This window comes from Nonomuraea sp. NPDC004702, assembly GCF_053601695.1.
Genome location: NZ_JBSGCE010000054.1, coordinates 1 through 57,671 on the forward strand (window position 1 = coordinate 1; position 57,671 = coordinate 57,671).

The 57,671-nt window shown below is 72.3% G+C and carries 41 protein-coding genes and 3 pseudogenes (1 of these 44 running past the window's edge); 19 read left to right on the forward strand and 25 right to left on the reverse strand.

Annotated features, from left to right (window positions below; all coding sequences use genetic code 11):
• Window positions 1-409: pseudogene (locus ACWEJ6_RS41360) on the forward strand (IS701 family transposase); the annotation flags it as partial.
• 286 nt (window positions 410-695) lie between these two features.
• On the opposite strand, the gene ACWEJ6_RS41365 reads toward ACWEJ6_RS41360, so the two are convergent.
• Window positions 696-2,213 carry an FAD-dependent monooxygenase gene (locus ACWEJ6_RS41365; RefSeq protein WP_452431078.1) on the reverse strand — a complete coding sequence of 506 codons (1,518 nt, stop codon included), beginning with the start codon at window positions 2,211-2,213 and terminating at the stop codon, window positions 696-698.
• Window positions 2,214-2,354: 141 nt separating this feature from the next.
• Here ACWEJ6_RS41365 and ACWEJ6_RS41370 point away from each other — a divergent pair, with 141 nt between their 5' ends.
• The gene (locus tag ACWEJ6_RS41370) at window positions 2,355-3,551 is read left to right on the forward strand and encodes a cytochrome P450 (RefSeq protein WP_452431079.1); all 1,197 of its coding nucleotides are present in this window, start codon (window positions 2,355-2,357) and stop codon (window positions 3,549-3,551) included.
• A gap of 49 nt (window positions 3,552-3,600) precedes the next feature.
• Window positions 3,601-6,771 carry an ATP-binding protein gene (locus ACWEJ6_RS41375; protein WP_452431080.1) on the forward strand — a complete coding sequence of 1,057 codons (3,171 nt, stop codon included), beginning with the start codon at window positions 3,601-3,603 and terminating at the stop codon, window positions 6,769-6,771.
• Between the two features lie 156 nt (window positions 6,772-6,927).
• On the opposite strand, the gene ACWEJ6_RS41380 is transcribed toward ACWEJ6_RS41375, so the two are convergent.
• From ACWEJ6_RS41380 to ACWEJ6_RS41395, 4 genes are all read right to left on the reverse strand, one after another.
• Window positions 6,928-7,770, reverse strand: a complete 843-nt coding sequence (locus tag ACWEJ6_RS41380; RefSeq protein ID WP_387681723.1) for an ABC transporter permease — start codon at window positions 7,768-7,770, stop codon at window positions 6,928-6,930.
• Window positions 7,767-8,768: an ATP-binding cassette domain-containing protein gene (locus ACWEJ6_RS41385; RefSeq protein ID WP_449914292.1), complete on the reverse strand. Its 1,002-nt coding sequence runs from the start codon at window positions 8,766-8,768 to the stop codon at window positions 7,767-7,769. Before ACWEJ6_RS41385 ends, ACWEJ6_RS41380 begins: the two co-directional genes overlap by 4 nt.
• Before the next feature lie 11 nt (window positions 8,769-8,779).
• Window positions 8,780-9,379 carry an NADPH-dependent FMN reductase gene (locus ACWEJ6_RS41390; RefSeq protein WP_452431081.1) on the reverse strand — a complete coding sequence of 200 codons (600 nt, stop codon included), beginning with the start codon at window positions 9,377-9,379 and terminating at the stop codon, window positions 8,780-8,782.
• 88 nt (window positions 9,380-9,467) lie between these two features.
• Complete coding sequence (locus ACWEJ6_RS41395; protein ID WP_452431082.1) at window positions 9,468-10,151, reverse strand: response regulator transcription factor; 684 nt, start codon at window positions 10,149-10,151, stop codon at window positions 9,468-9,470.
• 245 nt (window positions 10,152-10,396) lie between these two features.
• Between ACWEJ6_RS41395 and ACWEJ6_RS41400 the strand changes: the two genes are divergently transcribed.
• Window positions 10,397-11,236 (forward strand): NmrA family NAD(P)-binding protein, encoded by an 840-nt coding sequence (locus ACWEJ6_RS41400; RefSeq protein WP_452431083.1) that lies wholly within the window; start codon window positions 10,397-10,399, stop codon window positions 11,234-11,236.
• Window positions 11,237-11,316: 80 nt separating this feature from the next.
• Here ACWEJ6_RS41400 and ACWEJ6_RS41405 read toward each other — a convergent pair whose 3' ends face one another.
• Window positions 11,317-11,883: a hypothetical protein gene (locus ACWEJ6_RS41405; RefSeq protein ID WP_387681711.1), complete on the reverse strand. Its 567-nt coding sequence runs from the start codon at window positions 11,881-11,883 to the stop codon at window positions 11,317-11,319.
• Between the two features lie 71 nt (window positions 11,884-11,954).
• Between ACWEJ6_RS41405 and ACWEJ6_RS41410 the strand changes: the two genes are divergently transcribed.
• Window positions 11,955-12,827, forward strand: a complete 873-nt coding sequence (locus tag ACWEJ6_RS41410) for a patatin-like phospholipase family protein (RefSeq protein ID WP_452431084.1) — start codon at window positions 11,955-11,957, stop codon at window positions 12,825-12,827.
• Here ACWEJ6_RS41410 and ACWEJ6_RS41415 read toward each other — a convergent pair.
• Window positions 12,824-13,882: an aldo/keto reductase gene (locus ACWEJ6_RS41415; RefSeq protein WP_358296361.1), complete on the reverse strand. Its 1,059-nt coding sequence runs from the start codon at window positions 13,880-13,882 to the stop codon at window positions 12,824-12,826. The genes ACWEJ6_RS41410 and ACWEJ6_RS41415 overlap by 4 nt on opposite strands.
• A gap of 87 nt (window positions 13,883-13,969) precedes the next feature.
• On the opposite strand from ACWEJ6_RS41415, the gene ACWEJ6_RS41420 reads away from it, so the two are divergent.
• On the forward strand, window positions 13,970-14,824 hold the full coding sequence (locus ACWEJ6_RS41420) for an FRG domain-containing protein (protein ID WP_452431085.1): 855 nt from the start codon (window positions 13,970-13,972) through the stop codon (window positions 14,822-14,824).
• 4 nt (window positions 14,825-14,828) lie between these two features.
• Here the strand turns inward: ACWEJ6_RS41420 and ACWEJ6_RS41425 are convergent, their stop codons facing one another.
• Together ACWEJ6_RS41425 and ACWEJ6_RS41430 are read right to left on the reverse strand one after the other, a co-directional pair.
• Window positions 14,829-15,188: an arsenate reductase family protein gene (locus tag ACWEJ6_RS41425; RefSeq protein WP_452431086.1), complete on the reverse strand. Its 360-nt coding sequence runs from the start codon at window positions 15,186-15,188 to the stop codon at window positions 14,829-14,831.
• Between the two features lie 37 nt (window positions 15,189-15,225).
• Window positions 15,226-15,963 carry a TetR/AcrR family transcriptional regulator gene (locus ACWEJ6_RS41430; protein WP_358296367.1) on the reverse strand — a complete coding sequence of 246 codons (738 nt, stop codon included), beginning with the start codon at window positions 15,961-15,963 and terminating at the stop codon, window positions 15,226-15,228.
• A 119-nt stretch (window positions 15,964-16,082) separates the two neighbouring features.
• Here ACWEJ6_RS41430 and ACWEJ6_RS41435 point away from each other — a divergent pair, with 119 nt between their 5' ends.
• The 4 genes and pseudogenes from ACWEJ6_RS41435 to ACWEJ6_RS41450 all read left to right on the forward strand — a co-directional run bounded on the left by ACWEJ6_RS41435 (window position 16,083) and on the right by ACWEJ6_RS41450 (window position 20,841).
• Window positions 16,083-17,540, forward strand: coding sequence for an MFS transporter (locus ACWEJ6_RS41435; protein WP_452431087.1), 1,458 nt, complete (start codon window positions 16,083-16,085; stop codon window positions 17,538-17,540).
• A 13-nt stretch (window positions 17,541-17,553) separates the two neighbouring features.
• On the forward strand, window positions 17,554-18,735 hold the full coding sequence (locus tag ACWEJ6_RS41440; protein WP_452431088.1) for a cytochrome P450: 1,182 nt from the start codon (window positions 17,554-17,556) through the stop codon (window positions 18,733-18,735).
• Window positions 18,736-18,777: 42 nt separating this feature from the next.
• A pseudogene (locus ACWEJ6_RS41445) lies at window positions 18,778-19,995 on the forward strand (4-hydroxybenzoate 3-monooxygenase); the annotation flags it as partial.
• Window positions 19,996-20,037: 42 nt separating this feature from the next.
• Window positions 20,038-20,841 carry an MBL fold metallo-hydrolase gene (locus ACWEJ6_RS41450; RefSeq protein ID WP_452431089.1) on the forward strand — a complete coding sequence of 268 codons (804 nt, stop codon included), beginning with the start codon at window positions 20,038-20,040 and terminating at the stop codon, window positions 20,839-20,841.
• On the opposite strand, the gene ACWEJ6_RS41455 is transcribed toward ACWEJ6_RS41450, so the two are convergent.
• The 15 genes from ACWEJ6_RS41455 to ACWEJ6_RS41525 all read right to left on the reverse strand — a co-directional run bounded on the left by ACWEJ6_RS41455 (window position 20,842) and on the right by ACWEJ6_RS41525 (window position 44,028).
• Window positions 20,842-21,738, reverse strand: a complete 897-nt coding sequence (locus ACWEJ6_RS41455; protein ID WP_387681689.1) for a geranyl diphosphate 2-C-methyltransferase — start codon at window positions 21,736-21,738, stop codon at window positions 20,842-20,844. It lies immediately after the preceding gene.
• Entirely contained in the window at window positions 21,735-22,838 is a 1,104-nt protein-coding gene (locus ACWEJ6_RS41460; RefSeq protein WP_452431090.1) for a family 2 encapsulin nanocompartment cargo protein terpene cyclase, read from the reverse strand. Before ACWEJ6_RS41460 ends, ACWEJ6_RS41455 begins: the two co-directional genes overlap by 4 nt.
• 118 nt (window positions 22,839-22,956) lie before the next feature.
• A complete protein-coding gene (locus ACWEJ6_RS41465; RefSeq protein WP_452431091.1) occupies window positions 22,957-23,508 on the reverse strand; it encodes a hypothetical protein in 552 nt (183 codons plus the stop codon).
• The gene (locus tag ACWEJ6_RS41470; protein WP_387681680.1) at window positions 23,501-24,025 is read right to left on the reverse strand and encodes a hypothetical protein; all 525 of its coding nucleotides are present in this window, start codon (window positions 24,023-24,025) and stop codon (window positions 23,501-23,503) included. Before ACWEJ6_RS41470 ends, ACWEJ6_RS41465 begins: the two co-directional genes overlap by 8 nt.
• Window positions 24,026-24,071: 46 nt before the next feature.
• On the reverse strand, window positions 24,072-34,334 hold the full coding sequence (locus ACWEJ6_RS41475; protein WP_452431092.1) for a WXG100-like domain-containing protein: 10,263 nt from the start codon (window positions 34,332-34,334) through the stop codon (window positions 24,072-24,074).
• A gap of 57 nt (window positions 34,335-34,391) precedes the next feature.
• Window positions 34,392-34,727, reverse strand: coding sequence for a hypothetical protein (locus ACWEJ6_RS41480; protein WP_358296389.1), 336 nt, complete (start codon window positions 34,725-34,727; stop codon window positions 34,392-34,394).
• A complete protein-coding gene (locus tag ACWEJ6_RS41485; protein WP_352360836.1) occupies window positions 34,724-35,119 on the reverse strand; it encodes a YbaB/EbfC family nucleoid-associated protein in 396 nt (131 codons plus the stop codon). Before ACWEJ6_RS41485 ends, ACWEJ6_RS41480 begins: the two co-directional genes overlap by 4 nt.
• Window positions 35,120-35,213: 94 nt before the next feature.
• On the reverse strand, window positions 35,214-35,618 hold the full coding sequence (locus ACWEJ6_RS41490) for a hypothetical protein (RefSeq protein ID WP_452431093.1): 405 nt from the start codon (window positions 35,616-35,618) through the stop codon (window positions 35,214-35,216).
• A complete protein-coding gene (locus ACWEJ6_RS41495; RefSeq protein ID WP_452431094.1) occupies window positions 35,615-36,508 on the reverse strand; it encodes an SseB family protein in 894 nt (297 codons plus the stop codon). The genes ACWEJ6_RS41490 and ACWEJ6_RS41495 overlap by 4 nt, the downstream gene beginning before the upstream one ends.
• A 16-nt stretch (window positions 36,509-36,524) precedes the next feature.
• Window positions 36,525-38,339, reverse strand: a complete 1,815-nt coding sequence (gene asnB / locus ACWEJ6_RS41500; protein WP_452431095.1) for an asparagine synthase (glutamine-hydrolyzing) — start codon at window positions 38,337-38,339, stop codon at window positions 36,525-36,527.
• Between the two features lie 181 nt (window positions 38,340-38,520).
• Window positions 38,521-38,727 carry a cold-shock protein gene (locus ACWEJ6_RS41505; protein WP_055509312.1) on the reverse strand — a complete coding sequence of 69 codons (207 nt, stop codon included), beginning with the start codon at window positions 38,725-38,727 and terminating at the stop codon, window positions 38,521-38,523.
• 213 nt (window positions 38,728-38,940) lie between these two features.
• Window positions 38,941-39,330 (reverse strand): VOC family protein, encoded by a 390-nt coding sequence (locus ACWEJ6_RS41510; RefSeq protein ID WP_352320544.1) that lies wholly within the window; start codon window positions 39,328-39,330, stop codon window positions 38,941-38,943.
• Window positions 39,331-39,463: 133 nt separating this feature from the next.
• The gene (locus ACWEJ6_RS41515; protein WP_387681664.1) at window positions 39,464-41,260 is read right to left on the reverse strand and encodes a S1 family peptidase; all 1,797 of its coding nucleotides are present in this window, start codon (window positions 41,258-41,260) and stop codon (window positions 39,464-39,466) included.
• Between the two features lie 135 nt (window positions 41,261-41,395).
• Window positions 41,396-42,862: a M81 family metallopeptidase gene (locus tag ACWEJ6_RS41520; RefSeq protein WP_452431096.1), complete on the reverse strand. Its 1,467-nt coding sequence runs from the start codon at window positions 42,860-42,862 to the stop codon at window positions 41,396-41,398.
• A 17-nt stretch (window positions 42,863-42,879) separates the two neighbouring features.
• Window positions 42,880-44,028, reverse strand: coding sequence for an ROK family transcriptional regulator (locus tag ACWEJ6_RS41525; protein ID WP_352324116.1), 1,149 nt, complete (start codon window positions 44,026-44,028; stop codon window positions 42,880-42,882).
• Window positions 44,029-44,248: 220 nt separating this feature from the next.
• On the opposite strand from ACWEJ6_RS41525, the gene ACWEJ6_RS41530 reads away from it, so the two are divergent.
• The 4 genes from ACWEJ6_RS41530 to ACWEJ6_RS41545 all read left to right on the forward strand — a co-directional run bounded on the left by ACWEJ6_RS41530 (window position 44,249) and on the right by ACWEJ6_RS41545 (window position 49,996).
• Complete coding sequence (locus tag ACWEJ6_RS41530; protein ID WP_452431097.1) at window positions 44,249-46,060, forward strand: peptide ABC transporter substrate-binding protein; 1,812 nt, start codon at window positions 44,249-44,251, stop codon at window positions 46,058-46,060.
• Window positions 46,061-46,127: 67 nt separating this feature from the next.
• Window positions 46,128-47,090, forward strand: a complete 963-nt coding sequence (locus ACWEJ6_RS41535; protein ID WP_357983673.1) for an ABC transporter permease — start codon at window positions 46,128-46,130, stop codon at window positions 47,088-47,090.
• The gene (locus ACWEJ6_RS41540; protein ID WP_452431098.1) at window positions 47,087-47,992 is read left to right on the forward strand and encodes an ABC transporter permease; all 906 of its coding nucleotides are present in this window, start codon (window positions 47,087-47,089) and stop codon (window positions 47,990-47,992) included. The genes ACWEJ6_RS41535 and ACWEJ6_RS41540 overlap by 4 nt, the downstream gene beginning before the upstream one ends.
• Before the next feature lie 12 nt (window positions 47,993-48,004).
• Window positions 48,005-49,996 carry an ABC transporter ATP-binding protein gene (locus tag ACWEJ6_RS41545; protein ID WP_387681651.1) on the forward strand — a complete coding sequence of 664 codons (1,992 nt, stop codon included), beginning with the start codon at window positions 48,005-48,007 and terminating at the stop codon, window positions 49,994-49,996.
• A gap of 25 nt (window positions 49,997-50,021) precedes the next feature.
• On the opposite strand, the gene ACWEJ6_RS41550 is transcribed toward ACWEJ6_RS41545, so the two are convergent.
• Window positions 50,022-50,978, reverse strand: a complete 957-nt coding sequence (locus tag ACWEJ6_RS41550; protein ID WP_358296418.1) for a LysR family transcriptional regulator — start codon at window positions 50,976-50,978, stop codon at window positions 50,022-50,024.
• Between the two features lie 153 nt (window positions 50,979-51,131).
• Between ACWEJ6_RS41550 and ACWEJ6_RS41555 the strand changes: the two genes are divergently transcribed.
• The 5 genes and pseudogenes from ACWEJ6_RS41555 to ACWEJ6_RS41575 form a co-directional block, all read left to right on the forward strand.
• Window positions 51,132-53,645 (forward strand): collagenase, encoded by a 2,514-nt coding sequence (locus ACWEJ6_RS41555; RefSeq protein WP_452431099.1) that lies wholly within the window; start codon window positions 51,132-51,134, stop codon window positions 53,643-53,645.
• A 77-nt stretch (window positions 53,646-53,722) separates the two neighbouring features.
• A complete protein-coding gene (locus ACWEJ6_RS41560) occupies window positions 53,723-55,360 on the forward strand; it encodes an ABC transporter substrate-binding protein (RefSeq protein WP_452431100.1) in 1,638 nt (545 codons plus the stop codon).
• Between the two features lie 346 nt (window positions 55,361-55,706).
• A pseudogene (locus ACWEJ6_RS41565) lies at window positions 55,707-56,180 on the forward strand (ABC transporter permease); the annotation flags it as partial.
• A gap of 127 nt (window positions 56,181-56,307) precedes the next feature.
• Window positions 56,308-57,273 (forward strand): ABC transporter permease, encoded by a 966-nt coding sequence (locus tag ACWEJ6_RS41570; protein ID WP_452431101.1) that lies wholly within the window; start codon window positions 56,308-56,310, stop codon window positions 57,271-57,273.
• On the forward strand, window positions 57,270-57,671 hold part of the coding region annotated (locus ACWEJ6_RS41575) for an ABC transporter ATP-binding protein (RefSeq protein ID WP_452431102.1) (this coding region is incomplete at its 3' end). Its footprint extends 437 nt past the window's final position; 402 of 839 annotated nt are visible. The genes ACWEJ6_RS41570 and ACWEJ6_RS41575, both read left to right, overlap by 4 nt.

The window sequence follows — 57,671 nt, forward strand, 5'->3', positions numbered from 1 at the left end:
GGGCGCCAAAGGCGAGCGGCTGTATGACTGGGCCCTGGCCACCGTGCGTTTCGAGACCGAACCCGGCTACCAGCGCTGGCTGCTGGTCCGGCGCGGCCTCACTCCCAACGCCAAAGGCGAGCTCGAGCTGGCCTACTACCTGTGCTATGCCCCGGTCGGCACCAGCCTGGAAGACCTCATCGCCGTCGCCGGCAGCAGATGGGCGATCGAGGAATGCTTCCAGAGCGCCAAGAACGAGACCGGCCTGGACCAGTACCAGGTCCGGCGCTTCGACGCCTGGCACCGGCACATCACCTTGGCGATGCTCGCCCACGCCTACCTCGCCGTCACCGCCGCCAACGCCCCAAAAGCCCAAGCGGCCTGGTCCGCCTCACACCCGCCGAAGTCCGTCGTCTCCTGGCTCGTGTGACCACGGCGACCACGCGCCCCCTCGACTTCGCCCTCGCCTGGTCCCGCCATCGGCGACAGCGTCAGACCCGCGCCCGAGCCAGTCACTACTGGAGACGCTGGCTCCAACATCACGAAATCAGGCTGTAGTACTAGACCGGCTCGAACCGGACCCCCGATCGCCGGGCCCGGAGGCGATCAGGCACGCCGCCCGATCGCCGGGCCCGGGGACGATCAGGCAGGCCGCCCGATCGCCAGGTCCAGGGGGCGATCAGGCAGGCCGCCCGATCGCCAGGTCCAGGGGGCGATCAGGCGGAGCGCCCGATCGCCAGGTCCAGCGCGTGGGCCGCGTCCTGGCCCGGCGTCGGGCGCCAGGCCACGTGCTGGTCGGGGCGGACCAGGGCCAGTGTGCCGGCCGCGTCCGGCAGGTCCACCTCCCGCAGCGGCACGCCCAGCTCGGCCGCCCGCTCCACCAGCACCTTGGCCTCCGGCGACGACAGGTCGCCCACCAGGCTGAACCCGGGCCCGAGCCGGTCGTAGAGCGACTCGCCCGGAGCGAGCCACCGGTGCGGCAGCCGCTCGCCGCACCCGCCGGCCACCACCGGCGACCCCGCGTACGTGTACCCCAGCACCAGGTCCAGGCTGTGGAACTCGCTGTCCTTGGTCCGCCGCACCGCCTCCGCGACGGCCGGACGCACCCGCTCGAACTCGGCGTCCGAACCCATCAGCGCGGGATCGGCCAGTTCGGGCGCGAGCGTGGCCATGTTGGCGGCGGCGGCCTCGATCGTGGCCGCCGCCACCGGCCGGCGCTCGGCCTCGTAGCTGTTCAGCAGGGTCGTGGGGGCCCATCCGTTCAGGACGGCGGCCAGCTTCCAGCCGAGGTTGACGGCGTCCCCGAGGCCGGTGTTGAAGCCGTGGCCGCCGTAGGGCGGGTTCTGGTGCGCGGCGTCGCCCGCCAGGAACACCCGCTCGCCGGCGTACCGGTCGGCCAGCAGCATGCGCGCGGTCCACGGGTCGGTGGCCAGGATCTCGACCTCGACGTCGGCCCCGACCAGGTTGCGGACCAGGCGCACCGGGTCGGTCCCCTCCGCCGGGACGCCCTGGGCGATGCACCACCACAGGTCCTCCAGGTCGAGCCGGCCGAGCATGCCGGGCTGGGCCGGGTTCAGCACCCAGTAGTGCACGGCGGGGCCGTGGGGCACCCGTTCGGCCAGGCCGGGCGCGCGGAAGACGACGTTGAAGTTGGGCCTGGCGTCCTGGCGGCCCTCGTAGCGGGCGCCGATGGCCGGGCGCGTCACGCTGCGGGCGCCGTCGCAGCCGACGACGTACGCGGCGCGCACCTGGCGGGTTTCGCCGTCCGCGGCGGCCAGGTCGGCGGTGACGCCGTCGGCGTCCTCGCGCAGGCCCGTCACCCGCCAGCCGGTGAGCAGCGCGTCACCGGCGGCCTCGCGCAGCACCTCCTCGACGATCGGCTGCGGCACCTGCTGGCCCGGCTCGGCGGCCAGGTCGGAGCCGGTCAGGTCGAGGCCGAAGCAGCCGCCGATCCTGGTGATCTCGCGGCCGAGCAGGCCGGTCGTGAAGACCGCCTCGTCCGACCAGGAGACCGCGAGCGGCGCGCGGGCGCGCACCGTCTCGGCCAGCCCCCACCTGCGCAGCAGCTCCATCGACCGCGCCGACGTGGTCTTGGCGCGCGGACGCAGCCACGACACGCTCTCGCGCGGCTCGACGACCATGCTGCGCACGCCGTGATGGGCCAGCTCCACGGCCGTCGCCAGCCCGACGGGCCCGCCTCCGGCGATCAGTACCGGTATGTCGGTCTGGCGCACGCTTTGCTCCCATTCGTCATGGTGATCATCGGCATACTCCAAGCGCCGCGCGTCCCACGTCAAGCTCGGGCCGAAACCCTGGCCGGATCACCGATCGGAAACGATCTAGAGGACGGCCGCCGGACTTGTTACGGTCGTTCCATGACTGAGTCCTCGGCGGTGCCGCTGCACATGCGGCGGGTGGAGTTCGATCCGGCCCCCGAGCTGGGCGAGGTGCGCGACCAGGAACGGATCAAGCGCATCGACACCCTCCTCGGCCTGGAGGCGTGGGTGGTGACCCGGTACGCCGACGTCCGCGAGGTCCTGGGCGACGCCGACCGGTTCAGGCTCGCCAGGCAGGGCTCCGCCCGCATGCCCGGAGCGCCCGAGCTGACCGAGGAGCAGCTCGCCGAGCTGCGCGCGGGCAACCTGCTGGGCCAGGACCCGCCCGAGCACACCCGGCTGCGCCGGATGCTGACGCCCGAGTTCACGATCCGCCGGATGAAGCGGCTGGAGCCCCGCATCAGGGACATCGTGCACGAGCACCTCGACGCCATGGAGGCCGCGGGCTCCCCGGCCGACCTGGTGTCGTCGTTCGCGCTGCCGATCCCGTCGCTGGTGATCTGCGAGCTGCTGGGCGTGCCGTACGAGGACCGCGCCGACTTCCAGCGGCGGTCCGGCCGCATGCTGGACCTGTCGCTGCCGGTCGAGCAGCGGGTGGCGGCCAACTTCGAGTCGCGGGCGTACATGCGCGAACTGGTCACCCGCATGCGCGCCGAGCCCGGCGAGGACCTGCTCGGCATGCTCATCCGCGAGCACGGCGACGACCTGACCACCAGCGAGCTCGTCGGCATCGGCAACCTGCTGCTGCTCGCCGGGCACGAGACCACCTCCAACATGCTCTCGCTCGGCACGCTCGCCCTGCTGCGCAACCCCGGGCAGCTCGAACTCCTGCGCAAGGAGCCCGAGCGCATCGACGCGACGGTCGAGGAGCTGCTGCGCTGGCTCAGCATCGTCCACTCCGGGACGATCAAGATCACGTCCAGGGAGGTCGAGCTGGCCGGGCGGACCATCGGCGCGGGGGAGATGATCATGTGCTCGCTGCCCGCCGCCAACCGCGACCCCGGCTTCATCGCCGACCCCGACACCCTCGACATCACCCGCGGCGCCCCCGGCCACGTCGCCTTCGGCCACGGCGTCCACCACTGCCTGGGCGCGCCGCTCGCCCGCATGGAGATGAAGATCGCCTTCCCCGCGCTCTTCGAGCGTTTCCCCGGCCTGCGCCCGACCGATTCCACGCCGGAGTTCCGCTCCTTCAACGTCGTCTACGGCCTGACCGAGCTGGAGGTCGCCTGGTAGCGGCGCGCACGCGGATTTTGTCGGCGGCGGCGGATAACGTGCGGGTGTCATGCCAACCGAAGCCAGGCCACACGAGCTGATCGGCAGGGACCACCCCGCCGCGCTGCTGCGCGCCGAGGTCGCGCGGGTGGTCGACAGCCACGGCGGCCTGGTCCTCGTCACCGGCGAGGCCGGCATCGGCAAGACCACGCTCGTCACCAGCGCCGCCGCCGAGGCCAGGCGCAGGGGCGCGCTCGTGGTCGGCGGCGCCTGCTGGGACTCCGGCAGCGCCCCCGGCTACTGGCCCTGGGTCCAGGTCATCCGCGCCCTGCGCCGCTCGGCCGCCCCCCACGAGTGGGCCGAGGCCGAGCAGTCGGCCGGCGGCAGCCTGGCCGCCCTGCTCGGCGAGGCGGCGGCGCTCGCCCAGCCACACCTGGAGGTCACCGCCGCCGACGCCGACCCCGCCTCGGCCTTCCAGATCTACGACGCGGTCACCACCGCCCTGGTGTCGCTCTCGCAACACCACCCGCTCGTGATCGTCATCGACGACCTCCACGCGGCCGACCCGGCCTCGCTGCGGCTCCTTGAGTTCGCGGCCCGCCAGACCTGGTTCGAGCGCCTGCTCCTCGTCGGCACCTACCGCGACGCCGAGGTCGAGCCGGTCGACCACCCGCTGCGCGACCTGCTGTCGCCGCTCGTCGCCAAGGCCACCACCATCACGCTCACCGGCCTCGACCAGGCCGGGGTGGGCGCCCTCATGGCCCGCACCGCCGGGCTCGACCCGCCCGCCGACCTGGTCGCCGAGGTCCACGTGCGCACGGGCGGAAACCCGTTCTTCGTCGAGCAGACGGCCCGGTTGTGGCGCAGCGGCGGCTCGGCCACGGCCGTGGCGCCCGGCGTCCGCGACGCGCTGCTGCGCCGGCTGTCCCTGCTGCCGCGTCCGGTGTCGGAGCTGCTGCCCGCCGCGGCCGTGCTCGGGCGCGAGTTCCACCGCCAGGTGCTGGCCGCCACCGTGGCCGCCCCCGTCGCGCACGTCGACCGTCTCCTCGACACCGCCGTGATCGCCAGGCTGGTGGTGACCAAGGGCGGCGGCCGGTTCGCCTTCGCCCACGACCTCGTCCGCGAGACCCTCTACGACGCCGTCCCCGACGTGCGCGACCTGCACGCCGCCGTGGTGCGCGCCCTCGACGGCGCCCCCGACCTGGCCCGCCGCATGCTGCCGAGCGACCTGGCCCGGCACGCCTACCTCGCCGGCGACCGCGTCGATCCCGAGCGCGCGATCGACCTGCTCCAGGCCGCCGCCCGTGCCGCCCGCAGCCGGCTCGCCGGCGAGGAGGAGCTCGGCCACCTGCGCCGCGCCCACGAGCTGAGCGCCGCCGCCGCGCCCCGCCGGCGCGTGCTGATCTGCCTCGACCTCGGCCGCGAGCTGCACCACCGCGGCGAGCGCGACGCGGGCCGCCGGCTGTTCGAGGAGGCCGGCGCCGTCGCCGCCGATCTCGGCGACCCCGAGCTGACCGCCCGCGTCGCGCTGGTCTTCCGCTCCCACTACGGCCACGACGACTCCCTCGACCGGCTGCGCCGGGCCCACGCCGCGCTCGTCGGCGAGCCGGCCCCCGACGACCGCCTGGCCCTCGACCTGGTCCTCCACCTCACCGCCCAGGCCCGCCAGGGCGGCGACGACGACGTCCTGGCCTTCAGCCTGTGGGCCCACCACGACATCATCTGGGGCCCCGGCACGGCGGGCGAGCGGGTGGCCCTGACCGGCGAGCTGCTCGACATCGCCCGGCGCACCTCCGACCGCGAGCTCGAACACTTCGCCGGCGCCCTGCGCTGGGTGGCCATGATCGAGGAGGGCGACCCCCGCTACCTCGACCGCTTCCACGACTACGCGGCCAAGGGCCGCAGCACCGACGACGCCCACCTCAACCTCACCACGTCCGTCGACGCCAGCATCGTCGCCGCGCTCGCCGGCCGCTTCGCCGAGGCCGAGTCGCTGATGACGGGGCTGTCCCTCGACGGCAAGGACCACGACTTCGACGTCATGCTCGACCACCACCGCTGGGCGATCCGCTGGCTCCAGGGCAGGGTGGAGGAGCAGGAAGACGTCCTGCGCAGGCTCAGGGCCGGCCGCCACCCCGATCGCGGCCTGCTGGAGGCGCTGACCGCCCTGCAGGCCGGCGACGTCGGCACCGCGCTGCGCCACCACGCGGCCGGCGCGCGGGTGGGGCGCATGGCCGAGCCGCTGTGGCTGCGTTTCCAGGCGGAGCTGGCCGCCGCCACCCACGACCGCGAGCTCACCGCCGGGGCGCGGGCCGCGTTGCTGCCGCACCGGGGGCGGTGGGCGGTGTCCTACTACGGCTGGGACATCAGCGGCCCCTACGACCTGTGGATCGCCGTGCTCGACCTGGCCGAGGGGCGGTGGGCGGAGGCGGCCGAGGGGTTCGCGCGGGCGTACCGGTCGGCCGACCGGATGCGGGCCCGCCCGTGGTCGGTCCTGGCCCGTGCCCGCCTGGCCGAGGCCCTCCTGGCCGGCGGCGACACCGTCGGGGCCCGTCCCGTGCTGGCGGAGGTCCGGCGCGAGGCGGCCGAGCTCGGCATGCACCACGTCCTCGACACCCTCCCGCCGCAGGAGAGCGCCGCCGCCGAGCCCGCGCCCCCGCAGGCCCTCGCACGCGACGAGGGCCCCGAGCCGGCCACGGGCCACTTCCGCAAGAACGGCGAGGTCTGGGCCCTCCGGTTCGCCGGGCGGCTGGCCCACATGCCCGACGCCAAGGGCCTGCGCGACCTGCATCACCTGCTCGGCCACCCCGGCGCCGACATCCCCGCCGTGGCGCTGCTCGCCCCGGAGGGCGGCGACGTCGTGCTGGCCGCCCGCGCGATGGGCGGCGACGCCGTGCTCGACGAGGAGGCCAAGGCCGACTACCGCCGCCGCCTGTCCGTCCTCGACGACGAGATCGACCGGGCCGCCGGCCGCGGCGACGACGACCGGGCGGCCGAGTACGACCGCGAAAGGGCTGCCCTGCTGGAGGAGCTCCGCACGGCCGCCGGGCTGGGCGGGCGCTCCCGCCGTCTGGGCGACGAAGCCGAACGGGCCCGCAAGACGGTGACCGCCAGAATCCGCGACACCCTCCGCAAACTCACCCAGACCCACCCCGAACTCGCCACCCACCTCCGCGCCACCATCTCCACCGGCGCCACCTGCCGCTACCAGCCCACCACCCCCATCACCTGGCACCTCTGACCGGATGGTGTGGCCGTCTATCGCAGGAGCGAGGAGGGTCTCGTGGACCAGGCGCGCCTCACCGCACCGCCCGAACCGCCCTTACCGGCGCAGCACGAATCGGGCGCGCAGGGCAGGGGATGCCTGCCCTACGCGCCCGGTCCGTGCGGTTGCGGGTTATTTGCGGTTGTAGAGGCGCATGGTCAGGGTGCCGAAGATTGCGATGAGGAGGACGGACGCGATCAGCACCCAGGTCAGTTCGCCCATGTCCGGGGTGCCGGCCATCAGCGAGCGGACGGCGGCCACCAGACGGGTGATCGGGTTGACGTTGACGAAGATCTGCAGCCAGCCGGGCATCGTGGCCGGGTCGACGTACACGTTGCTGAGGAAGGTCAGCGGGAACAGGACGAGCATGCTCACGCCCATCACCGACTTCTCGCTCCGCATGAGCAGGCCGAACATCGTCCACACCCACGAGAAGGCGAAGGAGAAGCCGAGCAGCAGCACGATCCCGGCCAGCACGCCCGTGACGCCCCCCTGCGGACGGAACCCCAGGACCAGGCCGACGGCGAGGATGACCGTCGAGGCCAGGGTGTAGCGCAGGACGTCGCCGAGCAGGTAGCCCACCATGGTCGAGGGACGCCAGATCGGCAGGGTGCGGAAGCGGTCGAACACCCCCTTCTCGATGTCCTTGTTGACCTCCACCCCGGTGTACATGGTGATCATCACGACGCTGCTGACCATGATGCCGGGCAGCAGGAACTGCAGGTAGTCGGTCGGGGAGCCGGCCAGGGCGCCGCCGAACAGGTACGTGAACATCAGCGTCATCATGAGCGGGAACGCGGTCACGTCGAACAGCTGCTCGGGCACGTGCTTGATCTTCAGGATGGCCCGCCAGCCGAACGTGACCGACGCCGACCACGCGCTCGGCCGGGGCGGCTTCACCCCGGGGGCCAGGACGGTGCCGAGCACGTCGGCGGCGGGGGAGTAGGTCGTGGCGGTCTCGGTGGTGGCGGTCATGCTGCGGCCTCCTGCGCGGTCGCGGACTCGGCGGTCTCGGTGGCGGGGTGGTCGGTCAGGGCGAGGAAGACCTCGTCCAGGCTGGGCTGGCCGAGGGAGAAGTCGTCGACGACGATCCCCGCCTCGGCCAGGCGGCCGAGCGCGCGCGAGGCCTGCTCGGCGGCGGCGGCCTCGCGGCCGTGGCCGGTGATGCGGGCGGTGAGCGACACGGGGTCGGCGTCCAGGTAGACGGGCGCGTCCAGGATCTGGGACAGCAGCCGTTCGGCCTCGGGACGGGTGCCGGGATCGCGCAGCCGCACGTGGACCGAGCCGGCGCCGACGGACGACTTGAGCTCGCCCGGCGTGCCCTCGGCGATGACCCTGCCGTGGTCGATGACCGCGATGCGGCCGGCCAGGCGGTCGGCCTCCTCCAGGTACTGGGTGGTGAGCAGCACGGTGGTGCCGTGGGCGACGACGATGCGGACGATGTCCCAGACCTGGTTGCGGCTGCGCGGGTCGAGGCCGGTCGTCGGCTCGTCGAGGAAGAGCAGGTCAGGCGTGTTGAGGATGCTGGCGGCGATGTCGATGCGCCGCCGCATGCCGCCCGAGTACGTCTTGACCTGCCGTCCCGCGGCCTCCGTCAGGCCGAACGCCTCCAGGAGCTGCGCCGCCCGCTCCCGGGCGGCCGGCTTGCGGTGGCCGAGCAGGCGGCCGAGCAGGACCAGGTTCTCGGCGCCGGTCATGTCCTCGTCGACGGAGGCGTACTGGCCGGTCAGGCTGACGCGGCCGCGCACGGCGTCGGCCTCGCGCACCACGTCGTGCCCGAACACGGTGGCCTCGCCGCCGTCCGGCCGCAGCAGCGTGGCCAGCATGCGGACGGCGGTGGTCTTGCCCGCGCCGTTGGGGCCGAGCACGCCGTAGACGGTGCCGGCCGGCACCTCCAGGTCGAGGCCGTCCACGGCGCGGTTGTCGCCGAAGACCTTGACCAGGCCGGAGGTCTGTATCGCCAGGTCTCGCATGGGTGTTCCTCTCATGAGCAGTACGGCTGGGCGCGCCGGGCGTCGCGCAACGCCCGGCCCCACCAGGTGAGCTGGTCGAGCATGGCCGCGACCGCACGCGCGCGGTCGTCGGTGTCGTACGGTTCGCCGCTTCCGGCCACGTCGTCCCCCAGCAGGTCGAGGCCGACCCAGTCGCGCATCGTCACGACGTGCAGGGCGGAGAAGACGGTACGGAGCTGCTCGACCGCGTACAGACCGGAAGATCCCGAGCCGTAGGCGACGAAACCGGCCGGCTTGGCCTGCCATTCGTCGTAGGCGTAGTCGATGGCCTGCTTGAGCGAGGCCGGGAAGCTGCGGTTGTACTCGGGGGTGACGACGGCGAAGGCGTCGGCCTCGCCGACGGCCGCGGTGAAGCGGCGCATCGAGGGGGTGCTGCGCTCCGGGTAGCGGTCGGGGAAGGCGTAGTCGGCCAGGTCGAGGACGTCGACCGCCAGGTCGGGACGGTCGCGGGCGCGGCCGGCGAACCACTTCGCCACCGTCTCGCCCATGCGCCCGACGCGGGTGCTCGCGATGATCACCGCGAGGCGGAGCGGTGCGGCGCTCCCGCCGGCGGTGTCGTCCCTGCCCGTCATCGTCCACCTCCCTCGGCCCGTTCCGGGCTCTCACCAAGGAGGCGCGAGACGGCCGCCAGACGTCCGCTAGACGGGATCTAGCGGGACGTCAGGCGGCCGGTCTGAGCACGTAGCCGACGCCGCGCAGGGTGTGGATCATCGGACGGCGGTCCGCGTCGATCTTGCGGCGCAGGTAGGAGATGTACAGCTCGACGATGTTGCCCTGGCCGGCGAAGTCGTAGGCCCACACCCGGTCGAGGATGTGCGCCTTGCTGAGCGCGCGTCCCGGATGGCGCATGAGCAGCCGCAGCAGCTCGAACTCGGTCGGGGTGAGTCGGACCTCCTGGCCGGCCCGCCGTACCTGGCGGGTCTCCTGGTCCAGGGTGAGGTCGCCGACGGACAGGGCGTCGGCCGAGCGGCGCAGCAGGCCGTGCAGCCTGATCACGACCTCGTCCACGCCGAACGGCCGCATCACGTAGTCGTCGGCGCCCGCGCGCAGTCCGAGCGACGGGTCGGGCAGGGCGTCCGGCGCGGTCAGGAAGAGGACCGGCACGCCGGGCAGCGCGGCCCGCAACCGGGGCAGGAAGCGGCCGCCGCCCTTGACGTCCAGGACGATCGCCCCCGGACGGAACCCGCGCACAGCCCTGACCGCCTCGCCGCCGCCCAGGCTGCGCACGTCCCAGCGGCGCATCGCGCGGGAGAGGGACGCGCCGAGCGGGCGCTCGTCCACGACGAGGACGGCGTACGAGTCGCGCGCGGATCCGGGCGTGACGGTCGGACCGGTCGGGTGCATGCCGGAAACGATGCCGGTCGTGCATGAGGTTTGTCTGAGGACCGCTTGTGACGCGCATGAGGACGCGCCTCTGGCGCGCAGGAGGCCCCGGGAACAGCGGAAGGGCCCGGCCGCAGCCGAGCCCTTCCCATCCCTTGAAGCGCGATCACCGTTCCTGCCGCTACCCGGAATGTGCGGCTTATCACTTGGCCGAGTAAGTTCTATGACTAGACCTTGACTGCGGTTGAGGTTCTAGGCTGCCTTTCATGAGCGGAATTCTGGTGACCGGCGCGACCGGCAACGTGGGCAGGCATGTCGTCTCCTCCCTGGCGGAGGCCGGACACGAGGTGCGGGCGCTGGTCCGCGACCCGGCCCGGGTGGTGCTCCCGGACGGCGTCGAGCCCGTACGCGGCGACCTGGCCGACCCCGGCAGCCTTGAGCCCGCCCTGCGCGGCGTCGACCGGGTGTACCTGATGTGGCCCGGCATCCCCGTGGATCCCCAGGTGGTGACCACGGTGGCCGGACGGGCCGAGCACGTCGTGTACCTGTCGGCGGACGTGCCCGACCTGGCGGACGGCGAGCCCGCCACGATCTACCACCAGGAGATCGAACGGCTGATCAGGACGTCCGGGACGCGGTGGACGTTCGTCCGGGCCATCGACTTCGCCACGAACACGCTGGCCTGGGCCGCCCAGATCCGGCAAGGAGTGGTCCGGCTCCCGTACGGAAAGGCCGCCAGGTCGCTGATCCACGAGCGGGACATCGCGGACGTCGTCGCCCACGTGCTCACCACCCCCGGCCACGACGGCGCCAAGTATCTGATCACCGGCCCCGAGTCGATCACCCAGGAGGAGCTGGCGCGGACCGTCGGCGAGGAGATCGGCCGCGAGGTGCGCTGGGAGGACCTGCCGCCGGAGATCGCCCGCGAGCAGCTGACGGCCGCCTGGGGTGATCCGGCGTTCGTCGAGGCCCGGCTCAGGGCGTGGGAGTCGTTCACGCACACCCCGGAACGCGTGACCGGCACTGTGCCGGAGCTGCTGGGCCGGCCCGCGCGCACGTTCCGCTCCTGGGCCCGCGACCACGCAGCCGACTTCCGCACGGCCTGAAGCCCGCGCCACCGTGGCGCTCAGGGGCGCGCCCAGAGGGGGCGCGCCAAGAGGGGGTGCGCCAAAAGGCCGTGGCGCGCCTATGCGGTCAGGCTCACCGCCGCGATCGTCTCGCCCATGTCGTCGAGCAGGTCGGCGACCACCGGGCCGGTCTGCAGCCGCCAGGCGAGCGCCTGGAGGCCGTGTCCCGGCACCGGGACCTCCCGCCCGCCCAGCCTGACCGTCTCCACCTCGGCCGACAGCCGCAGCAGCCCGTAGGCCACCCACCGTTTCGGCCGGGGGAACCAGCGACCCGCGTTGGTGTCGAACCGCCCGTTCTCGTCGGTCAGCCCGTGCTCCTTGAGCACCGAGACGCCCTGGCGGTGGGCCAGCAGGTCGTCGCTGCGCGCGGCGGACATGCTGTCGCCGGCGCGCAGTGCCCAGCGTCCGCGCCGGAACGACAGCAGCCAGACGTCCACCCAGGACAGGCCGAAGCCGTCCAGGCGGGCGAAGGCGGTCGCCGCGATCCGGTCGCCGACGTACAGGGAGGCAGGGGTGAAGCGGAAGCGTCCGCTCAGGTTGCCGGGAAGTGACCTCGGCAGCCCGTGATCGATGAGTCGCAGGCTCTCGACGGCGGGGTTGTACCCAAAATCATGAGTACGTTCCACAGGCTCACCATACACACGGACGGCCCGCATGAAACGCGCGCTTTGTTCCTGATGGGGGAATGATGATGCTCATGGACCGAATCGAAGCTTCTGACCGTCGCCGGGCCCTGGTGCTCGGGGGCGGCGGCGTGGCCGGCATCGCCTGGGCGACCGGCGTGCTGGCCGGGCTGGCCGACGAGGGCGTGGACGTACGGGACGCCGACCTGATCGTGGGCACCTCGGCCGGCTCGGCGGTCGGCGCCCAGGCCCGCAGCCGGCTGACCGTCGAGGAGCTGTTCCAGCGGCAGGTCGATCCCGCGCTGCAGGCCAGGGAGATCCCCGCGGTGTTCGACGCGGCCTCCTTCGCGGCCGCCCTCCAGGGCATCCTGACCGGCGCCCACGACCGGGACGAGCTGCACCGGCGCATCGGCGCCTGGGCGCTGGAGGCCCCCACGGTCGGCGAGCCGGAACGGCGTGCGGCGGTGGCCTCGCGGCTGCCCGAGACCGACTGGCCGGAGCGCCCGCTCGTGCTGGTCGCGCTCGACGCGGCGACCGGAGAGACCCGCCTGTTCGACCGGGCGTCCGGGGTGGGCCTGGTGGACGCGGTGACGGCCAGTTGCGCCGTGCCCGGGGTCTGGCCGCCGGTCACCATCGAGGGCCGCCGCTACATCGACGGCGGCGTGCGGTCCAGCGACAACGCCGACCTGGCGGCGGGCTTCGAACGGGTGCTGGTGGTCTCGCCCCAGCCGCCCGGCGCCCCCGCCTCTCCCTGGACGTCGCTCGACCAGGAGGTGGCCCTGCTGCGCAAGGAGGGCGCCGCGGTCGAGGTCGTCAGCCCGGACGAGGGGGCCGTCGCGGCCATGGGCGCCAACCCGCTCGACCCCGCCGTACGGTCACCGGCGGCCCACGCCGGCCGCGAGCAGGGCCGGCGGGTGGCCGCCGTCGTCCACAGCCTGTGGGTCTAGCCGGCCGCGGCGCGCTCGGCGAGCGGGCGGCGGCGCAGCGCCGGGTCGGTCAGTGACGCGGGACGCCACGCGCCGTCCGGCTGGTACATGTCACGGCCCGGCGGGACGATCTCGTCGATCCGGTCGAGCGCGGCGTCGTCGAGCGTGAGCGCGGCGCCCTTCAGCAGGTCGTCGAGCTGCGCCATCGTGCGCGGTCCGGTGATCACCGAGGTGACCGCCGGGTGCGCGGCGGCGAAGGCCACGGCGAGCTGGGGGAGCGTGCAGCCGAGGTCGTCCGCGAGCTCGACCAGCTGCTCGACGGCGTCGAGCTTGGCGGCGTTCTCCGGGATCGACGGGTCGAAGCGGTGGGGGGTCAGCGCGGCCCGGCCGGTGGTCAGGTCGATGTCGCCGTTCTTGCGGTAGCGGCCGCTCAGGAAGCCCGACGCGAGCGGGCTCCAGGTCAGGACGCCCATGCCGTACCGGCGGCAGACGGGCAGCAGGTCCTTCTCGATGCCGCGGGCGAACAGCGAGTACGGCGGCTGCTCGGTCCTGAACCGGTGCAGCGCCCGCCGCTCCGAGACCTGGTGGGCCTCGACGATCTCCGCGGCCGGGAACGTCGAGCAGCCGAACGCGCGGATCTTGCCCTGCCGCACGAGGTCGGTCAGCGCCGACAACGTCTCCTCGATGTCGGTCGTGTGGTCGGGCCGGTGGATCTGGTAGAGGTCGATCCAGTCGGTGCCGAGCCGCCGGAGGCTCTGCTCGACCTCCTTCATGATCCACAAGCGCGAGTTACCGGACCGGTTCGGGCCCTCGCCCATCCGGAAGTGCACCTTGGTGGCCAGTACGACGTCGTCGCGGCGGCCCTTCAGCGCCTTGCCGACGATCTCCTCGGACTCGCCCGCGGAGTACATGTCCGCCGTGTCCACGAAGTTGACGCCCTGGTCGAGCGCGGCGTGGATGATGCGGGCGCAGTCGTCGTGGTCGGGGTTGCCGACGGCGCCGAACATCATCGCCCCCAGGCAGTGGACGCTCACCTCGATGCCGGTGCCGCCGAGTACGCGGTAGCGCATTGTCATAGTCCGCGACTCTAGGACCTGGAGTCCACTCCACCTCAAGAGCTCGGCGGCAGGTGTGACAGTGGCGTCCAGGGGCACCGGAGGCGGATGGGGATGGTGACGGTGTCGTCCTGGCGCGAGCTGGACGACGCGATCAGCGCGGCCGGCCACACCGAAGGCCCGGCCCAGGCGCACTCGACGCTGGTCTTCCGCGGCCTGGCGAAGAACACGTACTCGCACGTGCACAGCCTGGCGCGGCTGGCGGGCGACTACGCCACCCTAGAAACCCACTTGATACGAAATTTTAGGAAATACGCGCACAGAGCCGCCCCTGGCCCTTCCGTCTGGGACTGGCTGGCCCTCGGCCAGCACCACGGCCTGCCCACCCGCCTCCTGGACTGGACGTTCTCCCCGCTGGTCGCGCTGCACTTCGCCACGGCGTCCTGGCCTGGGGACGACGCCGTGCTGCTGGCCGTCGACTGCGCGGGCGCGCACCGCCTGCTGCCCGAGCCGCTGCGCGAGGTGCTCGACGGCGAGGGCGCGCTGCTGTTCAGCACCGAGATGCTCGCCGAACGCGCCGCCGGACTGGCCGGCTTCGACGCGCTCGGCCGCGACCGCCCGTTCGTCGCCTTCTTCGAGCCGCCGTCGCTGGACGAGCGCATGGTCAACCAGTCGTCGGTGTTGTCGGCGATGTCGGGGGCGACGTACCAGCTCGACGACTGGCTGGCCGAGCATCCCGGGCTGTGGCGGGGCTGGTCGATCCCGGCCGGGGTCAAGGTCGAGATCCGGCGGCGGCTCGACCAGGCCGGGATCACCGAACGGGTGCTGCTGCCCGGCCTCGACGGGCTGGCCGAGTGGCTGCGCCGCTACTACTCCCCGGGCAGCGTCGACGTGCCGGCCGGCGGCTCCAGCATGTCCGGGCCCGAGCGCTTCGGCCAGCAGGAGGGCCGCATGAACGACTGACCGCTCACCCGGGCAGCGTGCCTCGCACGGCGTCCTCGGTGCGGCCGATCACGGCGCGCCCGTCGTCGGCGGTGATGATCGGCCGCTGGATCAGGATCGGGTGCGCGGACAGCGCGGCGATCCAGCGCTCGCGGGCGTCCGGGTCGCGCGGCCAGGCGTCGAGGCCCAGCTCGGCCGCGACCGGCTCGCCCGTACGGGTGATGTCCCACGGATCCAGCCCGAGCCGGGCCAGGACGGCGCGCAGCTCGTCCGGCGACGGCGGGTCCTCCAGGTAGCGGCGGACCTTGTAGTCGGCCGATTCGGCGTCGAGGATGGACAGGGCCGAACGGCACTTGGAGCAGTCGGGGTTGATCCAGATTTCCATGACGCCGAGGTTCTCACGCCGGGGCGCACGGCGCGGGTCAGCCGGCCGATGAGTCGAGCCGGGCCCGCAGGCCGTCGAGCACCCGGTCGAGGCCGTAGCGGAAGTCCTCCTCCCGGACCCGCTCGGGGTCGTCGAACCCCTTGGCCGCGTACTCCGCCCGCATCCACGGGTGGTCCTCGAACGCCTGCTCGGCGGTCGGCCGCACGGCGTCGATCCACTCCTGCTCGGTACGGCCGCTGCGGGCCAGCGTCGACAGGTACGCCGCCTCGGCGATGGCCACGCCGATCACGTACGCCAGCACGGTGTTGACCGCCCGGTCGGCCTCGCCGGGGACGAACCCGGCCGAGTGCGCCAGCGCCAGCAGCTCCTCCGAGCGCCGCATCACGTTGGGCCCGAGGCTGGTGAGCCCGACCTGGCCGAGCACGGACGCCATCCACGGGTGGCGCAGGATCACCGCCCGCAGGCTGTGGGCGGACACGGCGAGCCCGTCACGCCAGCCGCCCGCCTCCTCCACGGACGGCACGCGCAGCTCGCCGTAGACCTCGTCGACGACCAGCTCGATCAGCTCGTCCTTGTTGGCGACGTGGCGGTAGAGGGAGGTCGCGCCCGCGTCGAGCCGGGTGCCGAGGCTGCGCATGCTCAGCGCCTCCAGCCCTTCCTCGTCGAGCAGCTGGACGGCCTCGGACACGATCCGGTCGAGGCTGAGCGCGGGCCGCTCCCGCTGCCGGCGCTGACGGACCCAGACCGACGGGACGGGCGGCTGCGATGCTGGCATGACCCGAGCCTAGCGCACACTGTACGCATCCGCGAACACCTGCTTGCGTACATCTCTTTCGTATGCGTACAGTGTGCGCATTCCGAGAGCGACGTACGCAAGTCGAAGGGGAGAAACCCATGAACCGCCGCTGGTGGATCCTGGTGGTGTTGTGCCTCAGCACATTGGTGCTGGTCGTGGACAACATGGTGCTGACGGTGGCGGTCCCGCCCCTGGCGGCCGACCTGGGCGCCGACGCCCAGGACCTGCAATGGATCCTCGACTCCTACATCCTGGTCTTCGCCGGCCTGCTGCTGACCGCGGGCAGCCTGTCCGACCGCTACGGCCGGCGCCGGGTGATGATCATCGGCCTGGCCCTCTTCGGCGCCGCGTCCCTGCTGGCGGCCTACGCCGCCGATCCGGCGCAGCTCGTGGCGGCCCGCGCCGCGATGGGCGTCGGCGGCGCGCTGATCATGCCGAGCACGCTGTCGATCCTGATCACCGTGTTCGACGAGGCCGAGCGCCGCAAGGCGATGGCCGTCTGGAGCGCGGTGGCCATGATCGGCATGATCGGCGGCCCGGTCCTGGGCGGCGCGCTGATCGCCTGGTTCTGGTGGGGCGCGGTGTTCCTGATCAACGTGCCGGTCGCGCTGCTCGCCATCGTCGCCTCCCTGCTGCTCATGCCCGAGTCGAAGGGCCCCTGGACCAAGCCCGACCCGCTGGGCGTGATCCTGTCGGCGACCGGCATGTCCGCCCTGGTGTGGACGATCATCGAGCTGCCGCACGGCGTCAACTGGCCCGCCCTGGCCCTCACCGTGCTCTCCCTGGCCGGCTTCGTGATCTGGGAGCTGCGCACGCCGCACCCGATGGTCCCGCTCGCCCTGTTCCGCGACCGCACGTTCAGCGGCGGCAGCTTCTCCCTGACCCTCGTCCAGATCGGCAACGGCGGGCTGCTGCTCGTGCTCACCCAGTACCTGCAGTACGTGCTCGGCTACACGCCCACCGCGGCCGGGCTGGCGTTCCTGCCGATGGCGGTCGCCTCGCTGCTCTTCAACGGCCTGGGCGCGAGCCTCGGCGCCCGGCTCGGCAACCGTCCGATGATCGTCACCGGGCTGGCCGTCTGCGCCGCCGGGTTCGGGCTGCTCGCCATGGTCTCCTCCGGCAGCGGCATCCTGCTCACCGGCACGGCCCTGTTCGTGATGGGCGCGGGCGGCGGCCTGGCGATGCCCGCGGCCATCGCCGCGCTGATGGGCACCATCCCGCCCGAGCACGCCGGCGTCGGCTCGGCGCTCAACGACACCATCCAGCAGGCGGGCGCGGCGCTCGGCGTGGCCGTCCTCGGCAGCGTCCTGGCCGGGGCCTACACCCGGGGGATGCCGGCGGGCGCGCCCGAGGCGGCCCGGCGCTCGATCGGCGACGCGCTCGCCCTCGGCGACGCCGGTCTCGCCCAGGTGGCCCGCGAGGCGTTCACCTCGGCCATGTCGGCCGCCTTCGCGATCAGCGCGGCCGGGGTGGTCGCCGCCGCCGTCCTGGCGCTGGTCGTGATGCGCGGCGAACGCAAGCCGGCGCAGGAACCGTCCCTCACCGCGACCCACTGAAAGGAAGATCCTCATGAACGACGCCCCCGTCACGCTTCCGGTCACCCGCCCCGCGGGCTGCCCCTTCGACCCGCCCGCGGGCCTGGCGGAGCTGCGCGAGCAGGCGCCCGTCACCCCGCTGGACTTCCCCGACGGCCACCGCGGCTGGCTGGTGACCGGCCACGCCGAGGTCAGGGCGGTGCTGGCGGACCGGCGGTTCAGCTCGCGCTACGAGTTCCTGCACCACCCGACGGTCGCGATGGGCCCGCTGCCGGCCGCCCCGCCCGGCGACCTCACCGGCCTCGACGCGCCCGAGCACACCCGCTACCGCAGGCTGCTCACCGGCAGGTTCACCGTCCGCAGGATGAACCTGCTGACCGAACGCGTGCGGCAGATCACCGCCGACCACCTGGACGCCATGGAACGCCTCGGTCCGCCCGCCGACCTGGTACGCGTCTTCGCCCAGCCCATCCCCGCGCTGATGATCTGCGAGCTGCTGGGCGTCCCGTACGCCGACCGCGACGCCTTCCAGCACCACGCCGCCGCGCTGGCCGGGGTGGACACCGACGAGCAGGAACAGCTGGCCGCCTACGGCGAGCTCCAGCGGTACATGGACGGCCTGGTCCAGGCCAAGCGCGACCGGCCCGCCGACGACCTGCTCGGCGACCTGACCGCCACCGACCTCACCGACGAGGAGCTGGCCGGCGTCGGCACCTTCCTGCTCGCCGCCGGGCTCGACACGACCGCGAACATGCTGGCGCTCGGCACGTACGCGCTGCTCAGCGACCCCGTCCAGCTCGACGTGCTGCGGGCGGAGCCGGAGCGGGCGGCCCAGGCCGTGGAGGAGCTGCTGCGCCACCTCACCATCGCCCACACCGGCGTACGGGCCGCGCTGGAGGACGTCGAGCTGGCCGGCCGGCTGATCAGGGCGGGCGAGTCGGTCGTCGTGTCCCTCTCGGCCGCCAACCGCGACCCCCGCAGGTACGCCGACCCCGACCGCCTCGACCTGCGCCGGGACGCGACCGGCCACCTGTCCTTCGGCCACGGCGTCCATCAGTGTCTCGGCCAGCAGCTCGCCCGGGTGGAGCTGCGCACGGCCCTTCCCGCGCTGGTCACCCGCTTCCCCGGCCTGCGCCTGGCCGTCGCGCCCGAGGAGGTGCCGGTGCGCGCCGGCACCGACATCCACGGTGTGCTCAGTCTCCCGGTGCGGTGGTGAGCGCACGGACTATCATCGTGATCATCCTGGCCGGGTACCACTGCGCGTCACCGAGGCGAAAGGACCGCCATGTCCGGGGAGACCAGCAGGCGAGAGCACACCGAGGTCGTGGTCATCGGAGCCGGTCCGGCCGGGCTGACCCTGGCGAGCCTGCTCCGCCAGGCCGGCGTCGAGTGCGTGGTGCTCGAACGGCAGAGCCGCCCGTACGTCGAGCAGCGCCAGCGCGCGGGCATCCTCGACCACCACGGCGCCCGCGTCTTCGAGGAGTGGGGCCTGGCCGACACCGTCCTGGCGGGCATGCCGCAGGAGACCAGGTTCGAGTTCCGCGTCGACGGCGAGCGGCGCTTCCTCGACGTCCCCGCGATCACCGAGGGCCGGACGGGCCGGCTCGTGCCGCAGCAGGTGCTCGTCGGCAGGCTGCTGGCGCGTCTCCTCGAATCCGGCGGCGACCTGCGGTTCGAGGCGGCCGAGGTGACCCCGCGCGGCGTCGACGGGTCCGCGCCGACGGTCGCCTACCGCGACGCCGGCGGCGTCACGCACGAGATCGCCTGCTCCTACGTCGCCGGCTGCGACGGCCACCACGGCGTCAGCCGGGCCGGCGTGCCCGCGCACGCCCTCACCACCTACTCCCACGACTACGGCATCGGCTGGCTGACGGTGCTCGCCGACGTCCCGCCGCCGGGCTACCCGCTGATGGCGATCACGGCCCACGGGTTCGCCGCCCACTTCCCGCGCGGCCCGCGGGCCAGCCGCTTCTACCTCCAGTGCACCCCCGACGCCACCGCCGCCGACTGGCCCGACGAGCGGATCTGGGCCCAGTTGCGGCTGCGCCTGGCCGACGACGGCCTGCCGGACGGCCCGATCGGGGAGAAGGCGTTCGTCGAGATGCGCAGCCACGTCGTCGACCCGATGCGCTACGGCCGGCTCTTCCTGGTGGGCGACGCGGCCCACATCATCACACCCATGGGCGGCAAGGGCATGAACCTGGCGGTCGCCGACGCCGACGTGCTGGCCCGCGCGCTGCGCGCCGCCCTGCGCGAGGGCGACGAGGAGCCGCTGGCCGCCTACTCCGCCACCTGCCTGGAACGGGTGTGGCACCACCAGGAGTTCTCCCGCTGGATGACGGAGATGACCCACGAGGCCGGCGACGAGACGCTGGCCGGGCCGTTCCGCCGCCGGCTGGCCAGGGCGCGGCTCGACCGGCTGTTCACCTCGGGCCCGGCGGCCCGCGCCTTCGGCGACATGATGGCGGGCGGCTGACGAGTTGACTTGAACCGCGGTTCAAGTATGACGATCGTCCCCATGAGGATTCATCACCTGAACTGCGGATCCGTACGGACGATCGAAGCCACCTACGACGGCCCGCCCGCCGCCCCCGCCGTGAACCACTGCCTGCTGGTGGAGACCCCGGCCGACGGGCTCGTGCTGGTCGAGACGGGCCTCGGGCTCGGCAATGTGCGCGACCCGGCCGGCACGCTGGGCGCCGACTGGGTGGCCATGGCCGAGCCCGCGCTGGAGGAGGAGGAGACCGCCGTACGCCAGGTCGCCCGGCTCGGCTACCGCCCGGACGACGTGCGCCACGTCATCGTCACCCACCTCGACGTCGACCACTGCGGCGGGCTGCCCGACTTCCCCGGCGCGCGGGTGCACCTGCTGGCCGCCGAGCTGGAGGCGGCGCTGGCCGAGGCCCCGAGCTACCGCTACCGCCCGGCCCACTGGGCGCACGGCCCCGACTGGGTGACCTACACCCCGGAGGCGAACGACGACTGGTTCGGCTTCGCCTCGATCAAGCCCGACGGGCTGCCCGAGGACATCAGGCTGGTCCCCCTCGGCGGGCACACCGCCGGGCACACCGGCGTCGCCGTCCGCGAGGGGGACCGCTGGCTGCTGCACTGCGGCGACGCCTACTACTACCACCGCGAGCTGCAGCCGGACCCGCATCCGCACCCGCTGATGGACGTCGTGCAGACCCGCTCGGAGGTCCATCACGACCTGCGGCTCGGCACCCAGGCCCGGCTGCGGGAGCTGGTACGGGACCACGGCGACCAGGTGAGCGTCTTCTCGGCCCACGACCCGTGGGAGCTGGCCGCCGCGGTGGCCGGTTGATCAGACGCGGTCGGCCGCGATGAGCAGGTACTGGAAGCTGCCGTTCTTGTAGGCGTCGAGGAAGGACTGCTCGATGCCCGTGGCCAGGTGGGTGCGGGCGCGCAGCTCCCAGTACGGGATCGTGGCCGCCGTCAGGTCGACGACGCTGACCGGGACCAGCCGGTTGGCCGCCATCTGCTCGAAGTACGTGCTGCGGGGGTGGATGTCGCAGATGTAGTGGGCGTTGATCTGGCTGACCGCCCGGGACGGCAGGCCGTAGGCGTCGTTGTAGCAGCCGGTGACGCAGACGTACCGGCCGCCCCGGCGCAGCAGCCGGGCGTGCTCGGCGAACAGCAGGGACAGCTCGACGTACATGGTGCTCTCGTTGTTCCAGCTGGCCTGGAACGATCCAGTCTCGAAGCCGGTCTCCAGCATGTTGCGGAAGTGGAAGCGCACCTTGTCGTCGACGCCGCGCTTCTTGGCCTGGTCGTTGGCGAAGGCGACCTGCGACTCGGAGATGGACACGCCGTCGACCTCGCAGCCGTACCGCATGTTGACCAGCAGGCTGCTGCCGCCGCGGCCGGAGCCGGCGTCGAGCACCCGGTGGTGGGGTTCGAGCGGGCCGAGATGGCTGATCAGCAGGTCGGCCTGGGCGGTCTCCAGGCGGTGGAGCTCCTTGACGATGCGGTCCTCGCGGGTGTCCTCGGGGCCGTCGAGTACCGTCCAGTTCACCTCGCCGATGCCGTAGTGGTGGTGGTACAGGCCGTCGACGTCGCCCAGGCGCAGGTTGACCGGGTTCTTCTCGGCGTTCCAGTAGCTGGCGACGGAGTGCTGGTAGTGGCTCGTGAGGACGGGGGACTGGGTGTTGACGGTCACCTGGGAAGAGCTCCTTCCCGGCCGGGGGCGGCCGGTCGTCATGAGTGGTAGCGGCTGCTGCTGCCGTGCCATTCGAGGCAACCGGCCATCCAGCCCTGGGCGCCGCGCAGGAATCGCTGCAGTTCCACGGAGGGAACGGCGGCGAGCTCGCGCTGGCTGGTCTCGAAGCCTTTGACGAAGTCGTTGTGCAGCGCGACGGCGCGTTCGGTGGCCTCGCGCGTGGAGCACTTCTCCTCGCCCGCGATGAGCAGGACGACGTTGGAGTCGGGCAGCTCGTCGGCCGCCTCCCGCGCGACGGAGTGGAGGTCGTTGACGATGACGCTGGCCGTGCCGGCCTGCATGAGCGCGGTGTGGAAGCGCCGGTCGTAGAACAGGTTGGCGGGCAGCTCGTAGGCGGCGACGACGTCGATGAGGGTCATGGAGGTGTAGAAGCTGTCGTGCTGCCGGGCCGCGAGGTAGCGCCAGACGGGCGGCGGGGTCTCCAGGTAGCGCCAGGCGGCGTAGGCGGTCCAGCTCACGTACATCTGGAAGGTGGTGTTGCAGGCCCGCATGACCTGTGACGGGGTGCCGTGGCGGGACAGGTGGCCGGTGGCCGAGCGCAGGGAGACCAGCACGGGGTCGGCCTCGATCGCCGCTTCGAGCTGCTCGGTGTACACGCCCGCGGGCGGGGGCGGGTCCATGGCCGACATGACGAGCGCCAGGCGCGGCGGCAGCTCGGTGGGGCTCGCGCCGAGCTCGGTCTCGTCGGCGTAGTAGTCGTCGGCCGCCCACCAGGCGGTGTTCATCTGCGCCGCGATCAGCAGCAGGTCGGGGTCGTCGCTGTCGGGATGGGCGAGCATCGCCAGCCGGCCGAACCCGGTGGCGGCGAACTCGTCCATCCGCCCGGCGTGCAGGCCCACCTTCTCGGCCCACGCCACGAGCCGCCGGTCGACCTCCGCGCCGAGCGCCGGGTCGTCGCGGACCGTCTCGGGGCAGTAGAGCGGCGGGTAGGAGCCGTCGCCCCACTCCCGCTCGACATAGGGGATCGGGACCGGCAACTGCCTGGGCGCAGAGGGTGGAGCGGGGATCGGAAGGTGGAGCGCGGAGGTTCCGAGGCCGGTGGGGCCGGTCGGGAGCCGCGGGACCGCGGCGTACTGGGGCATGGCGCGCCTCTTCCCTGAGGAGGAGCAGGACATTACCGAAAGTAGTTATTCAGCTACTAAAAGTAGAGTAGCCAATCGGTAATGAGAGCCTTACCCTCCGGGGGGCGCACTCTGCCGGTCAGGGCCTTGTGTGCAGGCTTTCGAAGTCGTCGAGGCTCTTGCGGTAGAAGGCCAGGTCGTCCTCCAGCTTCGCCCGGGTCAGGCGCTGCGGCTCGGTCTCGCGCACGGTGCGGCCCAGCTCGCTCCAGAAGGCGTCGGGCGGCAGCTCGGCGGCCTCCGGCGGGAAGAACTTCAGCGCCTCGGCCAGGGCGTCGGCGGCGAAGCGCCAGCCGGTCGCCACGGCGTCGTACCGCTCGGGGGAGGCCGGGCCGGCGGCGTAGAACAGGCCCTCCTCCAGGGCCCGGCTCGCGTACGTGGTGGCGATCAGCACCCACTGGCCGGGGTCGAGCAGCTCCGACAGGCCGGTGCCGAACGTCGCGCCGGTCTCCCTGGCCGCCCGCTCGGCCTCGACGGGGACCTCGACCTCCACGTCGCCGAGCCGCACCCGCAGGCTCTCGGCGTCCTGGTCGACGGTGGCGTCGCGCGAGGCGCCCGGCGTGCCGGAGTGGGCCACCAGGTCGAGGTAGACGTACGCCTCGACGAGCGAGCGGCCCAGACCCTGCTCAGGCATACTCACCCGCCAGCGCCTGGTAGGTGTCGCGGACGACCAGCAGCCGGTCGAGCTGGAACCTGCCGGGCTCGGCCGCGCGCACCCCCTGTCCGCGTTCGGACCAGAACCCGTCGTCGGGCACCGCGTCCGCGCCCGCCGGCACGAACTTGACGACCTCCTCCACCGCCGCGGCGGCGATCCTCAGCGTGCGCAGGGCCTCGGCCCGGTCGGCCACCGGCACGTCGCTGGCCGTCAGGTCGGCCACCCACAACCACTCGCCCGCGTCGAGCAGCTCCGACGGCTCGGGGCCGCCGAACGTCGGGAACCCGGCGGGCAGCACCGGACGCTCCGGCAGCCCGAACACGAACTCGCGCGGCGTGCCGCACTCCTCGCACGGGCCGAAGTAGCGGTTGACCAGCTCGCCCTCGACGTCGACCAGCCCGTTGCGCCAGGTCGTGTCGGTGGACCCGCAGGCGCAGGGGTTGAGGTCGAGGTAGAGATGCGCCTCGTCCCTCGTCCGCGCCACCGCGAAAGTCATAGCCGTCCTCTCCTCGGGGTTCCCATGATGCCCGACGTCCCGCCTGTCACACCGCCACCGCCTCGGGGTCCGGCGTCACCAGCGGGGTGTCGTTCAGCCGGAGGCCGCACACGCAGGGGCCGTCGTCCGGGCACACGCACTCGCCCTCGGGCGGGTTCCAGCCGGTCGTGTTCGCCAGCGCGCGGACCTGGTCCAGGATCGCGGACCAGTCGCGAGGGCGGCGGCCGTCCGCCAGGGTGGCCAGCTCGTCGGCCACCTGCGGCGGAAGCAGCCGCAGGATCTCCGGGCGGGCCCCGGTGACCAGGTCGAACAGCACGCCCAGGCGGCCCGGGCGCTGCCTGGTGTTGGCCACGCGGGCCTGGCGCACGGCCTCGTGCAGCTCGGCCAGCTCCTGGCTGTCGGCGGGCGGCAGGCCCAGCGCGCGGGCGACGGCGGCGGCGGCCGTCCCGGCGGCGGCCCGCTCGTTCGCGCCGACCGTGCGGGCCGGGTCCACGTCGTAGGTCAGCACGCCGGGGTCGGGCTCGCCGGACCCGGGCCGCCGGACGTCGACGGTGATGGGCGCCCGGCCGGGCAGCACGATGTCGAGCAGGCCGGGGCCGTGGATCACGACGCGCCCGCCCATGAGGGCGGCGGCCCGTACGACGGCTCCGGCGGCGGCCGTCTCGGGGAGCGTCGCGTGACCGCGGATCGCCGTGACGTCAGCGGGCGTGAGGTCGCCCGAGCGGGACAGCTCCGCCAGCCTGGACGGCGCGCCCTGCTGGTCGCCGGTCAGCCCCAGCCGCCGGGCCTCCTCCTGGAGCGCAGCCCGTTCGGCGCGCGAGCGGATCGGGCCCGCCTCGGCGACCGCCCGTGCCAGCCCGCGCAGCCGGGCCAGCGCCGCCGCCTCGGCCGGACCGGGCCGCCCGCCCTCGGCGGGACGGGCCTGCGCCGGACGGCCGGTGGCGGGGTCGCCGGCGAGCGTGGCGGCGTGGGCCGCGACGTGCTCGGCGACGCCCGCCGTGGCCCTGGAGCCGGCGTCGGCGGGCACCCGCAGCGTCAGGTGGCCGGGAGCGCTCGACTCGACGGTCACCCCGTCCGCGCCGGGCGCGGCCTCGGCCAGGGTCAGCGTGAACTCGCCGCCGGGGGTGGTCACCGTGAACGTGTCCGCCGGCCCCACGTGCGGGGCGGCGCCGTTGGCGGGAGCGGCTCCCGGGGTGATGGCGGGCACGCCGGCGATCGCGGCCAGTTTGCCCAGGCCCGGCGGCGAGGTGTCCAGGCCGGTGGCCGAGCCGCCGTTGAGCAGGCGGGCGATCCGGCTCTGCGGCTCGGGGGCGGCCGGCGCGCGGGGCCCGGTGCCCCACGGCGGGGCCGGCGGCGTGTGGCCGCGCCGGCGGATGTCCTCGGCGACGGCGTCGATCGCCGCCGCCAGGCGCTCGCGCCGGGCCGGGTCGGTGGTGGCGTGCCACTTGTCGGACAGGTGGGCGTGCTCGTCCATGCGGGGGAGCAGGCACAGGTCGGTGCCCTCGGTCTGCTCGCCCTGCGGCGACGTCCTCAGCACGCCCTGCGGCATGCCGGCCGCCGCCGCGGTCGCCGCCTGGACGACGTGCGAGAGATCGTGGACCAGGACCGACGACACCAGGTCGGGATGCACGCGTCCCCAGATCCGCAGCAGGTGCGGCTCCTCGGCCGTGCCCGCGCGCGGCACGGTCAGCGCGTTCAGGCCCTCGCCCGGCTCGCCGACCTCCACGCGGACGTGCTGGTCGGGCGCGCCCGGCACCTGGACGGTCAGGACGTCGTCCCCGGTCCAGCCCACGTGGGCGGCGGCGCCGCCGAGGTCGACGGCGGACAGGGGCTGGCCGCGCAGCTCGTCCATGCTCAGGTCGGGCACCCCTTCGGGGCGCGACGACCTGCTGAACGGCGTGTTCTCGATCGCGGGGGACGGCATCCCGGCGGCCGGCGTCACGCCCTGCGCCACGCTGCCGCCCACCGGGTTCGTGTGCTCGGCGGTGGCGGGAGCGGGCCAGGCGGGCGGCGGCGCGGGCGCGGGGAGGGCGTCGAGGGCGGCGAGCGCGGTCTGGACCTGCTCGGTGAAGGTGCCGGCCGTGGTCGGGTTCATGAAGACGTCGCGCAGGTCGAGGCCGACGCCGCGGGCCGCGTCCAGCAGGTCGGGCGTGAGGCCGGCGATCGACTCGGCGAAGCCGCCGTCCAGGGTCTCGCTGTACAGCGAGCCGTCGGGCATGACGCGGTAGCGGTGGAGGCCGTCGGCCTCCCAGACCGCCACCCGGGCGACCTCGCCGCGGTCGCGGGCGGCCAGGCGGGCCTCCTGGAGGGTCTGGATCGGGTTCTGGTTCTCGGAGGCGGGCACGAAGGTGAACGTCGCGGGCGGCGGGCCGCCGGGACGCGGCGGCCCGAGCCGTACGCCCGCCGCCATGCGCTCGCGCAGCTCCTCGATCTCCTCCCCGAACATGATCACGTCCACCTCGCCGGTCGAGGCGGACGGCAGGTGGACGGGGTCGCCGACCGGGTGCTCGTTGCCGTCGCGCAGCCGCGCCATGTACTGGAAGTCGAGGTCGTAGTCCACCCGCAGACGTACGGTGTAGAGCTTGCCCTTCTCGAACATGCTGCGCTCGCGGCGCGCCCCGTGGTGGTCGCTGACGCTCTCGGACGTCTGCTCGCCGCCCTTGACGCCGCCGTTGACGCCGGTCGACTTATCCGACCCGTTGACGCCCCAGCCCAGCGGGGTCGTCCGCCCGCGGGAGACGGTCACGTTCTGGGCGTCGGCCTGGCGGTCGACCTGGCCCTTCTCCCCGTCGTACGGCCCGGCCACGATCGTCAGGTCGGACAGGCGGGCGTGGGCGGTGACCGTCACGCCCTGGTCCTTGAACTTCTGCCTGGACACCGGGACGATCGGCTCGCCTGAGGGGTCCGTCATCCGTTCGAACGCGGTCAGCAGCGCCGACGGCGCCAGCCGCCTGATCAGCTCGGGGCGGCGTTCCTGCACCGCCGCCGCGCCCAGCATCTTGGTGAGCTGGGCGGTGACGACCTCGTACAGGCTGGGCTTGGCCGGGCTCTCCCACAGCGCCGCCGGGAAGAAGCCGGGATGCAGCTCGGCCTGCCGGGGGTCGGTGTTCATGACGACCGGCCCCGGATCCTCGCCGGCGGGCCTGGTCATGCCGGTCGGGATGCGCCGCACCAGCGTGGCGTTGTAGACGACCGGCGGCGTGGCGCGCGGCTTGCGCTGGAGCGTGTCGGCGGTCTTCTTGGCGCCGGCCGGGATCCTGCCTCCCCGCACGGGACGGCGCTCCACCTCGATGACGACCCGCATCTGCTGCTCCACCTGGGTCAGCCCGTTGAACAGGCCGATCCGCTGCAGTCGCGTGTTCTGGTGGTTGGTGGAGCCCGAGTACCCGCGTCCGCGGTCGGTGGACAGGCCGCCGCCCTGGCCGCCGGCCGGGTCGCCGGTGGACGAGTCGAGGCCGGCCGAATAGGACCCGTTGTACGACTCCGAATGCGTCTGGTCGGTGTACCGGTAGTGCTGGACGATCAGACCGGCCTGCGATGTCTGACTGAGCATCCTGGCCGCGCGCGGGTCGCCGACGGGTTCGAGGCGTACCCTGACCGTCACCTCCTCGGCCTGCGTCACCTGCGCGCCCTGCTGGACGTGGTAGCTGCGTTCGAAGCCCCTCGACGACCACATGTCGGCGACGTGGATCACCGCGGCGTCCTCGGAGAAGTCGACGTTCAGCTCTTCGGCGAGGGTGGTGCTCTCGTCCAGCGCCCCGGGCACGGCGTCCTGCACGGCGCTCCGGACCGCGTCGATCACGTCGACCGGGTTGCCGTTCTCGTCCGTCAGGGTCAGCGACTCGGTCGCGCTCGGGCCCACCGACCGGTCGTACGGCGCTGCGAGCACCACGTCCCTGGAGCGTTCGAGCTGCTCGGCGGCGTCGTCCAGGGCTTGGTCGAGCTTCTCCTGCGGGCTTCCCGGGGCGGGGGAGCCGAGGTCGGCGACCTCCTTGAGCTTGGTCAGCAGGGCCTGCGGGGTGTGGCGCTCGGTGTACTCGTTGGTGACCCCCGACTGCGCCATGTCCTTGACGTAGCGCTGCACCAGCGGGACCGCGATGCTCCGGTCGAGGGTCAGGCTGCCGTTGAGGAACCGTTCGACCGCGTCGCCGACCAGGTGGAGCGGCAGGTCGAGGTCGCCTTCCCCGTACATCAGCAGCGCGTCGTCCTCGGCGACCGCGAACAGCGCGGTGCCGGAGACGGTCTCCGTCCTGGACCCGCTGACGGTGATGCGCTCGCCGGTCGGCACCCCGTGCTCGGCGCTCTCGGAGCCGGTGAGGGTGAGATCGACGGTGCTGCGCAGCATGTAGTGGCGGCCGAAGTTGATCAGCAGTTCCTCGCTGCCCCAGATGTCCGTGAGCGCGGTGGACTCGGACGTGCCGCCGGACCGGGAGGGCAGCGAGAGCGAGCCGCCGTCGCTGGTCGTGCCGCCGTCGTCGAGGTCGGAGGCGCTCGTCGACATCCCCGCGGACAGACCGGACGAGCCGCCCCACGAGATCCCCGCGCTGCCGAGCCCGAACTTGATCTTGCCGGTGACGTGGTCGACGACGCCCACCACCTCGGTCTCGCCGATCTCGCCGGACACCGACAGCGACGAGCGCGTGGGGCCGCCGTTCGGCCGGATCGCGCCGTCCGTGGTGAACGGCCGGTTCAGCAGCTTCGGATGGCCGACCAGGTTGCGCACGTTCAGGAACGTCATGAGGTGCTGGAGGGCCACGGAGTCGGCGGTCGTGCCGCGTGGCAGCACCTGGCGGGCCGCGTCCAGGGGACGGCCCACGTCCACGTGCAGCAACTGTGCGATGGACCTGAGCTTCGGGGACATCCGCCCGATCGGCGCGGGCGGCGTCTCCTTCGTCGACGGGAGCAGGTCGGCGGCGAAGACGAGCTGGGCCGAGCCCTCGGCGGTCGCGATCGTCGTCGTCGTGCCGTTGTGCAGCAGGGCGGCGGTCATGTGGTGGCCCAGCTTCAGGATCGCGACCGGGCCGTTGCTCTCCTCCAGGGTCACGATGTTGGTCGTGCCGCCGGCGCTGGAGCCCGCCGTACGGGTGCGGTTGCCGCCGCCGTTGACGCCGACCTCGTGCGTGAGGCCGTCGTGCCCCTTGTCCGGGCCGTCGCTCTCGCTGACCGACGCGCCGCCGCTGTACGTCCTGGACCTGCTGATGCCGCGGGCCGAGGTGTCGGAGCCGATGTCGAGGTTGACCACCGTCTGGGTGTCGGTGTGACCGACGTAGGTCACGTTCTTGAAGTCCTGCTGCAGCGACAGGTGCAGCATGTAGTGCTCGGGGGCGGCGTTGAGACCGTGCAGCGTCAGGTCGAGGACGATGCCGTCCTGAGCCAGGGAGTCGTAGGCGGCGCGGATCCGCTGCTCCGACAGTTGCTCCAGGAGCTCCTGCCGGTTGAGGATCTGGCTGGCGCGGGCGAGATCGTTGGTGGCGTACTCCGGCACGCCGTTCACGACCTTGGGGATGACCCCCCGCTCGGCCAGCTCCTCCAGGACCTTCTCCCGGAACTCCGCCAGCCCCTCGATCTCCTCCACCAGGGCCGGGCCCGCGCCGCGCATCTTCCCCGGCCCCTCGCCGAGCCATATGGGCAACTCCGGCTTGCGGCCGGGCGGCGGGGCGGGGTTGGGGTCGCCGCGCAGGACCGGCTCGCCGTTGGCGTCGGTGACCGGCTGTCCGTTCTTGCGGACCAGCGCGGCGCTGTCCACGGGCAGGCCGAAACGGAAGGCGGCCTTCTCGCGCATGTCGGCCAGCGCCGTGCTGCGCACCGGCGTCAACGTGACGGGCGGCTCGCCGAACCGCTCCACGGTGAACGTGGTGACCACCACGAGCCGGTAGCTCTGCTTGGGGTGGGTCATGCGGCGCACGCTGGGGTGGATCGCCTGCTTGTTGGCCGTGGCCGAGTACGACCGCGACGCCCCTCTCGCCCCGTTGGCCTTGGGGCCGATCGTGGGATGGTATGCGCCGAGGTCCACGCCCTCCAACCCCGGAGCCTTGAACCCGGCCGAGGCGTTGCCTTCGAGCGAGGCGCCCGAGGACGCGCCCGCGGGTGTCGCGACGAAGTCGACCAGCACCTCCTCCTCCCACTCCTCGGAGGTCGAGCCGCCGACCGGCTGGGAGAGCTCCACCACGACCCGGCTCTCGGCGCGTACCCGGACCTGCGGCTCGCCGTTCTTGGTGAAGACGCGCTCCAGCCCCTCGTTGACCGCGGTCCGCAGGTTGTGGGGCAGGTTATGGGTGACGAACCCGCGCAGCGCGTCGCGGGCCGAGGTGCCGATCTGGGCGTAGTCGCCGCCGAGCACGTCCGCGAGCATGTCGACGGCGCCTTCCAGGTCGCTCATGCTCTGGACGACGACGTTGGGCATCTCCTTGCGGCGCTTGGCCCTGTCGATCCACTCCAGCTTGCGCGGCGGCTGGTCGGTGGCGGAGTGCGAGAACCACAACCGCTGGCTCGACGAGTCGCCGGGAGCGCCGGAGTCGACCGTGACGGTGCCCCGCCAGTTCTCGTCCTGGCCGGTGCGGATCTCGGCCGTCCAGGTGGCGGCGGCGTCGAACAGCAGCGACTCGCTCCGGTTGTCGGTGACCGAGCCCGTCTGGGCGAACATGCCGGCTCCGCCGGTGTTCGACCAGTTGCGCCCGATCGAGGCGCCGAGGCCGACGCCCAGCAGTTGCGCCATCGTCCTGGCCACGTGGTCCTCGGGCAGGAACTGGGCCAGGACGCTGGTGTCGAAGCCCATCGACAGCCCGCCGCTGCCCGCCTGGCTGACCGAGGCCGTACGGCCGGCCTGGTGGAACAGGCCCACCATCATCTCCGACCCCTTGATGGCCGGATCGAGCACCTCGACCAGGTCGGCGAGCGTCAGCTTGATGCGCACCTCGGCCGCCTTGCCGTGGTGCCCCACCTGCACGACGAGGCCGTCGGCGGAGACGGCCTTGTGGAAGTCCGCCCGGATCGCCCCCTCCAGCTCGTGCGTCGTGAACCTGTGGCCGATGCCGTTGTCGGCCAGCAGGTCGTTGACGGCGGTGGTGAGGGCGGACACGTGGGCCAGCCGGCCCGTCGGCTGGGCCGCGGCCAGGTTGATCTCCTGGGGCAACGCGGCGGCCAGCGCGTCCAGGTACGCGGCGTGCTGCTGCAGGACCTGGTTGGCCAGCCGCTCGGCGACGGGCCGCATGCCGACCGGCCCGGCGGGCGCGCTCGGGTTCTCGATCTCGTTCAACGCCGTGAGCAGCTGCTGGTACGTCTGCCGGGTCCGGGTCGCCTCGCGCAGCGCGACCTCGTACGCGTCGGCGATCCTGGTGTGCCGTTCCCGGGTGGCGCGATGGGTACGGCTCTCCTGCCGCGCCTTGCGCGCTCGCTCCGCGTGGCCCTGGTCGTGCTGCCGGTCAGCCTTCCGTGCCTCCTGCCGCGCTTTGCGGATCGCCTCCTTGGCCTCCTCGGCGCTCTTCCGCTTCGCCGCGATCTGCTCCTTGAGCGCCTGCTCGGCCCGCTGCAGCGCGTCGATGACGGCCGGCAGCTCCTCGCGCGCGGGGCGGCCCTGCGGCACCGGCGGCGCGTGGGTGGGCCGGGACCCCGGCTTGGGGGCCCACGGTGGCAGCGGCGGGGTGTGGCCGCGGTCGGTGAGCTGGCGGGACACGCCGTCGATGTCGAGGGCGAGCAGCCGCTGCTCCTGCGGCGTCTGCGCGGCGTGCCACTGCTCGGCCAGGAACGCCAGCTCGTTGAGCTGGGCCTGGGCGCACATGTCCTGCGTGGGCTCGCTGGTCGCCGGCTTGCGGCGCAGGAAGCCCCGCCGCTTGGGGGCGGTGTCCTCCTGGAGCTTCTGCAGGGTGTCGGTGATCTCGTGCAGCCAGACCCGGGAGACCTGGCTGGGGTTCATGCCGGGGGCGAAGTGCACGACGTGGGCGTGCTGGGCGTCCTCGCCGGTCGAGAGCTCGGTCTCGCCCATGAGCCCCTCGGTCATCTCGCCGACGACCGGGCGGAAGTGGTGGGTGCCGTTGTTCCTGGTCCGGACGACGAGCGTGCCGTCGGCCGACCAGGTGATGTCCTGCACGTCCTGGTTGAGGAAGTGGGACGTCCGCAGGGCGTCGGCGCCCTCCTGGACCTCGTCGGGCTGCAGCGAGGTGCCCGGCCGGGCGTCGGGGACGTGCCGGGTGCCCGGGACCGGCCTCGACGTGACCGTGCCCGGCCTGCTCGTGGCGGGCTGCCGGGTCTCGCCTGTCTCCTGGGCCAGCAGCACCAGCGCGGTGGCCTCGGCCTGCAGCTCGTCGGCGTCGGTGACCTCGTCGGCGCGGGTGTCCAGGGCGGCGCGCACGCGTCGCATGGTGGCGGCGCGGATCACCCGTACGCTGCCGTCGGGGGAGGGGATGAGGAGGTCGCCGTTCGGGCCGACGACCGCGCCGGGGAAGTCCACGGTGAGCGAGTTCATCAGCGCGTTACGGGCCCGGACGGTCGCCAGGACGGGCGTGGGCGGCGGCGCGTCGTCGGGGGCGGCGGCCGACGTGGTGGCGGGGGTGTCGTCGTTCTGCGGGGCGGCCGCTCCCTGCTGGTCGCCCTGCTGCGCGATCGGCCCCTGCTGGTCGTCCTGCTGAGGGCTCTGCTGGTTGTCCTGCTGATTGTCCTGTTGTGCGTTTTGCTGGGCGTCCTGCTGGGCGTCCTGTTGTGCGTTTTGCTGGGTGTCGGGCTGAGCGTCTGGCTGGGTGTCCTGCTGGGCTGCCGGGGCGGGCTGGGCGTCCTGCTGGGGAGCCGGTTGCTGCTGGTCCTCCTGCTGGTCGTCCTGCTGGTCGTCCTGCGAGTCGTCCTGGTTCTGGGAGTCGTCCTGGGTCTGGGGGGCGGCGGTGGTCTGCGGAGCCGGTGCGGAGCTGGTCTTCGCCTTCGGGTCCGGGGCCTGCGGCGTCGTGTCGGAGTCCGCCGCGGTGTCGTCGGTGGTGTCGTCGGTGGTCTCGGCCCGGGGCTCGCGGTCGGTGTTCTGCCGGTCGTCCCGCGAGGTGGAGCCGCGGCGCGGGCCGGCGTCGGAGTCGGGGGCGGCGGACGTGCCGCGCCTGACGTCGTCGTTCTGGCTGGAGGAGGACGCGCCGGCCTGCGCCGCCCCGGCGGGGACGACGGGCCCGCCGCCCGAAGGGGCGGGGCTGCCGGCCGGCGGGTTCCCGCCCCCGGCGTTGGGGTCGCCGCCACCCGCGCGGGCGGCGTCGGTACGGGCGGCGGTGTCGTAGGCCGAGGCCAGGGCGGTGACCGGGTTGGCCAGCGTCGTGTACACCTCGGGGTTGAACGGGCTGATCGACCCGGTACGCCCCGCGCCGCCCATGAAGCCGCCCATGATGGCGTCGGCCGTGAACGGGTTGTCCCACTGGCCGTACACCAGGCCGTTGGCGAAGAAGCTGCCGACCGGGGAGGCGATCGTGTTGGTCAGGCCGGTGGTCATCGCCCGGCCGGGGAAGCCCGGCATGTGCCGGGTGACTTTGGAGATGGGCCCGGACAGCGCGGTGCCGGCGAGCGCGCCGCCGCCGGCGCCGATGATCGCGGCCTGGGACTTCTTCCAGTCCCATTCCTTCCTGGTGCCCATCTGGATCTGCTGGTACTGGGCGCCGGCGTCGATGAAGAACTCTTCGCCGATCTCCTCGATCAGCTCCTTGCCGATCGCGGAGCCGAGCAGCCGGGCGATGAGGCCGCGCCCGGTGGCGCCGCTGAGCGCGGTCACCCGGGCCAGTTTGCCGGCGCCCACCTCCCTGGCGCCGATCATGGCGAGCCGGACCAGGATCCGGCTGATCGCCGCGCGGCCCGCGGCCGCGTACGGCCCGATGATCGCCGTCGCGGAGCCGGCGGTGAAGAAGGCGGCGAAGAGCGCGATGGCGATGGCGACGACCGTGACCCAGAACGCCACGTTGACGGACAGCTTGGAGTACTGGGTCTCGACCGCGAAGTTCTCCGACTGGCTCAGGTAGTTCTGCGACTTGCCGGCCGCGCCCGCCATGCCGGCGCCCTGGCCGTACAGGTACTTGGCGCGGGAGACGAAGTCGGCGCTGGCCGGCGAGGACCAGCCGGTCGCCACGGTGCGCACGGCCGAGCCGGCGCGCGGCGCGGTGCCGATCGCCCCGGCGGCCAGCGCGTGGTAGGCGTGGGCGAGCTTGGACATCCCGCTCTCGCTCGCCTCCGGCCACTTCTGACCGGCCGACAACATCGGGATCAACCAGTTGACCACCCAGTCGGGCAGCACCTCGGTCTCCCAGACCGGCTCCACGTCCCGGTCGATGCGGACCGGGGGCTGGATGGTGGGCACACCTGACGAACCGTAGGAAGTCGGCCCTTGGGGGCCGGTCGCGCTGTGCGTCACGCGTCAGACCTCTCGTGCTTTGAGGTCTTGCTCGATGGCGGCGTCCACGCCGAGGGTGTTGTCGATGCTCGCGCGCAGCCTGCCGCACGCGTCCATCATCTGCTTGGACAGCTCGACGCACTGGTTGAGCATGCGGTTGGGGCCGTCGTCGCGGAAATGGGAGTTCATGAACGCCTGGCCCTCGGCGCCGTTGCCCCAGGGCGCGGCGGCCAGCGCCTCGACGACCGCGGCGACCAGCCGCTCGGACTCCTTCTCCCAGTCCTCGGCCACGGTGGTCCACTGGGAGATGCCCGAGTCCACGACGGGCTTGATGATCTGGGTGCCGTCCCAGGGCCTCATCGGCTGCCTCCCATGCGGTCGGCGAGCCGGGCCATGACGGTTTCGAGATCGCCGCTCAGATGCGCCTGGAAGTCCTCGCGCGGGATCACCGGCTCGAAGATCTCGGTGACGCGCTCCTGGGCGCGCTCGGCGGCCAGCCGGGTGGTCTCGGCGATGGTGTCGGCGAGCTGACGGGCGTCGGGGCGGCGGTAGATGCGCGGGTCGAGGTCGAGCCGGATCAGCTCGCCGCGCGAGCCGACGGTGACCGACACCAGGCCGTCCTTCGAGGTCTCGGTCACCTGGACGGCCTTGGCCTGCTGGTGCAGCTCCATGCCCACGTCCTGGATCTGGCGGAACATGTCGCGCAGCTCGTCGCCGTATGCCCGCATCCCCGCCACGTCAGGAGAATCCATGACACCCCCGCCCCCATGCCGCGTGTTTCTTACGTCACATCCACCTTTCAGGTCAGTTTCTGTCACATGAACAACAGGAGACAAGAGCCAATCTTCAAAAAGGCCCATCTTGGGGACTTATCGCCACAACTTCCTCGCGGAGCTCGGTGATCTCCGTCCGCGGGGCCCACGCCCGGTACACCCCCCGCTCGACCCGCTCCAGCCCCAGCGCGAGCGCCGCGGGCGCGGAGCCGCCCAGGTATTCGAGCAGGAGCAGGCCGTCCCGCTCGTCGTGCACCTGGAACCGCTCGCCCCGCCAGGTGCACTCCGTGGTGACGAACTGCAGGGACGCGCACTCGGTGAACGGCACCGTGCGGACGTGACAGCCGGGCTCGACCTCCTCGAAACCGTCGGCCGGGCCGGTGGCGCGCAGGCGTACCCACAGCTCAAGGGGGTGCGGCTCGGGGCTGGCCACATAGTCGGCGCCCTGCCAGCGGGCGCGGTAGAAGTGCCAGGTCATGCCGCCGCCTTCCGGCCGATCAGCAGCCACCGCCGCAGGTCGCCGTGGTAGAGCGCGCGCCGGTGCTCGGTGCCCTCGTGGGTGAGCTCCCAGATCTCCGCGCCGTGCGGCAGGCCGACGCCGTACACCTTGTACTCGCGGATGACCTGGTCGACGTTGGGCACCAGGCCCATGCCGACGAACGGCGGCTCCTCGACCACCCAGCCGGCCACCGCGTCCCGGCCCTGCTCGTCGAGCCCGCCGTACGGGGTGCGGTAGAGGTCGAGGCCGACGGGATGCCAGCGCAGGATGTTCAGCGAGCCGCTCTCGGTCAGCATGCCGGGCTGCTTCAGCGCGTGGGCCAGCACCGTGGGCGTGGCGATGTGCGAGACGTCGAGGGCGTGGTGGCAGTAGCCGGAGACGCGCGGCTCGGCCGTCGCCAGCAGGTCGGCGATGTCGGCCGGGGACAGCAGCTTCTGCACCACCGGCACCCCCGACCCGGGCGCGAGCCGCAGGTCCTGGACGAGCGTGGGCACCGCCAGCCTGGCCAGCGTCCCGGGCTCCAGCAGGAACGAGGCCCCGAGGCCCGGGTTGACCGCCAGGCCCCATCGCGGGTCCGGCCAGCCGGCCGCCAGCTCGGCGGGCGAGACGATCCGGCAGTGCGTGGCCAGGCCGCCGGTCGCGGTCACCATCGCCTCGACCGAGGTGAAGGCGAGCACCCACGTACGGCCGGAGTCCGTGGCCGTCGCCCAGGCGGGCGGCTCGGTCCCGGCCGCGGCGGCGGCGGTGATCGGCAACGCCAGGTCGGCGTCGCGGAGCAGGCCCAGGCACAGGGCGGTCTGCCCGTCCTGGTGGGCCGCCCACAACTGTTCCTCGAACGGCGTGGCCGGCAGATGATCAGTGGACGTCATCCGCCCAGTGTGCCCGCTACACCTCCAGGCGCACGCCGTAGGAGGTCAGCCAGACGTTCAGATCCAGCGCCAGCTCCAAGCCGTACCTGCTCATCGTGGTCGTCACCTTCTCGGCCGGCGCGAAGGCGGCCTCGCGGACGGCGTCGGCGTCGAGCAGCTGCAGCACCGGGGCGTCCTTGTCGGCGGCCAGCTCGCGCAGCGCGTCCCGGAGCGCCTGCTCGTAGCCCACGTCCTGGGTCACCGGGTACGGCGCCTTGACCCGGCGCACGATGGGCTCGGGCAGCAGGTCGGCCCCGGCCGCCCGCAGCAGGCTCTTCTCCCTGCCGTCGAACGTCTTCATCGACCAGGGCGTGTTGAACACGTAGTCGACCAGCCGGTGGTCGCAGAACGGCACGCGCACCTCCAGCCCGACGGCCATGCTCATCCGGTCCTTGCGGTCGAGCAGGAAGGGCAGGAAGCGGGTGAGGTGCAGGTAGCAGATCTCGCGCATGCGCCGCTCGCGGGCGTCCTGCCCGGCCACGTGGGGCACCTCGGCCAGCGCCGTACGGTAGCCGTCGGCGGTGTAGGCGTCCAGGTCGAGCTGCCGGATCAGCGACTTGTCGAGCATGTCGGTCGGCTGCTGCTCGCGCATCACCATCGCCAGCCACGGGAAGGTGTCGGCCTCGACCGTCTGCGGCAGGTGGAACCAGGCGTACCCGCCGAAGATCTCGTCGGCGGACTCGCCGGACAGCGCCACGGTCGAATGCTCGCGGATGGCACGGAACAGCATGTAGAGGGAGGAGTTCATGTCGCCCAGGAAGCTCGGCGCGTCCCAGGCCCGGACGACCGAGGCCCGCAGCCCGGGGTCGGCCAGCTCCGCCGGCCCGAGGACGATGTCGGTGTGCTCGGAGCCGACGTGCTCGGCCAGCATCCGCACGAACGGCCGGTCGGGGTCGCCGCGGTACTCGTCGGCCCGGAAGTGCTCGGCGTAACCGGCGTAGTCCACGGCGAAGGAGCGGATCGGGCCGTGCGTCCTGGCCAGCGCGGTGACGACGCTGGAGTCGAGGCCGCCGGAGAGCAGCGTGCAGAGCGGCACGTCGGAGATCAGCTGCCGGCCGACGATGTCGTCGAGCAGCTCGCGCACCGTGCGTACGGTCGTGTCCAGGTCGTCGGTGTGCTCGCGGCCCTCCAGCGACCAGTAGCGGCGCAGCCGCGTGCCCTGCCGGCCCACGCGCAGCAGGTGGCCCGGCGGCAGCTCGCACAGGCCCTTGTAGACCGACCGCTGCCGGACGGTGGCCATGCTGAGGAGCTGGCGCAGGCCGTCGAGGTCGACCACGGGCGGGGCCAGCGGGTTGGCCAGGATCGCCTTGGGCTCGGAGCCGAACAGCACGCCGTTGGGCAGGGGGTAGTAGAACAGGGGCTTGATGCCCATGCGGTCGCGGATCAGCACGAGCTCCTGCGCGCGCTCGTCCCAGACGGCGAAGGCGTACATGCCGTTGATGCGGTCGGCGACGCCCTCTCCCCATTCCAGGTAGCCGCGCAGCACGACCTCGGTGTCGCTCCTGGTGCGGAAGCGGTGGCCCCTGGCGGCCAGCTCCTCGCGCAGCTCGCGGAAGTTGTAGACCTCGCCGCTGTAGGTGATGACGGCCAGGCCCTCGGCCTCGATCGGCATGTGGCCGCCCTCGACGTCGATGACGGCGAGCCTGCGGTTGCCGAGCGCGGCGTGCGGTTCGAGGTGCAGGCCCTGGTCGTCGGGGCCCCGGCAGCTCATGGTCGCGGTCATGGCGAGGGCGGTGGCCCGTTCGCCGGTCAGGTCGCGGTCGAAGTCCACCCATCCGGCGATGCCGCACATGCGAGGGTCCTCTCAGACGCAGTCCTGGTGGTGCTCCCCGGCGTCGTCTGACAACGTGCCTGACGCTCTCGCAACATAACCTCGCGAAGCTGATCGGTCCATACCCGATCAAATGCCCCTGAAAAGCGGTCTGGGCCCGCACCCCGGAGAGGGTGCGGGCCCAGACGCGGGCTGCGTGAGGTCAGGCGGGAACGATGTTCTCGGCCTGCGGGCCCTTCTGGCCCTGCACGACGTCGAAGGCCACCTTCTGGCCCTCGGTCAGCTCACGGTAGCCACCGTTGGAGACGATGTTGGAGTAGTGGGCGAAGACGTCGGCGCCGCCGCCGTCCTGCGCGATGAAGCCGAAGCCCTTTTCCGAGTTGAACCACTTCACGGTACCGGTAGCCATAACGATCTCCTTCAGATGACGTGCAGAGACGGGATCCGCACCGTGCGGATCCCCGTGTCGCCGCGATGAGCCCATCCCGGAGATGACCGGAAAACAAAAACGCACCTGAAAGTCCAGCTAGGTCAGGTGCGCACAAAGTCTTTTATGGGTACCACAACTGCAACGGGATTAAAGCTAGCACACGATCTGCTCAGGAGGCAAACGCCGGGCGGTTCACCGCGGGTCGCGGCGCAGCGGATGGCCGGGCGGCACCTCCACCAGGACGATGCGATGGCCGTCGGGGTCGGCGATCCACATCTCGACCAGGCCCCACGGCTCCAGCCGCGGCTCGCGCAGCACCGTGACGCCCGCCTGCCGCAGACGCTCCTCCTCGCGCCCGACGTCGCGCACCTGCAACCAGATCGACAGCGTGCCACCGGTCGCGGGGCCGTCGGAACGCCCGGCGACCTCAAGGAATCCCTGGCCGAGGAAGAAGACCACGCCGGGATCGTCGTCGGGGCCGAACTCGCGGTAGACCGCCAGGCCGAGGGTGTCGGCGTAGAAACGGCGGGTCCGGGCGGGGTCGGTCGGCCGCAGGAGCACGCGGCTGCTCAGCACGTCCACGAGGTCATCGTAGGCCGCGGCGGGCGCTGCGGCCCGGATCCGGCGGGCACGCGTCGTGGCCCCGGAACCCGTCATGGGGTTCCGGGGCCACGCATCCTGACGTGTCTGGCGGGACTCGGCTCACGCGGGCCCGTCAGGCGTTCGGGGGCTGGTCGCCGAGCCGGCGCTGGAGGTCGGCGATCTGCCGTTCCAGGTCCGCGACCTGCCCGGACCTGGGGTCCGCGGGCGGGCTGAACTGGCCGTAGCGCACGGACCTGGTCTGGTCGCCGCCGGGCTGCTCGTAGGAGGGCTGCTGGTGAGGGGGCTGGTGGAAGTGGGCGTCCGGGGCCGAGCCGTACGGGCTCGCGGCGTGGCCGTTCGCGCCGTACCCGCCGGGGCCGTAGCCGTCGCCGCCGTGGCCGTACGGGCTCTGGGCCTGGTGCATCGGCTGCACCGGCGGTGAGAGCTGGGCCTGGGCCGCGGGCAGCTGCTGCCACGGGGGCGGCGGCACCGCGCCGTACCCGGGCTGGGGCGAGACGACGGCCGGCTGGGGCCGCCGGCGTCCGCGCAGGACCTTGACCACGACCGCGACCAGCACCAGAAGCAGCAGCACGCCGCCGGCGATCAGCACCCACATGAGGATCGGCTTGGGCGTCTCGTCCTTGCCCGCGGAGATCGCCTGCTGGGAGTCGCTGATGTACTTGGCCACGTACGGGTGGTTCGGGAAGAGCGCCTGGACCTCGCGGAACTTCGGCAGCGCGTCGGAGTAGTAGTGCCGGAAGAAGTCGTTGAGCGCCTCGTTGTACCGGGTCGTCGTGACGGCCTGGGCGGGCTTGACGTTCTTCTCGCCGAGCTTCTCCTTGATGATGCCGACCGGCAGGACGAAGCTCTCGCTCTCCGACGCCTCGCCGCCCTCGCTCACCGTGCCCGCGATCAGCATGCCGACGACCTTGCCGTCCTTGCTGAAAACCGGCCCGCCGGAGTTGCCGTGGTAGGACGGCGCCTGCGTCTGGATGTACGGCACGCCGGTCTGCGTGGTGCGCTTGGCGTTGTACGGGCCCTCGGTCAGGGCCGGCTCCAGCTTCGACTCCAGGCTGAAGAACGGCGTGTTGGTGACCAGGCCGGGGAATCCGCTGATGTAGAGCGTGTCACCGGTGCGCACGTCGGCGTCGTCGCCGAGCGGCACGGTCGGCAGGTTCTGCTGGCCGTTCACCTTGAGCAGCGCGAAGTCCTTGCCCGGGTAGCTCTCGCCGACCGACACCAGCTCGGCCGGGACCGCCTTGGCCGTCTTGTCCACCCCGCCGCCGGGCAGGCTCTGCATGACCGACAGGCTCTGCTTGAGGTTGCTGAGCTGCATGTGGGTCGAGTTGAACGTGACGTAGATCTGCTGGGCGAGCTTGAGGATCTCCTCGTCGTTCTTGAGGTCGCCCAGGCCGCTGATGATCTCCTTGGCGTCCTGCTTGTTGAACTTGGCCAGCGCCTGCTGGGCGAAGAGCTGGCTGAGCTCGGTCTCGCCGACCTGGACGCAGTGCGCGCCGGTGACCATGTAGCCGTCGGGGGTGACCCACCAGCCGGTGCACATGCCGCCGACCTCGGCCTCGACCGTACGCATCGGCGTGGTCGAGGACACGTAGGTGTCCACGTTGGCGGCGATCTGCTGGAAGACCCACTTGCCGATGCTGCGCTCGTCCGAGGAGATCTTGCCGGACTGGACGGCGGCGACGGCCTCCTGGACGATCTGGTTGTAGGCCGCCTCGTTGATCGTGTTGGACGGGACGGACACCGTCGCCGTGTAGGTGAAGCTGGTCAGCTGCACCGCGGGCTGCGTACGCGCCGCCAGCCAGGTGCCGACCGGGATGTCGGGCCGCTCGTCGGGGGTGCCGTCGGCGGCCGCCGGCAGCGCGGGCAGCATGACCGCCGCGACGACCGCCGCACCCGCGGCGACCCTCATCAGCCTTTTCCTGAAATATCCGCTCACAGGCGGAAATGATGAGTTAGCCCTCTTGTTCCTGGCTTGGAGCCGACTGGGAGCCCCCTCCAAGCCCTGCCAGGTCGGGTGCCGGAGGGGGCCGGCGCGTCAGTGCGTCTATGAGCCGGTGATCACGGTGAGGTCGGCGTCGAAGTCGCGGTCGAGGGGGAAGACCGGCCGGGCCAGGCGCTCGTACGGCAGGCGTTGCAGGTCCTGGTCGACCCCGCCCGGCGTGAGCGCGAGCAGCCAGTCGCCGGCCGCGTCGAACAACTCGGGCTCCAGGTAGCCGATCTTGACCGTCACCAGGTCGACGTCGTCCACCTGGACGCCCAGCTGGGCGTAGGAGGCCAGCTCGCGGTACTGCATGCGCCGGGAGGTGACGAACACGCTCAGACCGCCCACCCGCACGCTGACGCACAACCCGCCGTCGGGGTCGTCGGCGACCGCCTCCAGCACGCCCTCGATCGGCAGCGGCCCCGGCTCGCGGGCGTCGATCCGGCCGCCGACGCGCAGGCTGACCGGCGAGCCCGGCGCGAGGCCGGCGACCTGGGCCACGGCCTCCGGATCGACCAGCGAGGCGTACACCGCGCGGACCGAGCCGCCGGCGATCTCGGGACGGGCCAGCATGCGTTCGAGGGCGAAGGTGACGTCGTCGGCGCCGCCCGCGCCGGGGTTGTCGCCCGAGTCGCTGATGAAGAACGGGCGCCGGGCCGGGTCCTTGACCGCGATCAGTGCCTGGTCGAGGCATTCGTCCATGGAACCGGTGGGCGCGACGAAGGTGAAGGCGTCGCGCGCCGCCCAGAACTGCTCGCCCAGCTCGCGGGCGGCCGCGGCGGTGGCGGCGGCGTCGGTGCCGGTGGCGACCACAGCGCCGCGGCAGCGGGGCTCGTCGGCCCAGGCGAAGCCGATCCAGACGGCCGCGTCGATGACGCCGTCCCTGGCCTCGATCTCGGGGACGCGGGCGTAGAGGCCCTTGGCCGGCTCGACGCGCGTGCTGGTCATCTCGCCGGGCAGCAGGATCGGCACGTGCACGAGGGCCTTGTGCGGACGCTGCCCGCGGCGCAGGGCCGCCACCAGGTTGCGCGCGGCGCGCTCGCGGGTCTCCCAGACGTCGACGTGCGGGGCGGTGCGGTAGCAGGTGAGCAGGTCGCAGCCGGCGAAGAACCGGTGGGAGACGTTGCCGTGCAGGTCCATGGCCGCCGAGACGAACGGCTGCCCGCCGGTCACCGAGCGGACCACCGTGATCAGGTCGCCCTCGGCGTCCTCCAGCCCGACCACGCTCATCGCGCCGTGGATGTCGAGCAGGACGCCGTCCACCGGGCCCGCGGAGGCCAGCCCGGCGGCGATCTCGGCGGCCCAGGCGTCGTAGGTCTCCCTGGCCACGGCTCCGCCGGGCAGGGCGCGGGCGTGCACGAGCGGGATCCACTCGACGTCGGCGGCCCACGGCTCGGCGAGCCAGCCGTACCGCGCCAGCAGGGCGTCACCGCGGGTGACCTCGAAGTCGGCGGCGGTGCTCAGGTGCGGGGAGAAGGTGCTGGACTCGATGTGCACGCCGCCGACGGCGACGCGGAGGGGACGGGACACGGGCGGGGGCTCCTTGCCTAGGAGGGACGGACGTCGGCCGAGGCGCGCACGAGGTGCCCGAGGCCGATCAGGGCGGCGTCCGGGCCGGCGGCGCTGGCCTCGATGGACAGTGACTGGGTCATGGACGGCAGGCAGCGCTTGTAGAGCATGCTCCGGGCGGCGGCCACGTAGACGTCGAGGCTGGACAGCGCGCCGCCGATGACGACGGCGTCGGGGTTGAGGAAGTTGACCAGGCCGGACAGGGCGACCCCGAGCAGCTCGCCGGCGTGGCGCACCAGGGTCACGACGGACGGCTCGGCGTCGACGGTGGCGGCGACGACGTCGCGCGGCGTGCTGACCCGCAGGCCGCGGTCCTTGAGCTGGCGGACCAGGGCGGCGCCGCTGGCCACCGTCTCCAGGCAGCCGCGGCTGCCGCAGGAGCACTCGCGCTCGCCGCTGTCGGCCACCCGCACGTGGGTGACGTCGCCGCTGAGGCCGCGGCCGCCGCGGTAGATCTGGCCGCCGCTGACCAGGCAGCCGCCGATGCCGGTGCCGGCCTTGACGTAGATCATGTCGCCGGGGTCGCGGCCCCGGCTGACGTACTCGCCGATGGCGGCGGCCTTGGCGTCGTTGTCGACGACCGCGGGCACGCCGAAGCGCTCTCTCAGGTGGGTCTGGGCGTCGAAGCCGTTCCAGCCGGGCATCCGGGCCGGGCCGATCAGCCGGCCGTGCGGGTACTCGACCGGGCCGGGCAGCGCGAGGCCGATGCCGAGCAGCGTCTGGCCAGGGGCATTCGCCGTGCTGAGCTGCTCGTACGCCCGCCAGATGGCGTCGAAGACCTGGCCGGGCCCTTCCGCTATGTCGGTGGCGATCTCCCGTACGGCCAGCAGCCGGCCGTCGGGCGCGCACAGCCCCACGCGCGCGTGCTGGGCGCCCAGCTCGGACACCGCGAAGGCGCCCGGGACGTCGCGCAGCCGCAGGATCCGCGGCCGCCGCCCGCCGGTGGAGCGGCCGACGCCCTCCTCCAGGATGGCGCCCTCCTCCAGCAGCCGCCGGACCACGCTGGAGACCGTGGACGGAGCCACCTGGAGGGTCTCCACCAGATCGGCGCGCGACGTCGCCGCACCGCTGGCCAAGAGGCTGAGCGCCTGCTCACGCAGGTTGGCGGGACTCGATGGCTCCGGCATGCCGCTCCTCTTTCAGGCCGGTTCCCCGGCAGGCCCGTCGTCGCAACAGAGCCCCATCATGAGGCACCGGCGACTTCGACTCTAAACCGAAAGAAGTCAGCGAACAAAGCGAATTAGTTCCGTTGACTTCATGCGGGACCATCTATACATTCTCCGCATCGAACGCACCAGGCCCCCCGGTAAGCGCAGGGCGCCGTGCGACGTCAACCGAGGAGATCCCATGGGGAGCAGATTCCACCGGCGCGGGCTCCGCGGCACCGGCGCCCTGGCGGGCGTGCTGGCCCTCGGGCTGGCGCTGACCGCGTGCAGCGGGTCCGCCGGCGGCGCGCAGAAGGGCGCCCAGAGCGGGGGCCAGAGCAAGGACGGCGTGACCGTCGCCCTCAGGACCCCGAACTGGATCCTGCCGATCTCGGCACCCGGCTTCACCCAGGGCGAGAACGTCATCTTCGGCTCCGCCCAGTACCGTCACCTGTACGAGTACCTGCTGGACGGCTCGGCGAAGTACAACATCGACCCCGGGCGCTCGATGGCCGAACCGCCCGAGGTGAGCGACGGCGGCAAGACGCTGACGATCACGCTGAAGGACAACACGTGGTCCGACGGCAAGCCCGTCACCACCCGTGACATCCAGTTCTGGTGGAATCTCGTCACCGCGAACAAGGACAAGTGGGCGTCCTACCGGGAGGGCGGCTTCCCGGACAACATCGCCGAGTTCAAGGTGAAGGACGACAAGACCTTCTCCCTGACGACCACGAAGACGTACAACACCGGGTGGTTCGTCGGCAACCAGCTCAACCGCATCGTGCCGCTGCCCCAGCACGTCTGGGACAAGGACTCGGCCACCGGCAAGGTGAGCGACCTCGACACCACCCCCGAGGGCGCAAAGAAGGTCTTCGACTTCCTCACCGCCGCGTCGAAGGACCCCAAGACGTACGCGACCAACGAGCTGTGGCAGGTCAACAGCGGCCCGTGGAAGCTGGAGAAGTACGTGCCGAACGGCGAGGTCGTCCTCACCGCCCGCGCGAACTACTCCGGCAGCGACAAGCCGAAGCTCAAGTCGGTCACGCTGCGCCCCTTCACCAGCGACGACGCCGAGTTCAACGTGCTGCGCGCCGGCCAGATCGACTACGGCTACGTGCCGCCGGCCAACCTGTCGCAGCAGAAGTACCTGGAGTCGAAGGGCTACCAGATCGCCCCCTGGTACGGCTGGTCCATCACCTACCTCCAGCTCAACTTCAACAACCCCGACTCCGGCCCCCTGTTCAAGCAGCTCTACCTGCGCCAGGCCCTCCAGTCGCTCATCGACCAGCCGACCATCAGCAAGGCCATCTGGTCCGGCATGGCGGCCCCGACCTGTGGGCCCGTCCCGGCCAAGCCCGGCACGAACGGCTCCAGCGAAGGCTGCGCCTACCCCTTCGACCCGGCCAAGGCCAAGCAGCTCCTGGAGAGCCACGGCTGGCAGGTGACCCCCGACGGGCAGACGACCTGCCAGAAGCCGGGCACCGGCGCCGACCAGTGCGGCGAGGGCGTCAAGTCCGGCGCGAAGCTGGCCTTCACCGTCACCAGCCAGACCGGCTTCGCCGCGACGACCAAGATGTTCGCCGAGATCAAGTCGCAGATGTCGAAGCTGGGCATCCAGCTCACCATCAAGGAAGTGCCGGACTCGGTCGCGGTCACCCCGGCGTGCAAGCCGTCGGACTCCAACTGCTCGTGGGACATGTCGTTCTTCGGCTCGCAGGGCAGCTGGTACTATCCGGCCTTCCCCAGCGGCGAGCGGCTGTTCGCCACCGACGCGCCAGTCAACCTGGGCAGCTACAGCGACCCCGAGGCCGACAAGCTCATCGAGGCCACCCAGTTCGCCGACGACGAGGCGACGCTCAAGGCGTACAACGACCGGCTGGCCCAGGACCTGCCGGTGTTGTGGATGCCGAACCCCGTCTACCAGATCTCGGCGTACCGCTCCGGGCTCCAGGGCGTCACGCAGGACCCGATGAACAACATGTTCTTCCAAGACTGGTCCTGGAAGAGCTGAGACCGTCCCCGACTCCGGCGGCCCGTGCGGGGGTCGCCGGGGTCCCTGGAACAAGGAGGGGCCCCGCGTGGCCCGGTATCTGATCACCCGCTTGGGCCAGGCCCTGATCATCGTCGTGCTGGTCACGATGATCACGTTCGTCATCCTGCATCTCCTGCCGGGCGGCGCGGCGCGGGCCACCCTGGGCAAGGACGCGACGCTGGCCCAGCTGGCGGCGTTCGACCACGAAATGGGCTACGACCGCCCCTGGATCCAGCAGTACGTCATGTTCATCGGCCGCCTCCTGCGCGGCGACCTCGGCTACTCCTTCCAGCTCAACCAGTCGGTGGCCGAGGCCATCGGCCAGCGGCTGCCCAAGACCATGGTGTTGTCGTTGTTCTCGACGATGCTGGCCGTCGTCGTCGCCATCCCGCTCGGCGTGGTCCAGGCGATGCGGCGCAACCGGTGGCCCGACTACACGATCACCACCCTGTCGCTGCTGGCCTACGCCACGCCGATCTTCTTCATGGGTCTCATGATGATCATTCTCTTCTCGCAGGTCTGGCCGATCCTGCCGCCGGAGGCCTCGCAGGGGTTCACCCTCGGTGAGGTGCTGGCCGACCCGGCCGGGCTCGTCCTGCCCACCGTCACGCTCGCCATCGTGACCGTCGCCGTCTACTCGCGGTACGTGCGCTCCTCGATGGTCGACAACCTCAACGAGAACTACGTGCGCACCGCCCGCAGCAAGGGCCTGTCGGAGGCGCGCGTCGTCGCCCGGCACACGCTGCGCAACGGCCTGTTCCCGGTCATCACCCTGCTCGGGATGTACCTGCCCGCGCTGTTCAGCGGCGCCCTGGTCGTCGAGGCCCTGTTCAACTACCCCGGCATGGGCCAGCTGTTCTGGCAGGCGGCGCTGAAGCGGGACTTCCCGATCCTGTTCGGCGTCACGCTGATCATCGCGATCGCGACCGTGCTCGGCGCCCTGCTCGCCGACCTGCTGTACGCCGCCGTCGATCCGCGCGTCCGGCTCAGGACGGCGGCCCGCTCATGACCGCGCCCGCCGAGGCGGCCGGCACGCCGGTCGCCGCCGAAGAGGCGCCCGTACGCGGCCAGTGGCGTCAGGCGCTGACCGTCTTCGCCGAGAACCGCCTCGCCCTGCTGGGCCTGATCATCTTCATCGTGCTGGGCGGCCTGTGCTTCCTCGGCCCGCTGTTCTACCGGACCGACCAGGTGCACACCGACCTCGCCTCGGTCTACCTGGCCCCCGGCACCCCGGGCCACCCGCTGGGCACCGACGGCGTCGGCTACGACCAGCTCGGCCGCCTGCTGCTCGGCGGGCAGACGTCCATCGTCGTCGGGCTGGCCGCCGGCGTGCTGGCCACGGTCGTGGGCACGATCTGGGGCGCCATCGCCGGCTTCACCAGCGGCTGGGTGGACGCGGCCATGATGCGGGTGGTCGACGCGATGATGTCGATCCCCTCGCTGTTCCTGTTCATGCTGATGGCGACCATCGTCACGCCGACCGTGCCGATGCTCATCCTCATCATCGGCGCCTTCGCCTGGCTGGGCCCGGCCCGGCTGGTCCGCGGCGAGGCGCTGACCCTGCGCTCGCGCGAGTACGTGCAGGCCATGCGGTCGATGGGCGGCACCGGCGGCCGGGCCGTACGGCGGCACATCATCCCCAACGCCATCGGCACCGTGATCGTCAACGCCACCTTCCAGGTCGCCGACGCCATCCTGTACGTCGCCTACCTGTCCTTCCTCGGCCTCGGCGTGCCGCCGCCCGCGGCGAACTGGGGCGGGATGCTCTCCGACGGCCTCGCCAACACCTACAGCGGCTACTGGTGGCTGCTGTACCCGCCCGGGATCGCCATCATCCTCATCGTCCTCGCCTTCAACTTCATCGGCGACGGGCTGAGGGACGTCTTCGAGGTCCGCCTCCGGCGGCGCTAGGAGGAACGGAACATGAGCCCTTTGCTGCGCCTGCGCGACGTCAGCACCGACATCCCGCTGCGTCAGGGCGTCGTGCACGCCCTCGACCACGTCAACCTGGAGGTGCGGCAGGGCGAGACGCTCGGCATCGTCGGCGAGTCGGGCAGCGGCAAGACCATGACCGCCCTGTCGATCATGGGCCTGCTGCCGTCCGGCGGCCGCGTCGTCGGCGGCGAGATCCTGTTCGAGGGCCGCGACCTGCTGTCCCTGCCGCCCGCCGAGATGCGCAGGATCCGCGGCGTCGAGATGGGCATGGTGTTCCAGGACCCGCTCACCTCGCTCAACCCCACCATGCGCATCGGCGCCCAGGTCGCCGAGCCGCTCCGGGTCCACCAGGGCGTCGGCAAGGCCGAGGCGCGCGAGCGGGCCGTGGAGATCCTGCGCCGGGTCGGCATGCCGCGTCCCGACAAGATCGCCGACGCCTACCCCCACCAGCTCTCCGGCGGCATGCGCCAGCGCGTGGTCATCGCCATGGCCCTGGTCTGCTCGCCCCGGCTGCTCATCGCCGACGAGCCGACCACCGCCCTCGACGTCACCACCCAGCGCCAGATCCTGGAACTCATCGACGACCTGCGCGAGGAGTTCCAGATGGCGGTCATCCTGGTCACCCACGACCTGGGCGTGATCGCCAGCCGCGCCGACCGGGTCGCCGTCATGTACGCCGGCCGCGTGGTGGAGGCCGCGACCACCGCCGAGCTGTTCCGGCAGCCGCGCCACCGCTACACCGAGGCCCTCATGGAGTCGCTGCCCGGCGCGGCCGAGCACGACGACGGCGCGCTCTACAGCATCCCCGGCCTGCCGCCGGACCTGTCCCGGCCGATGACCGGCTGCCGGTTCGCCCCCCGCTGCCGCTTCGCCACCGAGGAGTGCCGCACCACCGACGTGACCCTGTCCGGCGGCGAGCACCAGCACGCCTGCCTGCACCCGGTGCTCCAGCCGCGGGCGCGCGCCGAGGCCGCCGGGCCGCGGCCCGACCGGGCCGGGCCGCAGGCCGGGGCCGCGCCGATCCTGTCCGTCCGCGACCTGGTCAAGAACTACGACGGCACGGGCTCGCTGGGCCGCAAGGCGCCGCAGGTCAGCGCCGTCGCGGGGGTCGGCTTCGACGTGCGCCCCGGCGAGACGTTCGGGCTCGTGGGCGAGTCGGGCTGCGGCAAGTCGACCGTGGGCCGGCTGATCGTCGGCCTGGAGGAGCCCACCTCCGGCCAGATCGTGGTGGACGGCGCCGACATCGCCACGCTCGACCGGCGCGCCCGCCGCGCCATGCACCGGCGGGTCCAGCTCATGTTCCAGGACAGCTACGCGGCGATGAACCCGCGCATGCGCATCGACTCCATCCTGGCCGAGCCCCTGGAGATCCAGCAGGCCGGCGACCGGGCCGGCCGCCGCTCCCGCATCGGCACCCTGCTGGACCAGGTGGGCCTGCCGCGACGGGTGCTCGACCGCTACCCGCACGAGTTCTCCGGCGGCCAGCTCCAGCGCATCGGGCTGGCCAGGTCGCTGGCCCTGGAGCCGCGGCTGATCGTGTGCGACGAGCCGGTGAGCGCGCTCGACGTCTCCATCCAGGCCCAGGTGCTCAACCTCATGCGCGACCTGCAGCGCGAGCTGGGCCTGTCGTACGTGTTCATCAGCCACGACCTGTCCGTCGTGGACTACATGTCGGACCGGATCGGCGTCATGTACCTGGGCAAGCTCGTCGAGGTCGGGCCGGCCCGCGACGTCGTCAGGAAGGCCCGGCACCCGTACACGCAGGCGCTGATCGAGGCCGTGCCCTCGGCCGAGCCGGGCGTGGCGCCGCGCACGAGCGTCGCCATCAAGGGCGAGCTGCCCAGCGCGCAGAACCCGCCCTCGGGCTGCCGGTTCAGGACGCGCTGCCCGCTCGCCCAGGAGATCTGCGAGACCGAGCCGCCGCTGGCGGGCGGCGAGCACCAGGTGGCCTGCCACTTCCCGCTGCGCACGGCGGAGTGAGGCCCACGCGCGCCGGTCGGGGCCGTCAGCGGAGGGGATGGGCGCCCGGGTGCTCGTCCCACCACCGGCGGAAGAGGGGGTTGTCGTCGATGTGGTCCTCGAAGGCGGCGGCGAGCCCGCGGTAGATGGCCGCCGCCGCGTCCGCGCCGATCAGGTCCCTGCGCCAGGCCATGACCAGGTGCCCGACCTGCGGCTCGCCCGCCAGCGGCCGTACGGCGGTGCCCTCGGGCACCGGCCAGGTCGGGTCCACCAGGCGCACGCCCAGCCCGGCGGCGACCAGCGGGCGGCCGGCGCCGCTCGGGGCGTCGTAGCGCACGTCCGGCTCGAAGCCGGCGGCCCGGCAGGAGGCGCGCAGGGCGGCGAGCGAGCCGTCGTCGGCGCCGGGCGGGCTGATCCAGCGCTCGTTCCTGAGGTCGGACAGGTGCACCTCGGGCTGCTCGGCCAGCGGGTGCCCGGCGGCCATGGCCACGAAGATGGGATACCTGGGCACCAGCGTGCGGGTGACGACCGGCGGCGTGAGCGGGACGTCGAACCCCTCGATCATGCCCATGAGCGCGGCGTCGAGCTGGCCGTGGGTGAGCGCGTCGGCGAGCTGCACGCTGGACGGCTCGATGCGCAGGGAGATCGACCGGCCGGGTAACGCCTCGCCGACCCGGTCCACCACGCTGGCCACGCACGCCAGGTGGCTGCACCCGAGCCGCAGCCCGGTGACGGCCGGGTTCGCGTCGTGCAGGTCGCCGAAGAGCGAGTCGATCTCCGACAGGACGATCCGGGCGCGGGCGATGACCTGACGTCCGAGCTGGGTGGGTTCGACGCCGTTCCGGCTGCGGGTGAACAGCTCACCGCCCACCATCTCCTCGATCCTGCGGAGCTGGGTGGTGATCGCCGGTTGGGACAGCCCGAGGCGTGCGGCCGCTTTGGTCACGCTGCCGGCCTCGGCGATCGTACAGACCATTCGGAGATGCCGGAGATCCAGGTCCATAGCTCAGGATTATGTGACATGTGATGGCTCTTGGCGACGGATTGGGAACGCCCATAGGCAACACTTATGCGGCGTCGTATGACCACGCCCTCCGGACGGACCGCACACTCGTACCCGACCTCGCATCCATGCGGATACCCCCCGGAGGTTCTTGTGCGCAAGGTCCTGCACGGCTGGCGGATGATCGTCCCCCTGGCCGCATTAGCCCTACTCCCGCCGTTCGCCGCGACACCGGCGAGCGCGGCGGCCGAACCGCCCCCGGCCGCCCGCCTCGCGGTCCCGGCCGACGACGCCCCGCACGTCGCCAAGTCCCGGCTCGACACCCGTGACCGGGCGCCCCAGCCCGCGGCCAAGGACGCCCTCCGCCGCGACTACGACGAACCCGCCACCCGGCCGGAGCACGCCAGACCGTCGGCGCGCAAGAGCGTCGCCGCGGCCGCCGCCTGCAACGTCTCCGACTTCACCAGCCGCACCGGCAGCGCCCTGGTCCAGCAGATCAAGGCCAGCGCCACCGACTGCGTCAACACCCTGTTCAACCTGACCGGCACGGACGCCTACAACGCCTTCCGCGAGGCGCAGATGACGACCGTCGCCTACGCCCTGCGCGACAACTCGACGAACTACCCGGGCGACAACACCACCGGCACCGCCCAGCTCGTCCTCTATCTGCGGGCCGGCTACTACGTCCACTGGTACAACTCCGGCGACGTCGGCTCGTACGGCCAGGCACTCACCACCGCGATCCGGTCCGGCCTGGACGCCTTCTTCGGCAACTCCCGGTCCTCGACCGTCAGCGACGCCAACGGGGAGGTGCTGAGCGAGGCCGTCACCCTCATCGACAGCGCCGAGCAGAACGACCGCTACCTGTACGTGGTCAAGCGCCTGCTCGACGGCTACAACAGCTCCTACGACGCGTCGTGGTGGATGCTCAACGCGGTCAACAACGTCTACACCGTGCTGTTCCGCGGCCACCAGGTGCCCGCGTTCGTCAGCGCCGTGCAGGCCGACCGCAGCGTCCTGGACTCCCTGAACGCCTTCGCCGCGAACCACCTCAGCATGCTCGGCACCGACCGCTCCTACCTCGTCTCCAACGCCGGGCGCGAGCTGGGCCGCTTCCTGCAGCACACGACGTTGCAGGCCGTCGTCCGGCCGCTGGCCAAGAACCTGCTCGGCCGCAGCGCCATGACCGGCGCCACCGCGCCGCTGTGGGTGGGCGTGGCCGAGATGACCGACTCCTACGACAAGGCCAACTGCTCCTACTACGGCACCTGCGACCTGGCCGCCCGCCTGACGGCCGCCGTGCTGCCGATCACCCACACCTGCAGCGCCAGCATCAGGATCCGGGCCCAGGAGGTCACCTCAAGCCAGCTCGCCGCCACCTGCGCCAGCCTGGCCAACCAGGACGCCTTCTTCCACAACCTGGTCAAGGACAACGGCCCGGTCGCGAGCGACAACAACACCACGCTGGAAGTGGTGGTCTTCGACTCCAGCACCGACTACCAGACCTACGCCGGCGCGATGTTCGGCATCGACACCAACAACGGCGGCATGTACCTGGAGGGCGACCCCGCCGCCGCGGGCAACCAGCCCAGGTTCATCGCCTACGAGGCCGAGTGGCTGCGCCCCGACTTCCAGATCTGGAACCTCAACCACGAGTACACCCACTACCTCGACGGCCGGTTCGACATGTACGGCGACTTCAACGCCGGGGTGAGCACGCCGACCATCTGGTGGATCGAGGGCTTCGCCGAGTACGTCTCCTACTCCTACCGCAAGGTCGTCTACGACGCGGCGATCACCGAGGCGGGCAAGCGCACGTACGCGCTGAGCACGCTGTGGAACACCACCTACGACCATGACACCACCCGCATCTACCGGTGGGGCTACCTGGCCGTCCGCTACATGTTCGACAAGCACCCGGCCGACATCGCGACGCTGCTCGGCTCGTACCGGACCGGCGCGTGGAGCACCGCCAGGTCGTTCCTGACCGGCACGCTCGGCAGCCGCTACGACTCCGACTGGTACACCTGGCTCGCCGCCTGCGCGGCCGGGGCGTGCTCCGGGGGCGGCACCGGCAACCAGGCGCCCACCGCGAACTTCACCTCCACGGCCAGCGGGCTGACGGCCGCCTTCACCGACACCTCCACCGACTCCGACGGCACCATCGCCGCCCGCCGCTGGGACTTCGGCGACGGCGCCACCTCCACCGCGGCCAACCCGTCGCACGCCTACGCGGCGCAGGGCACGTACACCGTCACGCTGACCGTCACCGACGACGGCGGCGCCACCGCGACGACGTCGAAGCAGGTCACGGTGTCGACCGGCGGCGGCTCGACGCCGGAGTGCACCGCCTCCGACACCCGCAAGCTCGACAGGAACTGCAAGCGCAGCAACCTGTCGGCCACCCAGGGCAACTACGCCTACCTCTACATCTACCTGCCCGCCGGGACGGCCAGGCTGACCATCACCGCCTCCGGCGGCACCGGGAACGCCGACCTCTACTACAACGCCGCCACCTGGGCCACCACCTCGGCCTACACCCAGCGCTCCACCGCGTCGGGCAACGCCGAGACCCTGGTGATCAACAACCCGCCCGCCGGCTACAACTACATCAGCCTCCACGCCGCGCAGACCTTCTCGGGCGCGAGCGTCAAGACCGAGTACTAGACCGCCCGGGCGCCGGGGCCGGCGAACCCTCTCCCGCCGGTCCCGGCCCGGGCCCTCTCACCTCACTGGAGTGATCCGTGACTCTCCGTAACGTGCTGACCGCGGGGCTCCTGCTCGGCGTGGCGGCCTGCGGCGGCGGCAAGGCCGCCACCCCGGCGACGGCGGCCGGGGGCGGGACCCTGACGATCCTGTCCAACCAGGACTTCTCCCACCTGGACCCGGCCCGCAACTGGACGATGCCCCAGATGGACTTCGGCATCCGGCTGCTCTACCGCACCCTCACCACCTTCAAGGCGGGCAGCCACGAGATCGTCCCGGATCTGGCCACCGACCTGGGCACCGCCTCCGAGGGCGGCAAGGTGTGGACCTTCACCCTCAAGGACGGCGTCAAGTACGAGGACGGCACCCCCGTCACCGCGAAGGACATCAAGTACAACGTGGAGCGTTCCTTCGCCCCCGAACTGCCCGGCGGCCCCAACTACGCCCAGCTCTACCTGGCCGGCGCCGACGGCTACAAGGGCCCGCTGAAGGGCCGGCACCTGGACTCGATCGAGACCCCGGACGACCGGACCATCGTCTTCCGCCTCAAGCGGCCGGTCGCCGAGTTCTCCTCCACGGTGACGCTGCCGACGTTCGCGCCGGTGCCTGCCGCGAAGGAGACCGGCGCGCAGTACGACAACCGGCCCTTCTCCTCCGGGCCGTACAAGATCGAGCGCTACGACCGGGGCAAGGAGATGGTCCTGGTGCGCAACCCGCACTGGTCGGCGGCCACCGACCCGGTGCGCAAGGCCGCGCCCGACCGCATCGTGGTCAAGCAGGGCCTGCGGCAGGGCGTGATCGACGACCGGCTCATCGAGAGCAGGGGCGAGGACGCCACCTCCATCGCCTACACCGACGTCAGCGCCGCCAGCCTGGCCAAGATCCTGCCCCGGCCGGACGTGAAGTCCCGGCTGGTCAACGCCATGTCGGGATGCACCGACATGATCGGCTTCAACACCTCCAAGCCGCCCTTCGACGACGTGAAGGCCCGGCAGGCGGTGCACTTCGCCCTGGACAAGCAGGCGCTCCAGACCGCCGCCGGCGGCCCGGCCATGACCTCGATCGCCACCTCCTACCTGCCGCCGGCCCTGTCGGGCGGCACGCCGCAGGACGTGTTCCACCTCCCGCCGACCGGGGACGTCGAGAAGGCCAAGGCCCTGCTGGGCGGCAAGGCGCTGAACGTGCGGATGACGATCTCGACCGGCGACAAGGCGCTCGGCGAGGCCGTGCAGGCGTCGCTGAAGCGGGCGGGCGTCGAGGTCGTGCTCACGCCGGTCGATCCCTCGGTCTACTACGACACCGTCGGCGACACCGCCAGGACGCCCGACCTGTTCACCTACGGCTGGTGCCCCGACTACCCGTCCGGGGCGACGTTCCTGCCGCTGCTGTTCGACGGGCGCACGATCGTCGAGAAGGGCAACTCCGGCAACGTCTGGCAGTTCCGCGACGAGGCGGTGCAGAAGCGCATCGACGAGATCCAGGCCATGAGCGATCCGAAGGCCGCCGAAGCCGCCTGGGTCGACCTCGACCGGCAGGTCATGCAGTCCTCGCCGGCGGTGCCGTACGCGTGGGACCGCAAGCCGATCCTGGTCGGCAAGGACGTCTCCGGCGCGGTGGGCCATCCCGTCTGGTCCGGGCAGCTCGACTTCGCCGTCCTGGGGGTGAGGCAGAAGTGAGGAACGGCTACCCCGGATACCGGCGGAGCCGGACATGACGGCGACGGTCGTCACGGCGAGCCCGCCCGCCCGGCTGGTCAGGAAGCGCCTGCTGGGCGGCGCCGCCACCCGCTTCGCGCTGGTCGTGGTGACGGTCCTGGTGCTGGTCGCGCTCGCCGCGCCGCTGCTCACCAAGCTGAACGGCTGGCCGCCGGACGCGTTCGACCCCTCCGCGATCGACCAGGAGCTGGCGGGCGTGCCCAAGGGGGCGCTGGGCGGCGTCAGCGGCGAGCACTGGCTCGGCGTCGAGCCCGTCAACGGCCGCGACGTGTTCAGCCGCGTCGTCTACGGCGCCCGCGTCTCGCTGATGGTCTCCACCCTGGCCACGCTGGTGTCGGTGCTGCTCGGCACCGTGCTCGGGCTGCTGGCCGGCTACCTCGGCGGCTGGGCGGACGCGGTGATCAGCCGGACCATGGACCTGCTCATGTCGTTCCCGAGCCTGATCTTCATGATCGCTCTCATCTCGGTCATGCCGGACGGCGACCGGATGGTCCTGCTGGTGTGTGTGATGGGCGGGTTCGGCTGGCCGTACATCGGGCGGATCGTGCGGGGGCAGGCGATCTCCGTCAAGCACCGCGAGTACGTGGACGCCGCCCGGGTCGGCGGCGCGCTGAACGGCGTCATCGTCTTCCGCGAGATCATGCCCAACATCACCGCGCCGATCCTCGTGTACGCCACGCTCGCGGTGCCCGCCAACATCGGCACCGAGGCGGCGCTGTCGTTCCTCGGCGTCGGGGTGCGCCCGCCGACCGCGTCCTGGGGGCAGATGATCCAGGAGGCGATGCTCTGGTACGAGGTCGACCCGATGTACCTGCTCGTCCCCGGCACCTGCCTGTTCCTGCCGTGCTCGCCTTCACCCTCCTCGGTGACGCCCTGCGCGACGCCATCGACCCCAAGGGGGCGGCACAATGACGTCGTACCTGGCCAGACGGGCCCTCGCGGTCGCCGGCGTGCTGCTGGTGATCCGCGCGGTGACCTTCGTGATCTTCTACGTGCTGCCGTCCGACCCGGCGGTCCAGGCGTGCGGCAAGACCTGCACGCCCGAGCGGGTCGCCGAGGTGCGCGCGCAGATGGGGCTGGACCGGCCGCTGTGGGAGCAGTTCGGCGGCTACGTCGCGGGCATCGTCGCCGGGCGCCCGGGCTGTCACGTGCCCTGCCTCGGCTTCTCCTACCAGAACGCGCTGCCGGTCTGGGACCTGCTGATCGACCGGCTCGGCGCCAGCGCGTCCCTGGCGGTCGGCGCGGCCCTGCTGTGGCTGGCCGTGGGCGTCACGGTCGGGGTGGTGTCGGCGCTGCGCCGGGGGAGCGCCCTGGACCGGACGCTGATGATCGCCACGCTGACCAGCGCGTCCCTGCCGGTCTACTTCGTGGCGATGGTGCTGCTCCTGCTGGCGGTACGGGTGACCGGGCTGCTGCCGTACCCCGCGTACGTGCCGCTCACCGACGACCCCGCCGCCTGGGCCGGCAACCTGATCCTGCCCTGGGTCACGCTGGCCGCGCTCTACGCCGCCATGTACGCCCGGCTCACCCGGGCGCAGATGATCGAGACGATGGCCGAGCCGTACATCAGGACGGCCCGCGCCAAGGGCCTGCACGAGCGGACGGTCGTCGCCAAGCACGGCATGCGCGCGGCCATGACGCCGGTCGTCACCGTCTTCGGCATGGACCTGGGCGGCCTGCTGGCCGGCGCGATGATCACCGAGACCGTGTACGGCCTGCCCGGCGTCGGCCGGCTCGCCTACGACGGCATCGTCAAGTCCGACCAGCCCGTGATCCTCGGCACGACGCTGCTCGCGGCCTTCTTCATCGTGCTGGCCAACCTGCTGGTGGACCTGGTCTACGCGGTCATCGACCCCAGGGTGAGGTACTCGTGATCCTTTCCGTGCGCGACCTGTCGGTGAGTTTCGGCGACGTCCGGATCGTGGATGGCGTGTCGTTCGGCGTCGAGCGGGGACGGACCCTGGGCGTCGTCGGCGAGTCCGGCTCCGGCAAGTCCGTGACCGCGCTGTCGCTGCTGGGGCTGCACCGCCGGGCGACCGTCGCCGGGTCGATCGAGCTCGACGGGGAGGAGCTCGTCGGGGCCCCGGCCGAACGGCTGCGCCGGCTGCGCGGCAGCGCGGTGTCGATGATCTTCCAGGATCCGCTGTCGTCGTTGCACCCCTTCTTCACCGTGGGGGAGCAGATCGCCGAGGCGTACCGGCTGCACCGCGGGGCCGGCCGGCGGGCGGCCCGCGAGCGGGCGGTCGAGATGCTGGCCGAGGTGGGCATCCCG

What these genes read in the sequence shown, in the direction of transcription:
- ACWEJ6_RS41370 (WP_452431079.1), top strand. Translation starts at nt 2,355, where the DNA reads ATGACTGAGTCCTCGGCGGTGCCGCTGCACATGCGGCGGGTGGAGTTC.
- ACWEJ6_RS41375 (WP_452431080.1), top strand. Translation starts at nt 3,601, where the DNA reads ATGCCAACCGAAGCCAGGCCACACGAGCTGATCGGCAGGGACCACCCC.
- ACWEJ6_RS41380 (WP_387681723.1), bottom strand. Translation starts at nt 7,770, where the DNA reads ATGACCGCCACCACCGAGACCGCCACGACCTACTCCCCCGCCGCCGAC.
- ACWEJ6_RS41385 (WP_449914292.1), bottom strand. Translation starts at nt 8,768, where the DNA reads ATGCGAGACCTGGCGATACAGACCTCCGGCCTGGTCAAGGTCTTCGGC.
- ACWEJ6_RS41390 (WP_452431081.1), bottom strand. Translation starts at nt 9,379, where the DNA reads ATGACGGGCAGGGACGACACCGCCGGCGGGAGCGCCGCACCGCTCCGC.
- ACWEJ6_RS41395 (WP_452431082.1), bottom strand. Translation starts at nt 10,151, where the DNA reads ATGCACCCGACCGGTCCGACCGTCACGCCCGGATCCGCGCGCGACTCG.
- ACWEJ6_RS41400 (WP_452431083.1), top strand. Translation starts at nt 10,397, where the DNA reads ATGAGCGGAATTCTGGTGACCGGCGCGACCGGCAACGTGGGCAGGCAT.
- ACWEJ6_RS41410 (WP_452431084.1), top strand. Translation starts at nt 11,955, where the DNA reads ATGGACCGAATCGAAGCTTCTGACCGTCGCCGGGCCCTGGTGCTCGGG.
- ACWEJ6_RS41415 (WP_358296361.1), bottom strand. Translation starts at nt 13,882, where the DNA reads ATGACAATGCGCTACCGCGTACTCGGCGGCACCGGCATCGAGGTGAGC.
- ACWEJ6_RS41420 (WP_452431085.1), top strand. Translation starts at nt 13,970, where the DNA reads ATGGGGATGGTGACGGTGTCGTCCTGGCGCGAGCTGGACGACGCGATC.
- ACWEJ6_RS41425 (WP_452431086.1), bottom strand. Translation starts at nt 15,188, where the DNA reads ATGGAAATCTGGATCAACCCCGACTGCTCCAAGTGCCGTTCGGCCCTG.
- ACWEJ6_RS41430 (WP_358296367.1), bottom strand. Translation starts at nt 15,963, where the DNA reads ATGCCAGCATCGCAGCCGCCCGTCCCGTCGGTCTGGGTCCGTCAGCGC.
- ACWEJ6_RS41435 (WP_452431087.1), top strand. Translation starts at nt 16,083, where the DNA reads ATGAACCGCCGCTGGTGGATCCTGGTGGTGTTGTGCCTCAGCACATTG.
- ACWEJ6_RS41440 (WP_452431088.1), top strand. Translation starts at nt 17,554, where the DNA reads ATGAACGACGCCCCCGTCACGCTTCCGGTCACCCGCCCCGCGGGCTGC.
- ACWEJ6_RS41450 (WP_452431089.1), top strand. Translation starts at nt 20,038, where the DNA reads ATGAGGATTCATCACCTGAACTGCGGATCCGTACGGACGATCGAAGCC.
- ACWEJ6_RS41455 (WP_387681689.1), bottom strand. Translation starts at nt 21,738, where the DNA reads ATGACGACCGGCCGCCCCCGGCCGGGAAGGAGCTCTTCCCAGGTGACC.
- ACWEJ6_RS41460 (WP_452431090.1), bottom strand. Translation starts at nt 22,838, where the DNA reads ATGCCCCAGTACGCCGCGGTCCCGCGGCTCCCGACCGGCCCCACCGGC.
- ACWEJ6_RS41465 (WP_452431091.1), bottom strand. Translation starts at nt 23,508, where the DNA reads ATGCCTGAGCAGGGTCTGGGCCGCTCGCTCGTCGAGGCGTACGTCTAC.
- ACWEJ6_RS41470 (WP_387681680.1), bottom strand. Translation starts at nt 24,025, where the DNA reads ATGACTTTCGCGGTGGCGCGGACGAGGGACGAGGCGCATCTCTACCTC.
- ACWEJ6_RS41480 (WP_358296389.1), bottom strand. Translation starts at nt 34,727, where the DNA reads ATGAGGCCCTGGGACGGCACCCAGATCATCAAGCCCGTCGTGGACTCG.
- ACWEJ6_RS41485 (WP_352360836.1), bottom strand. Translation starts at nt 35,119, where the DNA reads ATGGATTCTCCTGACGTGGCGGGGATGCGGGCATACGGCGACGAGCTG.
- ACWEJ6_RS41490 (WP_452431093.1), bottom strand. Translation starts at nt 35,618, where the DNA reads ATGACCTGGCACTTCTACCGCGCCCGCTGGCAGGGCGCCGACTATGTG.
- ACWEJ6_RS41495 (WP_452431094.1), bottom strand. Translation starts at nt 36,508, where the DNA reads ATGACGTCCACTGATCATCTGCCGGCCACGCCGTTCGAGGAACAGTTG.
- asnB (WP_452431095.1), bottom strand. Translation starts at nt 38,339, where the DNA reads ATGTGCGGCATCGCCGGATGGGTGGACTTCGACCGCGACCTGACCGGC.
- ACWEJ6_RS41505 (WP_055509312.1), bottom strand. Translation starts at nt 38,727, where the DNA reads ATGGCTACCGGTACCGTGAAGTGGTTCAACTCGGAAAAGGGCTTCGGC.
- ACWEJ6_RS41515 (WP_387681664.1), bottom strand. Translation starts at nt 41,260, where the DNA reads ATGAGGGTCGCCGCGGGTGCGGCGGTCGTCGCGGCGGTCATGCTGCCC.
- ACWEJ6_RS41525 (WP_352324116.1), bottom strand. Translation starts at nt 44,028, where the DNA reads ATGCCGGAGCCATCGAGTCCCGCCAACCTGCGTGAGCAGGCGCTCAGC.
- ACWEJ6_RS41530 (WP_452431097.1), top strand. Translation starts at nt 44,249, where the DNA reads ATGGGGAGCAGATTCCACCGGCGCGGGCTCCGCGGCACCGGCGCCCTG.
- ACWEJ6_RS41540 (WP_452431098.1), top strand. Translation starts at nt 47,087, where the DNA reads ATGACCGCGCCCGCCGAGGCGGCCGGCACGCCGGTCGCCGCCGAAGAG.
- ACWEJ6_RS41545 (WP_387681651.1), top strand. Translation starts at nt 48,005, where the DNA reads ATGAGCCCTTTGCTGCGCCTGCGCGACGTCAGCACCGACATCCCGCTG.
- ACWEJ6_RS41550 (WP_358296418.1), bottom strand. Translation starts at nt 50,978, where the DNA reads ATGGACCTGGATCTCCGGCATCTCCGAATGGTCTGTACGATCGCCGAG.
- ACWEJ6_RS41570 (WP_452431101.1), top strand. Translation starts at nt 56,308, where the DNA reads ATGACGTCGTACCTGGCCAGACGGGCCCTCGCGGTCGCCGGCGTGCTG.